The sequence below is a fragment of the Paraburkholderia tropica genome, assembly GCF_914484835.1.
Taxonomy (GTDB): Bacteria; Pseudomonadota; Gammaproteobacteria; order Burkholderiales; family Burkholderiaceae; genus Paraburkholderia; species Paraburkholderia tropica_A.
Genome location: NZ_CAJZAR010000043.1, coordinates 55,038 through 108,868, shown reverse-complemented (window position 1 = coordinate 108,868; position 53,831 = coordinate 55,038). Strand labels below are relative to the sequence as shown.

Genomic DNA, 53,831 nt, shown 5'->3' with positions numbered 1-53,831 from the left:
GCGGACTTCAAGGCGCCACGCCCGAAACGCAAGGCGAGCCACGCCTTCGTTGAAAAGCGACTGAACGGTATGTGGCAGGACGCCAGGTGCCAGACCGTCGGCGATCTCTCGATGCGTTATCTGCAGGAGCGTGTGCCCGGCCTGACGGCTGGTCCATCTGCTGCGTTGCGAGTCGGTGTACTCGAATACCGGCACGACGGGGCGGTGCTGGGTGAATGGCCCGGCATCCTCGCGCGGTTCGAGTTGCCCGACGGGCGGCTCGGCACCTTGCATCGCACGTTTCTCGATCCGGTCAAGCCGGCCAAGGCGACGATCGTGTCTGCGCACGGCGAAATCCTCGATACGAAGCTCAACGACATGACGCTCAACCCGCTCGCGGGCGGCGCAGTGCGTCTGATGCAGCCGGTCGATGGCGAGATCGGTGTTGGCGAGGGACTGGAGACGGTGTACGGCGCCTTCATGGAAACCGGCGTGCCGGTCTGGAACTGCCTGAACCGTGTATTGCTCTCAAAGTTCGTCGTGCCGGAAGGCCTCGGTATCAAGGTCGTGCACATCTTCATGGACTTCGATCACATTGATGTGAAGACCGGGAAATCGCCCGGCGTTGCGGCCGGAATGGTACTCGCGAAGCGCCTGCGGTCCGAGGGCTACACCGTCGTGCAGCATCGTCCGCGCGTGCGCGGGACCGATTTTGCGGACCAGTGGAGCGCACGGTTTCTCGCAGCGAATGAAGTCGCCCCGACGGGGCAGCGGTTGGTCCGGGCCTCGCGCCCGGCGGTGACCGCCTGATCTGTTAGCCGGCACGTCCGGCAATCCATTTGACCTGCCCGGTGGGGATTCATCCCCGCCGGGGATGGTCCGTCCGGGCTCTTTTTGCCGAGGCAGAAAATGAGCTTCTTTCAGATGAAGGTGGGAAATCGCTTCACGATCGTGGCCACCAATGGCGCAGCCAACGGCCACCAGCCTGTCTGCAAATCCGAGGCGACGGGCTTTGATGTGTTCGACCGCGCGAGCTGCAAGACGGTCGCACGCGACGAGCCGTTCGAGAAGGCATTTGATTTTTGCACGCTACGACTCGCTCTCGTAGCAACGAAGCGCACGCAGTAATTGCGCGCACATGAAGAAACGGCGACCCGGTGTATTCGGGTCGCCGTTTTTTTTTGCGCGTCTGGTTTGCTATCGCAGGAAGTTGCGACGGCAACCGAGAATCAGCGAGAAGATGCAGCGAAGCACGTACAGTCCGCCAATCGCGATAAACATGCCGATGCTCGATACTGTGCCGATAAACACGGCGGCATCGTGCAGACCCAGCGTGTAGAGCCAGGCGCACGAAAGCCACACGAGGTAGCACACCACCGCGATCGCCGCGCGCCGCGCGATTACGGGCCAGCGCATGAATGTCGTCCATGCCTTTTCGATTCTGTCCATCATTCGCTCTCCGTGTTGTGCCAGCGGTCGAACGCGATACCGCCGACCATCCAGCCGGCGATGCTCACGGCGATCAATGCGGCGATATAGACCCATGTGAGCGGTTCGGTCAGTCGTTCGCCGTGGAGGATAGCATTGAGCAGTGCGTATTCCATGATCTTCTTCCTTTTGAGGTTCCGGTGTATGCACCGGTGCAAGACGAATCCGGCCCGCGCTGCACTGGTGTCGTGAATTCATGTTCGCACGCCCCGAGAGAAGTCAAGGCGTGCGCGGGGGGCTAGAGGAACCCGGCGAGACTGTCGCCGAGGGCGTCTGTCATGACGCTTGACGTTTCGCTTCCGTCCACCGTCGGGATGCTCTGCAAGCCCAGTTCGTTGAGCCCTTCATTCGTCTTCGTTGGGGCCGTCGCAAAGCCGCGAACATTGCGGCCGAGCGCTTTAGCGTCGTTTCGTGTGGTCGATCCTGAATGGCGATCGTTCACGTTGACGGCATCGTCGCGCGCAATGCTGCTTTCGCCACGAAGGTGCGCTTCCGCGCAGGCCTTGAACACCGCCGCGCGCTCGCGCGGCGAGGTGCAGGCGCTCAGCCGCGCGAACAGCCGCGGAGTCAGGAGTTCGGTGACCGTGACCTCCATTACGAGTTTGCCGTTCATGCGGCGCGCCGTTCGCGTGCGAGCCCGGCTTCACCAGCGATGAGAAAGCCGCCGACATTCGCCACGCAGGGCGAACCGATCATTTCGATCACGAGCCGCGGGAATGCGCGACGCAGCACTGCGGCGTAAAGAGCGGCGCCGCCGCCCGAGAGGATGATCGAGCGCAGGTTCGGCATCCTGCCGACGTTATTCTGGATCGCGAGCACGACGCCGGCGACGACAGGTTCGGCGCGCTCAAGGTAGGGCGCGAGGTCGATTTCCTTGCCGTAGAAGCGGAACGTCGTGTGCTCGCGCAGGGCCTTGTCGATGAGCTCGATGCCTTCGACGTCGTCGCCTTCGTCTCGGGAGATCAGGCTGGCGATGCGCTGATAGATCTGCGACGCGCCGCCTGGCATACCGCCGCTGCGGGTGTCGTCCATCGCGAAGCCCTTCGCGTACACCCAGTCGGTGGTGAAATACCCTACGTCGACGACCAGGTGCTCGTCGTTGGGGTTGAACGCCTTGCCGCGCGAGCTGGATGCGGAGATGAGCGAGCCCAGCGGCTGGGGAAGCACCACGACCTTGTCGACCGTGACGTGCCCGCAGCCGAAGTCCATTTCGCCGGCGAAGCGTTCCTTGAGGAGATCGGAATACTTCTTCAGGTTATGCACCGGCAGCCCGAGCACCAGCCGCTCGATGTGCGTGACGCCCGCGAAGTGAATCGCGCCGAAGAGCAGGGCCGCATAGTTGTTGGTGAGCACGTAGTCGTCGGCCAGGGCGCGGCCGGTCTTGCCGTACGCAGCGGTCAGCGACACGTCGGGGCCGACCTCGTATTCGATCTGGTCGATCGTCACGGTCGCGACCTTGCGCGAGGTAAGAACTGCATCGCCGTATCCGCTAAGCGAACGGGTAGCAGCCAACGGGGCGAGAGAGGGGAACATGTCGGTCGCGACCGTGCCGCTTGCTGCTCGGTAGGCGCTTTTCGTGTTGCCGTAGCCGACGTCGATGGCGAAGACGGGGGTTTTCATGATGTGTGGTTCTCTTGAATGGTTGTTAAGTGGTGCGCCGAAAGTCCGGGATAAAGTCCGGGTTTGTCGGCACTGAAAACGCTATCCCGGAGATTAGCCCGGGGTTTGTGCATGTTGCTTTCACGAACCCCGGTTTAATCCCGGAGTTTGCCTGGCAGCCCCAGGCAAACTCCGGGCAAATCTCCGGTATTGCTGAGTCCAGTCTATCGAGGCCATTGCAAAGTCAAGTCGCCGAAAGCGCGCGGGATGAGGTGATCTTTTGGGTCTGCGCGTTTGCGTTCTGCCCTTATTCTTGGAATACCTGCTGCGTCCCTGACGCATCGACCTGAAGTGCAAGGCACTTCGTGCGTCTTTTCCCCGGCCCGATGGGCCATCCTCCGCGGCCCGCACGGGCCAGAAATCCCCAACTGTCCGCTCTCCACCGTGAGGCGGATTTTTTTTCAGTCAGATCAAGTCCACCGTGATCCATATTGAGGACCACCGGACAGTGCGATATCCATACGATTGGCGGGTGTCCGCCGCAATGTGGCGTATTGAGGAAATGTGGACGCGGACAGTTGGACAGTTCGCGACCGCTCCTCAAACGTCTGCACACGTTCCTTCAGCCCGAGTGCTGGGTGCGTTCACGAAGCCCGATACACCGCGGCGGAGATGAACGTGCTTTGGAACGGGGGAGAGCCTGCGCGCTGGCCACGCCAGTGATTCGCGCCTCCCTGTACGGAAGACATAACGGTCCGCGCAACCGTCACCAGAAACGCGCAACAGGAATTGCCCGGCAGTTGGCCAGGGCGGACGAACGGCAACGCGCTGTTCGGTCCGTCCAGACGCAGCGATGCGTCCTTGGCCGGTCGGGTAGCCACGGCAGGCGGCAACGCAGTACAGGCAGCAAAAGCAGTTAAAGCAGTTAAAGCGGGAGTGGGTTTGCGCGAAGCGCAATCCGGCCCGTGCCGCAGCAAGGTGGACAGTCGGACCGCATCTCTTCCGTGCGTCGGGCTGATCGGATGGAATCGCTAAAGGACAGGAAGGCAGCAAACCCCGCGCCGGGGCATCGGCGAAGCCGCATGGTAGGCGGCACGAGCAATACAGGATTCAGGCCCGCGTGGAAGCGGACGGGACGCCGGGCAGGGGCGTCACGCCGCGTAGCCGGGCGAGCACACAACAGGGAAGCGAGAAACCATGGCGGCAATCCTCAACGTGCGTGCGGTCGTACGCGGTTACCGGCTCACGCCCACTGTATCGGCGGAGCTCATCCTGCTGCTTGATGAGCACGTGTCATCGGTGCATAGCCGCACGCGTATCAGCGCGAAGCCGCTGTCGATCAAGACGCAGGAACTTCGGGTGCGTGCGATCTGCGCGGCGCTCGTCGAGCTGCGCGAGGGCGGGTTCGCGCTCGCGAGCCCTTGGAACCTGCGGCGCAAACATATCGAATGGCTGGTGCAGCGCTGGGTGAGCGTGAAGCAAAGCGGCGGCACCATCGAGAACAAGCTGACCTATCTGCGCGCGCTCGCTGACTGGATGAACAAGGACAATCTTGTCGGGACGCTCGATGACTATGCGGACCGCAAGGAAAACGGCCTTGTGCGCTCGTATGTGGCCGAGGTTGATCGCTCATGGGAAGCGAACGGGGTGAATGCGCACGAGAAGATTGCGGAAATCGCCTCGACGTGCCCGCGCACAGCGGTGCAGTTGCGATTGCAGGCGGCGTTTGGCCTGCGCATCGAGGAGAGCTTCATGCTTCAGCCGGTGCGCGCGGTCAATGACATCGACATGCTGCTGGAAGTGACGCGCGGCACGAAGGGCGGTCGTGATCGTGTGGTGCCGATCGAAGAGAAGTATGCCGTGCTTGAGGCCGCCGCCCGACTCGCGAATCCGCTGACGGGTTCGACGGTGCCAGCGGACCGTACGCTCAAGCAGTGGCGCAACTGGTACTACTACGTGCTGGAGCGCCACGGCATCACGAAATCGGGGCTCGGCGTGACAAGCCATGGCCTGCGCCACCAGTACCTGCAGGAGGTCTACGAGAAATGGGCGGGTGTGACAGCGCCCGTCAAGCAGGCTGGCAAGCGTCCCGACGCCGAACGACATTCGCAGGCGATCAGACGCGTGGTTGAGGCTGCGGGCCACAGCCGGCCGACGAAGGCGAACGCCTATATTTCGACGTTCGCGCGCCAGGAGCGACTTGCTAAACCGACTCCGACCATCGACGAAGTGCGCTCGGCGCTCGAGGCGGCGGCCGGGAACAAGTCCCATGCAGCGTTGGCGCTGGGCATTTCGAGACAGGCCCTGTACCGGTTGCTGGACGCTGCGTGAGCGGCGTCGCCGTCACCGCTATTCATCGGACGAATTGTGTTCGATAGCGTACATTCAGCAGGCTATCTGTAAGACTAAATTGCCGCAGCCGGGGAGCGAAAATGGAAGTGAAAGAACCAACGATACGGGGGAATCGAGAGGCAGAGCGCGAGGCACAATGACCTTGTTGGGTCTCTCAGGTTCTGGCAATCCCCGGCACTCGCCAGAATCATCCTTCGACCGGCCTTTATCGCAAGATAGGCCGGTTTTTTTTCGCCTGTACGTTTCGCTCAGCGATCACCAGCGATCCCGGTCCGGCAACGAATCGACTGCCGAAGCGATGACGTCTTCGAAGAGACGGTCACGGTCTTCGGGGTGGGTGTAAACCTTTGGGAACTGTACGTACCGCTCGCCGTCAATATCCACCCATTTTGTGAGCTGGACGAGCTTGCGGTAACGCGCGGCGTCGTTGAGCACCGGGTCAATGGGCCACGAGTCGAACGTCACAACTGTGGCGTCGATGAGGCGACGGGCAAGCATCGCGAATATCGGCCCCATTTTTTCCCAGTCGGCTTTTGTGCGCGAGAGCAGATCCAGCACAGCCGGGATATCGGAGACACCGACTTCACGCTCGACAAGCCGTTGGAGATCAGTCTTTTCCGCGTCGGGCCGGTTCAGGCGGGCGTTCCAGATTTCCCCGACGGTATTGCGCGCGGCTGTGTCGTCCTCCTCGCACGCTACCCATGGGGTCTGCATTCCGCACCCGGCACAGTAGATGCAGACGAGAGCCTCCGTTTTTGGGGCTTCGGGCGGACGGTGCATCATGTCGCCGAGAACGGGCGGGCCGCCGAATCTCCCCCATCTTGTCTGGTCGTACCACGGGTCGGGCGAGTCGGAGATGATTCGCTGCGAACGTCCGACGGTCGGTCGGCCGCCGCAGTGGTCGCAAGGTATGAGCTGCTCGTACATGGCGAGTCGGGTGGTTGGAATAGGCCGACATTATCCAACGTCCCCGTGAATTCAATTCTGTAAGGTGCGTAGCGGATTGGCCGCAACTCGCCGGAATCAACGGGGACGCATCGCCCGATGCTTCACCTCAGGCGCGAGCAGTCGCATCAATCGCGCGGCCGTGGCAACGTTCCTTGTGCACGGGAAACCCCTCATGCACACGCCCGTCCAGCATGCGACCGGCGACCTTCTTGCCGACTTTGAGCACGTATGCGTCGTCCTTCTGGAGTATCACGGCGTCGCCGTCGAGGCGCACTTCACCAGAGGCCGAAAGCGATGCCGCCGCGCGCGCCGCGTCGTGCTGGACCGTGTCCGCCTGATCGGCCGGCAACCATTCGCCCCATTGTTTGAACAGGAACGGAACGCCGGCGTTTGCGCACTGGTCGCGGAGTGATCGGGCCCAGTGCGTGTGCATGGGCCGAGCCCCCGCGCCGCTCTCGCCGCCGGCAATCACCCAGTCGATGACGTCGTGCATGCCGCTCTGGTGAATAGGGTCGGTGACGTGGCCAGCGCACGTGGCGCAATAGCCATGCTCGTATCTCGCACCCTGGACAAAGCCCGTTTCGCATCGCGGCCAGCCCGGGGTGAGGAAATCGCTGATATCGACCGGTCCGAGCAACGGCTCCATGCTCAGGAATTTCACTGCGGCTGGTGTTTCAAGCAGCTTCGGGATGTCGCGCTCCGCCTCGATCTCGTTGACGATCGTCGCGCCGAGCCAGAGGTTCGGCCAGGCGCCCGCGTCCCACTCCCGGGCACCGGACGTCATTTCCAGAACCGCCTCATTGAGCATGGCCCGCGCGTTGCCGATTCGCTTCGTGAGGATCAGCCAGTCGAGGTCGGGGGTCTGTGAGATCAGACTGAGGAGATCCGCGCGCCAGGCGGGCGGCACTTCGTTGTCGAACACATCGGATAGAGAAGAACAGAAGACAAGCTGCCGCCGGCCGTGGCTGGCGAAGAACGTTGCGTGCGCAGCATTCCAGCGTTTGGGGTTCTTCCACGTGGAAATGGCGGTTCGATGGCGCGGCTGTCCGGCGCCCCACCTGACGTCGAGGATGCGCGTCGCGCGCTCGCGCTCGGCGTAACAGTTGTCGCAGCCCGTCGAGACCTTGGTGCAGCCGAGCCACGCGTTGAATGTGTGATCGGCCCATTCGATGCCAGTGTTCTCTGCCATGCTCAAGCCCCAGACGTCTCATTGCTGCAGACGCCGAGGACGTATTGCCGGATCGTCTGCATCGAGTGGGCGTCCGCGCGCGCGGTCGCTCCGCCGAGGACCGATTCGTCGAGCGGCGTGCACATACGATCGAGGGCCGCGAGGACGTTGGCGGGGACCGGGTCGGCGATCACGTCGCGCGCGAGCAGCTCGGCATCGTCGAGTGCGTTCGAGACGCCGGTGCGCGCGATCCCGTCGGGCAGCGCGAGCAGGTCCATGCGTGCGCGGGCGAGGGTGGCGAACAGGCGTGCGGCGCGCTCGCGCGGCGGCTTGGGCGCTGATCCGTAGCGGGTGTCGCGCGCCGGCTCGTCGTCGTCGTCGGTAGCGAGCAGCGCGTCGGCCGCACTGCATAGCAGCCGTGCCGTGGTCCAGCTCTGGTCGTGGAGGGATTGGAGGCCGGTATGCAGGCGCCCGATCGCACGGGCATAGAGGAAGGCGGCGACCGGTCCGGCTCCGTTCGCTTCCATCGGATTCCGGTAGAGCGGGGGCAGCGAATCGAGCCAGCGCTGTACGTCGGCGACCGAAACGCTATCGGTTGGGCAGCCGGGAAAGAGAAGGCGGTGGCTGATTTCGGCTTCCGGGTTGCTGGCGGCGTGTGCCGTGGTCTTGGGCATGTTGTGCGTTCCGCAGGATGAAAAAGTGAGGTGCTCTTTCAGCCTACTGCGCGCAGCACAAAGTCAAGTTCTAACGGAAGCGGGCGGCAGTACGATGTGTTCGAGCGATTCGCGCTCCACGTTCCATTCAACGGCCGGAATGCCGCGCGCGGCACGCAAGGTCCGCTTCTCTGCCTTGCGCCGCTCGTAGGTGGCGAGGCCGTTCATGCCGTAGACCTCGATGTGGGTCGCGGGACGCGTATCCAGTAGAACGAAGTCGGGCAGCATGTCGTCGTTGGCAGCCATGCGAATGGGCTTCTCGAAAATCCGACGCTCCGCGACGAGCCGATTGGCCATGGACACTTCGTGGATGGAATCGCACGGGAGAAAGGTCGACGAGCACAGCATGGCAGCCATATCCACGACGCGCAGGTGCCCCTTCGTCGTGCGCTCGACGAGCAGCAGCGCGATCACGCGTGCGTTGCCGTCGCCGACGGCGCGCCACGCGTGCGCATACGTCTTTGCGCAGTGGTCGACAAACTCGGTCGACGTGAAGTACTTCTGGCGCCGCTGACGCAGCGTGATGGACTTCCCATAGGGCGTGTCGGCGACCTCACCCAGCTCGCCGACGATCAGCGATCGGCGCGAGACGTTGCCGTCGTTGCTGATTCGCCCGATGAACGCCTCGAACTCGGTGTTGATCGCTTCGCGTTCGCTTTCCTCATAGCGGCGCATCACGTAGAGCACCTCGTCGGCCGGGGAGCCGTTGATCTTCGCGTCCGCGCCCAGACCCGCCACAAGCATGGCGTTGACCGCGCCCCAACCCCGGGCCATCGACGTGCCCGACCACGAGGTAAGGCCTGCGCTTTGCCACAGGGTTTGAAGAAAGGCGAGTAGGGGCGCGCGGCGGCGGGTGGGCCGTGTTGCAGTGCCGGTCTTCGGCGCGCGGGCGCCCGGCGTAACGTCGCGCTGGATCAGTGCGGCGTCCAGACGTACGTTCAGGCCGTCTGGTCCGTTGATGATCGCCGCCGTTGTGTCGCCGCCGGTGCCGGCGCGCTCACGCCCGGGATCTTTCTGGAAGTCACAACCCTGCGCGTGGTGAACCCCGTCGTCGGGCCAGCCCGCGAGGTGGAGCAGCGAGCCGTAGCGGCGAATGACGAGCTGTCGCGGGTGATCGGCGCGGCAATGGCAAAGCGCATAGCCGGGCGTGACCTTGGCGCGTTCGAGCGCGCGCGCATAACGCGCGGGACTCTCTTGGACCTCGGCCAGCGGGACACGCACGCCCGCGAACGTGACATCAGGCATGGTTTGCTCCATCTCGAGCTGTGCGGTATTCGCGTCCGGTCGCGCGATCGGTGAGAAACCAGGTGCCGTCGGAGAGGCGCGTGACGTGGCACGATGGGTAGAGGGCGTGCATTGCGAGCCGTTCGTTGGCGGCGCGCCGTGCTGCGCGACGCCTTACCCACCTGTCCAGCAGTGCGACCGCGGCACAGATAACGATCAATGCGCCGAAGCCCACGTACGCGATCCACGCGTGGTGAAAGATGAGTGTCGAGCGAACGATGATCCATGCGCCCAAGGTAGGCACGGCGACAATCAGAAGATATTCGAGTCGTGAGTACATGGGTAGTCAGGCAAGAATTTCGAGGCAATCTTCTGGGCCACGCCAGAATGAGCCGTCTGCGGTGTCGAGCACTGTGACCATGCCGGTGTCAGCATCGTGCTCGGTGACGACGCCCTCGCCCCTGTCGGAGACGCTGGTCTGGTAAAGAACTCGGCGCAGGCGCAGCGGTGTCGAACCGGAAGGTGGAGTTGCGGGAGTGGCAGCCATCGTCTCATGATGGGGCTGGAGGACGATGCACGTGAGGCGAAAGCACGCAGATTTTGCGCTGCTTTGCGGGAGATGCTATTGAGGCGAGAAAGCTCCACAAAAACTGAAGCTTTCCGCGTTAAGGCCGACAGGCGCCTGTCGGCTATCAGTTCATCGGATCACTCAGCGCGAGTGCGGCGCAGCGAAACGTTTCCGGTGACAGGTACATCGAGCATCATACGAATGCGGCGATGAAGGTCGCTGTAAAACGATCGCAGCAGTGACGGGCCCGACGTGAAAGCCATCCGCGCACCTGCAAGCAGGAGATAAAGGAACAAGAAGAGATTCACCAGCGTCACCGCAGCCATATGAATGGCTGCACCAATAGCAGCCGCGTTGTCGGCGTGTGCCTTGAGAAACGCCGTCAGGGCAAGAAGGGCCTGGGCTAGATCAACCGGCGTCAGGAGGCAGCACGCAAGCGCATATAGTCCCCCAAAAGCTGTCATGACGAGAAACGTCAGTGCTGCATGCCACACCATCGCCTTGAGCAGGTCACTGAACGCGGCGACGTAGTTGCGCGGATCGGTTGCGCACGCCAAGCGCATATCGGCGTATACCGGCTCACTGATCTGGCCGACGCTTACGCCGTTGATCCCAACGTTCACGACGTTCGTGTCGCTGGCTGCTGCAAGCTCACGCCGCAACTGGACCAGCTTCAGGCGTCTGGCACCTTCCAGGCCGAGGCCAACAGCAAGCGAGAAAATCACCGCTTGCGCCACCTTCAGGTCGCCGGCGCCGGATAGCGACGGCAGGCCGAAAAGCAGAAAGACCACCAACGACGATACGGCCGTGAAGGCGAGCGAACCCGCCCACGCGCGCCGCCTGTTTAGATCTGGCATTTGAATTCTCCCGTGTATGTGCGGGCATCATTGCCACGCGAGTCCATTCTCCCGTGTGCGCTGCGCGGGCAACGTGCGCAAAGAGCGTGAAAGCCAACGCCATAGGCGTGCTAAGCATGCGCCAGGGAAATTTATCCACAGACTTATCCAAGAAATCTGTGGATAAGCGCAGGAGCACGAAAGAGGGCGGCAGTCGGTCCTCTTTCGTGGTGCTGAAACCGCTATGTGGCGCTTACGATCAGTGCTGCTTTCGCGTCATCGACGCATCGACCTTCCAGCGCCGCTGGACATTCATTATTAACTTCGCAAGGAGCACCCTTGAAAACGCTCAGGTGGCTTCACGACAACCTTTTTCATTTCGTCATGGTTCCGGTGTTCGCCGTCGCATATGGGGTTATCGCGCTCGGCGTCGCGCAATCACTTGGAATACCCATTCCGCGCTGATCACGCATTGAGTTGCTGGCCACGGCCGGCGAATTATTTTCCCTCTGGGGCATGACTGCCCCGATGGGCTCATGCCTCCTTCAACTACGGAGCGGGCATGAGCCGCAAGAGCGCAGAGCGCAAATTCAACTACACGGCAGATGAACACCAGCGCGAGCTGGTATCCCTGCTCAAGCAGTTCTCTTACGGCCATCACCTCGACACGGTGTTTCGCGATTTCGTCGAGATGGCGGCGCTTGCGATCAGCAATCGCGTGGACCGCGCGCAGTACGATGTGCGCGAGAAGCGTTACATGGATATTGTGGGCAAGTACAAACCGGAAGAGGTTCAACGCTTCCCGGCGATGTTCGCCGCACTGACGGGGACATTCGAAGTTCGTGTGCAGGGCATGCTGGACGGCAGCGGCGTAGGCCTCACCGACGTTCTCGGCGAGACCTACATGATGCTTGGCATCAGCAACGATCGCTGCGGCCAGTTTTTCACGCCGTACGCGCTGTCGAAGCTGATGGCCGGGATGCTTGGGGGCGATGTCGCTGCGCGAGCCGACGCCCAGGGCTTTGCGCGTGTGCAGGAACCGGCGTGCGGCGCTGGCGGAATGATCATCGCGATGGCGGAAGCGTTCCACGAGGCGGGCGTGAACTATCAGCGGGCGCTTCACGCGACCTGCGTCGATATCGACCAATGCTGTGTGCACATGGCCTACGTGCAGTTATCGTTGCTTCACGTTCCCGCAATGGTCGTGCACGGCAACACGCTCAGCATGCAGGTCTGGGGACATTGGTACACGCCCGCGCACGTGCTTGGCGGCTGGAACCAGAAACTGAAAATGCGCCGCGCGTGGGATGCGTTGCGTGGTCTGCTTGACGGTGGCGCGCGCGATGATGCTCAGCACGACGACGCTGCTCTGTTGCCGCCGCCCGTCGTTGAACAGGTCTTCGAACCTGAACCGATGGCGGGACCGGCGATGTCGGAGGATTTCGCCGACGTCGCCGTGCTCGAACGGCCCGCCGAAGTCGTTGATACGGACGGACTCGCCGATATGTTCGAGGAGGCCGTTGGCGCGCAGCCGCACGCGAACGCGTTCTTCGAGATCGTCGATCAGCTTGCGCTGTTCTGAACGAAGGCCCGGGACCAAATCCCGGGCTTTTGTTTTTTTAAAAGCCGTATCGGAAATCTGATCTTTTCCGGCGCGTGGCGTCCATTGGCGCGATATCGTTCACTCACCTACCGCGCTTTTCGCGCATCGACTCAGGCCCGCATGGCCTATTTTTCTTCACCCTTCGGGAATCCTCTCCCGTTGGGGGCGGGTTCCCTCTCAGGAGACCCGCAATGCAATCCAATACGCTTCGCCTCGGCGACATTCAACCCGGCCGCAACCCGCGCAAGTATTTCGATCCCGCGAAGATGGCGGAAATGATCGAGTCCGTGCGCGCGCAGGGTGTCATTCAACCCGTGCTCGTGCGTCCGCTCGAAGACGGCCAGCATCAGCTCGTCGCGGGTGAGCGCCGCCTTCGTGCCGCACGCGAAGCCCACGGCGAGGACTACCCGATGCCTGTCGTCATTCGCGAGATGGATGAGTTTGAAGCGCGCTCTCTGGCGCTGATCGAAAACATCCAGCGCGATGACATGGCACCCTCGGAGGAGGCTGTCGCAGCAGCGGAGATCGTTGGCCTCTGCCAGGGGGACCGTGACGAGGCCGCGCGCCAGCTCGGCTGGACACGTGCCGTTCTCGACGCGCGCCTCGCGCTGATGAATTGCAGTGCGTCCGTTCTGGACGCGCTCAATACCCGCACGATCAAGCTCGGCCACGCCGAACTGTTCGCCGCTTTCACGAAAGAACAGCAGGACAAGATCCTGCCGGTCGTTGTGAAGGAGGGGCATACGGTTGCCGATCTGAAAAGCGTGCTGGAGCGGGCCTCGTGCTCGCTCTCGGCCGCGATCTTCGACAAATCGGATTGCGCGGGCTGCCAGCACAACTCGGCCGCACAGGCGGAGATGTTCGGCGAGTCCATTGCCTCGGGCAACTGCACGAACCGAAACTGCTACAACGAGAAGACGGAAAAGCAGCTCGACGCAACGGCCGCAGGCCTGCGCGACGAGTTCCAGACCGTTCGGATCGTGCGTCCAGGCGACAACCACACGCGCATCCAGCTCGTGGCAGATGGCGCGAAGGGCGTGGGCGTCGAACAGTCGAAGGCGTGCTATGCATGCCAGAACTTCGGCGCCGCGGTCAGCGCTCTGCCCGACTCGCTCGGCAAGGTCTACAAGGGCCAGTGCTTCGACACCGTCTGCAACATGAAGAAGGTGGCGGCGCGCATCAAGAGCGAGAAGCCGGAGCCCGCAGCTGCGAAAGCGGCTTCGTCAAATGGCACGTCGAAGGCTTCGAGCGCCGCGAAGGGCGAGAAGCCCGCTGCGGCTGCACCCGAAGCGACGGTGGTGTCCGAGTCCGACCGCGTGAAGACGTATCGCGTTGCGCTCTGGCGCAAGGCGCTGCGTCGCGAGGTGAGTCAGGATGCGGCGCTCGCGCGTCGATACCTGCTCGCGATCGTGGCGACGGGGCAGGCGCGCAGCATCGAGGCGGGTCCGCTCAACACGATCTGGGAACGCCTCATCGACGACAAGCCGTCTGTTGGCGACTTCGGCAAGGCTGCAACCGCGGCCGCGACGCTGGCCGCCGACAACGAAGGCAAGTTGATGATCGCCGTCACGATGTCCGCAATTCAGGGCGTCGACGTTGCGTACCTCACGACGATGTGCCGTCACCACAGGCTCGATCTCGCAAAGCACTGGAAACTCGACAAGGAGTTTCTGGAGCTGATCACGAAATCGGAAATGAAGGTGGTGGCCGACGAACTGGGGCTGCGCGCAGCGATGGGCGAGAACTTCAAAAAGGTGTTCGGCAAATCGAAGTCCGAAGTGATCGACGCGTTGCTGTCGGTCGAGGGCTTCGATTACGCGGGCAAGGTTCTGAAGGTCCTGAAGTTTTGATGCATGCCACGGCGTTCGCCGTGGCTTTTCCATTTTGCGCCGCCCGGTCTGATGACCGCGCGGCGCTTTTCATTTGAGAGGTTATTCATGTTCCAGCAACTCGAAGCGCTCGTGCGCGAGACCGGCAAGGTCACGCTCATGATGAAGATGGCCGGTGACCAGATGTCGGTGGTCGTGATGCCGTGCGCGGACTCGAAAGAGGCCGCGCTGCGCCAGCCTCTCGTCCTCACCGCAACGCCGGCGGAACTCGATGCGGGTTTCGTGCAGGCGCTGCAATCGTTCGAAGGCGCACACCGTTCCCTTGCGGAGCAGGTGAGCGCGACGACCGAGATCCTGCAGGCGGCCGAGAAGTCGCAGGCGGGCAAGGCGCAGAAGGCGCTGTCGAAGGGCTCGAAGCCGGCGCTTCCCGCGCCGAAGGGGGCGTCCGACGACGATACCGATGATGCCGACGGTACCGAAGGTGGTGGCGACACGACGGACTCGACGCAGGCCTCTGACACGCCCTCGCCCGCACAGGCAGGCGGCGACGGCAAGACCGATCTCTTCGCGCTTCTTTGAGGAGACAGGCCATGACGATCAGCATCGCAAAGCTCATCCGCGAGTTCACCTACAACGGCATGAAGTTTGCCGACCCCGGCCCGGCGTTCAGCCCGAACGATGTTCGCGATCTCTTCTCGGCACAGTATCCCGAGCTCACGACCGCAACGGTCGACGGGCCCGAGATCGCCGGGGACATCGCCACCTACAGGTTTGTCCGCGCGGCGGGTGCCAAGGGCTCCAATGCGTAAGGACACGCTATTGCGTGCTCTCCGTGAGGGGAGCCTCTCCACTGCACAGGAACCGCCCGAGAGGGCGGTTTTTCTTTCCGACGAGGAATCAGCACTATGTTCTTCGACCCTTCGAGAACTGATCAGGACGTCGAGGGCGGCTCGCTCGCGAGCTGGCAACCGCCACGCGCTGCCGCTGCCCGAGATCGAGCTGCCAATGATTTTCTGAGCCTGCCATCGGTCGCTACGCAGGTGCCGCTGTCGGGCACCATGAAGTGGAAGGCCAGCGAAGAGATGTCTGCGTTGATCCTCGCGCATTTTCGCTATGGCCCGTTGCGGGCGGCGGACGTGCACGAACCATCGGACGAGCTCAACGCGTTTTCCCAGGCGTTCTTTGCCTGGGTGGCGCGGCAGAAGGGCGAGTTCTCGCGGTTGACGGTGCGCCCCATGCTGCTCGATGCCAACGCGGTTGGTACGACGCTCGAGCATGTGTGTCTGGACAAAGACTTCATCGCTGCATCCCCCTTGTATCTGGGCTTTTGCCTGCCAGACGAAAACCTCTTCGAGATGGCTTCGCATGTCGAGGCGCTGCGCTCTGCGCATCCGCTTTTGCTGCGCACCGTACTCAACGTCATTGACGAGGCCTCGTATCGCACCGTGATGGTCCGCTCGCCCCAGTGGTTTCTCGGCGAGTTTGCGGCGTGGTTCTGGGATGGCGATCCCGATGCGTCCGACAAGGACGCGATGGAGGCGCTCAGGGAGCGCTTCGGCGCGGACGATTCCGACATTGCCGCGTATCTGCCCTCTACGGCCAGGCCGCTGATTTGTCCGGACGATGGGATGACAGGCAGCTGGCGCGACGGCAAATGGCGACGTCGGCCGCTGCTCTCGCCGACGCAGATAAGGTCGCTGCGCCCGAGGCTTCGCGGCAAGGCGCGCAGGGTCTGTACCGAACTGCTCGCGCTGGGTTCGTTGATGCGAAAAAGCCGAACCCGGGATCTTCTGCGCGGCGAGCCGTCGATCATGCCGCTGTTTTCGGCCGTCTCGTTTGTGGTGTCGGGCGATGAGACCTACGTGGGTCAGATCCTCGACGGCACGATCGAATCGGCTTACCAGGGCGGCGACCACTGCGAGTTCGCTGCGTTTTCCCCTCTGTCCACCAGGGCAGGCGACATCTGCAGGCAGTACGCGGACTGGTCGCTTGCTTTCCAGATCATGACTCGCCTCGACAGGCTCCTGTCGCTGGTGACCTCCTAGGAGCATTCCATGAAAAATGTCGTTACCGGCAAGGTCGGCAGCGCAGTTGCGCTGACCTCTGCAATCCTGCTCTACGAAGGGGCAAACGGTGCGTGCTACGCAACCGTTCATCCTGTCGAGCGTCAGGGGCGTAGCGAACGCACGGTCATCGGCGCAGGTCGGCCGGTCACGCGCGATGCGCTCGTCACGGCACTGCGCGCGCTCGACGAGAACGCTGCCGCCAAAGCGGCGTTTCTTCCACCCACGGTGCTTGGTCTGAACAGCCGCGCCGTGACCTGGTGGTGTCCGCCTGCGATGCGCCGCGTGTTCTTCAAGTCTGAGGAGATCGGCAGGCGCACGGCCGTTGTGCCGCATCCGGGGCTGGTTTTTCAGGCCGGGATTCACGGTTTTCGCGTGTTCTCCGTCAACGTTGCTGACCGTCCGGGCCCGGACACTCCGTTGTTCGAGCCGCCGTACTTCAACACGTGGGATGACGGCCTGATCTGTGTGGGCTCGGCTCGCGTGCCAACGCACATCGACGTGGACTCGATCGCGGGCTGGGAATCGGGCTTCTTCGATTCCGCGTTCACCCATCCGAACAACGGTGGGAAGCGCGTCGCCTATGAGAACGGCGAATTTGCTTTCTGGCGCGACATGCTCGATGGCAAATTCAGCGCATTTCCTCTCGAAGCGCTGGTGCCCACCGGGGAAACGGTACTTGATCTGATCCACTCGCGAGGTGTGGCATGAATCCGGTCGATGTTGCCCTGCAGGGCTCGTTTCCTTCGGTCATGGTCCCGACGCGCGAGCCTGTCGCGCCGATGGGCGGCCCCGGTGAGCGTCTGCTCATCGCGTCCAACGGCGTGTTCCTCGAGATCAGCCGGCCATGGGTGCGTCTCGTGCGACGGCTCTCGTCGTTCGACTGGCGCACGCCCGTGCCGTACGGCGCGGCGGCCGAGCACACCGACCTGAAGTGCGGGCCGGTGCCTGCAGGCCTCGTGGCGCAGTTCGCGCAGATGGCCAGCGCGGCATTGCCGAATGAGGCCGGAGCATGGATCGTGTGGAACGCGGAGTCGGGCGATTTTCGCCTGGTGGCGCTTTCTTCGTTGTCGCACGGTCCGGGCCATCTGCATTACGAGCGGCCCGAGCTGCAGGCGGGTGAATCTCTCGTCGTCGACTGCCACTCGCACGGTCACAGCCGTGCGTACTTCTCGTCGACGGACGATCGCGATGACCAGCACGACGTGAAGTTCGCGCTTGTGCTGGGCAACTGCGATCGCACGCCGTCGGTGGCGCTGCGGTTGTGCATCAAGGGGCGTTTCGAAGTCGCTGGCGCGGTGCCGCAGAACTGGCTGGCGGCGCTCGCAGGGGAGGTCGTATGAGCGCGATCCTGCACGCAACGCCCGAGAGCATGCTCACGGGTGCCTGGAACGTGGTCGTGGTGGGCGCTGGCGGCACAGGCAGCGCGCTGCTGCCGTCGCTCGCGCGCCTGCATCACGCCATGATCGAGCTGGGTCATCCGGGCGGAATCAAGTGCACGGTCTACGACGATGACACGGTCAGCGAGTTCAACGTCGGCAGGCAGGGCTTTTATCCCAACGACGTCGGGCATTACAAGGCGTCGTTGCTGGTGAACCGCCTGAACCTGCTGATGGGGACGAGCTGGACGGCTCTGCCGCGGCGTGTCGATTCCACGATCAACCTGCAAGCCGACATGGTGATCGGTTGCGTGGACTCGCGCGGCGCGCGGCATGCGATCGCCCAGGCGGCGAAACGCGGCAAGGTGCGTTACTACCTGGACTGCGGCAACGAGACGGATCGTGGTCAGGTCATTCTCGGCGAGTTCGGCAAGCCCCGGCACGACAGGCTGCCCCATGTGGGCGACCTGTTCCCGGACATGCTGAACGCGAAGAATGACAGGGGGGACGATACGCCTTCGTGTTCGATGGCGGACGCGCTGCGCAAGCAGTCGCTCGTCATTAATCAGGCGATCTCCGTGCAGGCGTTCAACCTGCTCTGGTCGCTGTTCCGCAACGGAGGCCTGACGTTCTCGGCGGTGTTTGTGAATCTCGCCACGGGACGCACGAACCCGGTGCCAATCGATCCCACAGCATGGGCGCGGTTCGGCTACGAGGCGCCGCCCGAGAACAAGCCTGCGAAGAAACCCGCGCGCCGCCGCAAGGCAGCATGATTCGAGTGAGAAGTCTTTTCCTTCGACAACGCCGCCCGCTTTTTGCGGGCGGCTTTTTTTTGCCCGTCGACCCGGGCGAGGTCAGTGCTCGACCTGAGTGTCGAATGCGTCGAAAAGGGTCTGGATCAACGGATGCAAATTCCCACCGTCTCCTGAAAGCGCGGCGTCGTCCGGAGGCAGTTCAACCGTTGCGGCGAGTGGCGCGAGCAGGTCGGCCGGCCAGCGCGATGCCAGGCCAACGTCGGCGAGCGCCTCGTCAAGGATGGCGCGTGCGGTGTCGCCGCTCAGCGCCATGCCCTGCGCGCGGTAGCGCTCGGCGATCACGCGGACGGTTTGTGCCACGTCGGCTTCGAACCGGGCGCGGCCGCGCCGGATGGCAAGTTGCTCGTCGTCGAGGGAGGTCATGATTCAGTGCTCGGGGCAGGGCGGTCTCAGGCCGTCGGCCAGGCGCGCGGGGGCGATCTCGGTCGTAGTGTACGTGCCGAATCCGCGCACGACCAACGGATCGTCGGCGAGGATGGCGTCCAGACGTGCCCGCGGCAGCGCGCCCGTGATCACTACATGTTCGCCGTGGCCCGCGACCGCGCCGGCAGCGACGAATTCGCCCATGGCCAGATGCCCGTCGAGCCACAACGCGCGCAGTTCGTCCATACCCGCCGGAAGCCCGGTGGGCGGCAGGTTTGGCGAGAGTGTCGAAATATACATGGCCTGAATTCCCGGAGTAGAATACTGTATAAATATACAGTTATTTTCGACCATGAACAGACCCCCGAGGCCAATGCCGGAGATCGGCGAGTTCGTTGATGCGCTGCGCGAGGCGTTTGGCGCCGACGAGATCAATGCAATCGTGCGGCGCGGCCGCGCGGGTGAGCCGGTGTTCTTCGCCCGCGAAGCCGGGCACGAGTTCGGCACGCCGCTGCCGTCCGGCCGGGGCTGGGACGCGGCGGGCGTGCGCGACCGGCACTACTGCACGGGCTGCGTGGGCGAGTGCGTAGAGACGGGGGAGCGGTGCAGCGCGCGGCGTGCCGCCCCCTCCGGGCGAAACATCTAGCGAATCGGCGAGCATTTGATTCGCTGCGCGCGCGCAGCCCCCACATACTGTCCCTATTCCTCGCGCCGCTGGCGCATCGACCTACCCGCAGCAGCATGCTGTTGTGGGCATTTTCTTGAGGCCTTCCAGGCCAACGGGCTCTTCGCCCGCTATTTCTACCCCGTTGGGAGCCAACTCCCAATAGGGACGCGGCTCCCTTTTTTATTCCAGGAGCCGCACCATGATCCGCATCGTTCTCAGTGTCGTTGTCGCAGTTGCTGTTTCGGCTCTTACGGGCTGCGCCAACCTGACGGACTTCGGCTCGCCGAACATCTATCAGCGTTCGGACGTCCAGCGCGCCGGCACGCTTGAACCCGCAGTGGTCATGCGTGTGCGTCGCGTCACCATCCAGGCGTCGTCCGGTGGCTCGGGGTTTGAAAACCTCGTGGTCTCCGGCGTCAGCGCTTTCCTGGGTTCCCAGGTGATCGGCAACGGTCGCGGCCGTTATATCGCTGGTGCCGTCTCCGGTGCTGCATCCGGTTTCATCGCGCAGCACGTGAGTGCCGCGCTCTCCCGCACCGCTGGTCTCGAAATCGTCGTCCGCAAGGCCGACGGCTCGTTGCGCGTCATCACGCAGCCCGACGATCAGCTTTTCTCTCCCGGCGACCGTGTCCTGCTGATGGACACGAACTCCGGTATCCGCGTCACGCACTGACGCACTTCACTCGCCGGCGCAAGCCGGCTTTCTTCCTGCGCGGCGGGGCACTTCCTTGTGAAGCGCCCCGCCTTTTTTTATTGAGGTTTCCATGAGCCACACCAACCGGGTCATGCACGCCGACCGCCGCAGCGCGGGCGCCGAGCGCGATGCCCGCTTCACGCGCCGCGCGCGCGGCTTTCTGCACCGCGTCGCTGGCGATCTTCGCCTGCGCGCGGGTGAACACGAGATCAAGGCCGAACCCGCCCGTCGTGGCAACGGCTGCCGCGTCTCGCTCAACACCAATCGCCTCATCCTCGAAGTGACCGACTCGCCCGCACGGGGCACGGTCGCGATGTCGTTTCGCACCCGTCGCGGCCGCTCGGACCTGTCCGGTGGCGGCGACAACACGGTGAGCGCGGAGCAGCTCGGTTCCCGTGAGGGATATGAATCGCTGCTCAGCGCGCTGCGCCTGGCCAACGGCCTGGACAGCGAGCGACGTTAGGGGGCAGCATGGAAATCGTAAGCATCGTCGTCGAATATGCCGGAGGTCTGAAAATTTCCGAGGGCGCGTCATTCGATCCTGCTACCGACGTTGTCTACCTGTCGGATCGTCTCCAGCAACTCCTGCGAGACTGCGACACTACGGAGTCGCCCCCGCGGATACTCGTCGTAGCGTCGGGCGTGAAGTACCACCTGCTTCAGCAGCCTGACGGTTATCGACGTGGTGAGGTGGTTGGCACCGAGGCGCTTCAATCCGTGCTGCCGTTTGGCAACTTCGGGCACGCCTGGAACAGGGACCAGCGACATCAGTTTGGACGTTTTGCGCATACCTTGTCCGCGGCGTCGATTGCTGGCGCCATTGGCTACTGGCATGCCACTACAGTCTGGACGTACACAGCAGCGGCGAACGTTGTGATGCTGGTGTTCCTCTTTGTGATACTGTTTCTGCGAGGCATGGATTCCATGAACGGAGAATGAGCATGGGTTTCGGATTGTTTGCTCTCGTCGTCGGGCTCGCTGTGTATTTTTACGGTGGTCACATGACGAATCGAGGCCGCGAGGCGGAACGCGAGCATCGCTCGCATACGCGCTAAATTCACTTTTTGTCAGTTTCAGGCTGACGTATCTAAGGGCTGCACCTTCGGGTGCGGCCCTTTTCCGTTTCTGGACCATCCACATGAATACATCTGAACTCGATCTACCGGTCGCGCTTGCGGCCGCGCCGTTCGACACCACTGGCAAGACGGTTGGCGTAGTGGCCAACCTGATGGCCGGCCGCCTGCGGCAAGCTGAACTGGAACCTCAATGGGTCATTGAGGCGAACTGGATCAACGACGGGAACGATTCGGTGTTCGGTCTCAAGGCCAACGCACCGTGGCCCGAACGCGTCGATCGCGACCGGCTGTGCCTGTCGGTGGCCACCGGCCACTCCGAGGGCTGGATCATCCAGATCGACCACGTTCGCCTGCACGCCGCTGGCGATGGTGGCCACTGGAGCAGCTTGCCGCTCGTGCGCATCAAGACGTTGACGCGCTCGCACGCGTGGGCCGTCGCGGCCGCCGTGTCGCGCATTCTCGATATCGACTGACGCCGTTTTCTCTTTCTCTCTTCCCTTGCGGGGCATCGCCCCGGATGGGTGGTGTCTCGCGCTTACGGAGCCATCATCCATGTATACGCTTTCCACTCCAGACGCGTTCTTCAGCGCCTCATCGCTCGTTGGACTGTTCCCGCTGTTCAACGACGCGCGCGTACGCGAAACCGAAACGGCGCAGATCGTACTGGCAGGCGCGCCTGACGGCGTGTTTGTCACACGCTACAACGGCGTGCTCGCGCTTCGTCAGCCGGGATCGGCATCCGATATCGTGACCTCGATGCTCGAAGAGCACCGGCGTGCCGCGTTCGTCGAGAACGGTACCGCGCAGCGCCAGTCGTGGCAGGTCGAACGCGCCGCCTGGAACGCGTTGTTCGATTTCACCGACATCTGCCGGCGGCCGCAACTTCTGCTGTCGTCTGACCAGATTGAGGCCGAAGAGGCGGGCGCACGGGAGCGGGGAGCACAGTTCTTTCTCTCGGCAATCTGCTCCGAAGCGCTTCGGTCGGCCTACGGGTTTGCAGTCTGCGGGCCGGATATCCCCGGCATGCGACAGACCAACAGTCGTCACGAGGTACAGATCGCGTATGCGCTTGCGCTGGGTCTGCCGGTTCCCGATCGCGTGCTCGCTGCGTATCGCTTGGACGGGGACGGCTTCGGCCGCGGACTCGAGTGGGCGGCAACGCTGGCGGCGCTGCCCGAGCTTCGCGGTGCGATGCCAGTCGCGAAGCTGCGCCCGATACTCGGCGTCATGCGTGGCGACGGCAAGACGGTCGACGCGAACAATGCCGACATCCTGACGATGCTTGCCCGGTTGCTGCCCGATGAGCCCACGTATCCCCAGGTCGACGATCTGTTGCATACGCACGGGCTGATCGGCGATCTGCCGCTACCGGAGATATTTACCCGGCCGGTCGATATTGGGGAGCCTGTCACGCCGCTCGCGGCGCGCGTGCGCGATCTCATCGCTACGAGCATCCGCGAGCGCGACATTGAACGGGCCAACAGCGAGCTGAAGGCCGGCAATATCAGCCGCCGCGCGCATCGCCAGCGCTGTGACGTCGCGCGCCTGCAGCACGTGCGCCATGGCTACGATCACGGCAACCGCCTGGCGCGTGCCCTCGCCAATCGCGACGTCGGCACGCTTCTGGAAACGCTCGACCGTGCCGACGAACACAACCGTGCAAGCAAGCAGGCGTTTCGGGAGATCTTCGGTGTGAAGCTGACCGGCGTGCGAGCGGCACAGCGTCGTCGCGCGATCTTCGGCATGTGCGGATACAACGAAGAGCAGCAGGCCGAGTGGGAGCGTGACGCGACGCAGCGCAAGGCTGAACGTGACGCGCAGCGCGATCTTGAGTACGCGCGCGAGATCGCTGGCCGAGCGCGCTACGTCGTGAGCGGGCATGGCGAACTGTCGGGCGCCGAGCATGTCGATCGCGCGATCCGCGATGGGTACTCGCGTATCCAGAGCTATCGCCGCGGCGCGGCGCACGTGTATGCGCTGGCCCGTGGCAGCGAGGCAGAAGCGCGCAGGCTGAGTGCGCAGGACGGTACGCTGGCCTACGCGCGCGCGTTGCTCGAACAGCGCGCGGCCTGATTCCAGCCGCAGTTCTATCCCTTAAACCGACCGGCGCCTCGAGCGCCGGTTTTTTTTGCGCGATTCATGCCGCGCGTCGGCGCGGCCGTCTCCCACTGCGCGGGGCGAAACGCCCAGACCTTCCCCGGGGGGACAGAACGCGGTCCGGTGATCGTAGCCCGGCTTGTGTTCGTAGAGCCAGTAATGGCAGGCGACCACGTGCGACGCGAACGCGTCGCCCCGCGCCTTCAGCAGCCGCATCCAGTTAATGACGATGCGCACAGTCGGGCGCGACTCTGACTCGTCACGCAGGCGCGCAACAAGAAACCGGTCCACCTCTTTGGGTGTTCCCAGCAGGAAAACGTCTGGAGAAAGATCGGAGTCGCGAACCATGGTGAATGCGGAGCGATCAGTGTCCACGCAGTGTACAGCGTCGCGTTACGGGTGCGCTTCTTGCGGACCGTTGGCGGAGTGAGTGACGGACTGGAGAGTGTAATGTCGATGCGCAAGGCTCAGTTGCAGGCTGCGCGGCTCAATGCAGCCAGGGGAAAGGTGCGAGCGCCTACGCGCGACGACTATGACGTCGACATTCATCCGGAACGCATCGAGGAGGGGCGCTACTATGCCGCGCTTCGGATCTTGCGCACCACCGACGGCAAGCTGATCTATCCGTTCGATGGATGCGCGCGCCCGGGACCATGTACATCGGCCGACGAGGTGAAGGAGGCGGCGCGCTCGATGGCGAACGAGTTGATCCGAGCAGATGTCAACGATCCTGAGGCATGACGCGGCACGTCGAAAGCCATATCGAAATCAGCAGCATTGGAGACGATCCGCTGTCGTTGCAGGCCTACACTGGCATCTATCACCCGCGTCCCTGACGCATCGACCACGCCGGCGAGTCCGGCATTCATCCCGCCTGCAAGGGACCACGTCCCCGTATGGGCGCGGCGCTTCCAGGCCTTCTCCAGATGGAGGCTCCATGAACCAGCCAGACGGCACCGTGTCGCTCGCGCAGATGGAAAGCGCGATTAATCACTGGCGCGATCGTCGCCCGCCCGTTGATGCCGAACACGCGGCCCTGTGCGCAGAAGCCCGCGCGCTCGCCGACGTGTACGGCTTCATGATCTACCACGGCCAGCAGTGCGTCGAACGCTCGACGCTTACGCAACAGCAACTCGCCGCTCTCGCGGCCGCTGCACTGTAATCCACACCGCGCGCCTCACGGCGCACGCATCGTCTTTATTCACTCGCCGCATCTGCGGCCTCTCCATTCACCCCGCCGGGACACGCTCCCGCCGGGGACGTGACTCGCCCGGGGCTTTCTGCACAGGAAACCTCACCATGCAAGTCAACGCTTCCCAGTTGATATCTCTCCTTCTCGCCTACGTGCCCCAGCGCCTGCCGGTCATCGTCAGTGGTCGCCCGGGCGTCGGCAAGAGCGATATCGTCGAGCAGGTCGCGAACGAACTCGATCACGATCTGCTGATCAGCCATCCGGTCGTCGAAGATCCGACCGACTCGAAGGGCCTGCCGTTCGCAGCGCCCGACGGTCAGTCGGCGCGCTTCCTGCCGTTCGGTGACCTCGAGCGCGCGCTGCAGGCGCGCAAGCGGCCGCTGATCTGGTTCCTCGATGATCTCGGGCAGGCCGCACCCTCGGTGCAGGCCGCGAAGATGCAACTGCTGCTCGCACGTCGCATCGGCGAGCACAAGCTGCCGGACAACGTCACGTTCCTCGCGGCCACCAACCGGCGCAAGGACAACGCGGGCGTGAGCGGCATTCTTGATCCACTGATGGACCGCTTTGCCACGCACGTCGAGCTGGTCGCGGACATCCAGGAGTGGACGTCGTGGGCACTCACCCATGGCGTGCCCGCCGAGCTGGTCGCGTTCCTGCGCTTCCGGCCGGACCTGCTCTCCGCGCAGAAGGCCGCGGGCGACATCTCAAAGTCGCCGAGTCCCCGCAGCTGGAACTTCGTGGCCAGAACGATGGGCGTGGTGCCGAAGGATCTGGAACTGATCTCCTACGCGGGTTCGGTGGGCGAGGGTGCTGCGAAAGAGCTGATGGCTTTCATCGGCATCTATCGCGAGTTGCCGTCCCCCGACGCGATTCTCGCTGCGCCCGATGCAGCCGCGATTCCAACCGCTCCGTCGGCGCTTTACGCGATCAGCGCGGCGCTGGCGATGTACGCAAAAGAGAGCAATCTCGCCCGCGTGCTGGTCTATGTGAACCGTCTCATCGACGCGGGCTGCGCGGAGTTCGCCGCCCTGCTGGTGACGGATGCCGTACGCAAGACCCCGGCGCTCGCGAGTACGCACGATTTCATTCGTGAGTGCACCGGCGCCGAGAGTCGTATCGGCAAGCTGATCCACGGCTGATTCCTGTCTTTCGTCAACGCATCAGACCTCGCGGCGCTCCCACTCCGCAACTTCCTTCCTGCTGGTCGCGGGCGCATCGCGCTCGCGCTTCGTTGTCATTTTCCGCACTTTCATTTCATTCATTTTCTGGAGCTATTTCCATGAACATCACCGATATCCAATCGCGCGTCATGCTGTGCTCGGTCACCATTTCGTCGTGGGCTGCCCGCCGCTTCGATGAGAAAGTCACCGAAGAGGTGGAGAAGAACCACGCCACAAAAGGCATCGGCCGCTTCAACAAGCGACTGCTGCCCGAGCACGCGCCGAGCTTCAAGGAAGTGATGTCGCTCGGCGGTCGCATTCGTCGCCACTTCTACGACCACACGCTGGAGTACAACCAGCTGTCGGTACGTCTGCTGCCCACCCAGATCTACATGGAGTTCGCGGAGCAGATGCGCCGCATGAAGGATGAGTTCGATCTGGCCGTGCAGGTTTTCCTGACCGACTACCTCGACCTCAAGGAACTCGCGCGCGCCGAGATGAACGGCCTGTTCAACGAGGCGGACTATCCGACGCTCGCGCAGCTTGGCGAGAAGTTCGGCGTTCGCATGTCGGTGCTGCCGTTTCCCGACGCCAGCCAGTTCGGTGTCGATCTGCCTGAAGACGTGCTCACGAGCCTGCGTGGCGAAATCGATCAGCACGTGATGCGCTCGATCAACAACGCCAATCAGGACATCGTGCACCGCCTCTACGACGCGGTGTCGGCGATGGCCAACCGCCTGTACGCGAGCAACAACGTGCGTATGGACGTAGCCGACAATGTGCGCGAGCTGTGCGGTCTGCTGCCGAAGCTGAATTTCAGCAACGATCCGCAGCTCGTCCATATTCTCGAACAGGCCAAGCGTCATCTGGCCGTGCACACGGGCAACGACCTGAAGGAATCCGAGGTGCTTCGCTCGCAGGTGGCCGCGAAGGCCAGCGAGATCGAGGAACTGATGGAGGCCTTCATGGGCGGCAAGCCGCAGGTGGCCATGCCGACGTCGGGTCACGCGCCGCAGCTGCGCATCGCAGCGTGAGGTGACGATGGATCCCCGCATCTCGAAGCAGCGCACGGCGCTGGTCATGGACCAACCGTTTTTCGGCGTGCTGGCGCTTCGCCTGAAGGTGGTCGAGGATGCGACATGCAAGACGTTCTGGGTGGACGGGGAATCGCTGGGGTACAACCCGGCATACCTCGCCACCCTCAACGATCATGAGTGTCGTGGCGTTCTCGCGCATGAGATCCTGCATGTGGCCGGCGGGCACTGTTTCCGGCAGGGCCCGCGCGACGCTGAACGCTGGAACGACGCGTGCGACTACGCGATCAACCCCATCGTCAGACAGGCGGGCATGGCATTGCCGCCAGGTTGCCTCGACGATCCGCGCTTTTATGGGCGATCGGCCGAGGAGATTTACGCGGTCCTCACGCAGGAGGCGAGGCAGAAGGAACAGGAGAAGTCTGGCGGCAAACCGGGGGCGAACGCGCCCGGTGGGCAACAGGCACCCGCGAACGGCGCGAACACACCGTCAGCGGCTCCCGATCAGTCTTCCCCACCGTCCTGCGGCGAGGTCCGCCCTTACCCGACGGCCGGCGACAAGGCGGTAAGGGAAGCCGAATGGCAGGTGGCCACGCTTCAGGCTGCGAAAGCAGCCCAGATGCGCGGCAAACTGCCAGGAGGGCTGACTGCGGTCGTGGAAGCGGCCGCCGAGGCGTCGGTGGACTGGCGTTCGATCCTCATGCGGTTCGCGCAGCAGGTGACCCGCGACGACTACAGCTATGCGATGCCAAATCGCCGGTATCTGCATCTCGGCTTCTATCTGCCGGCGTTGCATAGCCCGGCAGTGGGAGACGCGGTCTTTGTGCGTGACGCCAGCGGTTCGGTTTTCGACGAGACGCAACGTCAGTTCGCTGGCGAAGTGATCCACGTCGCCGAAACGCTGCAACCGGCGAGGCTGATCGTGCTGGACTGCGATACCCGCATTACCCAGGTGCAGATATTCGAACGGGGCGACCCGATCGAACTCGCGCCGGTAAAGGGCGGTGGGGGCACGTCGTTCGTCGAACCGTTTGCTTGGATCGAGCGCGAGGGCATCAATCCCGCGTTTCTCGTCTACCTGACGGACATGGACGGACGGTTTCCGCAGTCTGCTTCGTCGTACCCGGTTTTGTGGGGCGCGACCGTACCGCTCTCTCGCATTGAAGATCCACCATTCGGCGAAGTCGTCGAGGTGATCGTCTGACAGTGCCAATTCCCTGCACACAGCCCGGCTCATTTGAGCCGGGCTTTTTTTTCGTCTGCAGCGCATCGGGATTGGCTGTCGACCTGGCCGACGACTACGCGATTCGTGTCCGGGCAGGCGGGTCAAAAGCTGCTCAAAAAGTGGAGCTTTCCGCAAAAAGGCCGACAGGCGCCTGTCACCCCGGAATCGACAAACCAGCGCGCAACTGGCTCCCCGCAGGCCAACGAAGACGTCATTGCAAAGCTGCCGAATATAGCGGCCCTTTCGCTCCATCGCGGCGACGGCGCGCCGGAAAAATACCAGCATGTCCGAAGATGCCGATACTCCTCTCCTGCGATTCAACCGCCTTGAAAAGAGCGCGGTCGATCTGTTCTTCGCATCGTTGCGTCCGCTACAGGAATATTTCGAATCGCCCGACGTAGCCGAGGTGATGGTCAATCACCCCAGCGATATCTGGATCGAACGCCGCGGCGTGCTCAGTCGCCTCGATCTGGAAATCCATCCAGCGATGGTGAACGGTGCAATTCACGCGCTCGCGTCGTCCGTGGAGAAGTCCGCCAGGGCAGGGACCGGCCAGGGCATTCTGAACGCCGGTCACGGGAACCTGCGTATCGCGGCGGTCATGCGCCCGACCTCTATCAACGGCGACGCCTTCGCAATTCGCAAGCATCTCGACAAGAGCCTGTCGCTGGATGACTACGTGAACAAAGGCGCATTTTCGCTCGCGCGGGCACGTGACGACCGGGAGCACGAGTTTTTCCCGCCCGGCACCGAAAACGAGGCATTGCGCCAGGCGCTGCGCGAAATCGTGCGTGCCCGCAAGAACATCCTCGTTGCGGGCGGCACGTCTTCGGGCAAGACAACGCTGCTCAACGCGATCGGCGCAGAGATCCCCGACACGGACCGTGTCATCACGATCGAGGACACGGCGGAGCTGAAGCTCACCGTGCCGAACCTGCTGCGGCTGCTCTCGAATGCCGATACCGGAGTGACCACCCAGATGCTGGTGGCGCTTTGCCTGCGATTCCGCCCTGACCGGATTGTGGTGGGGGAGGTGCGCGGCGGCGAGGCGTACGACTTCATCCAGGCGCTGAGCACCGGCCACGATGGTGGCCTGGGTTCGATCCACTCAAGCAACGCCCGTGGCGGCCTGCGCCGCCTCGAGAGCCTCGCCATGCTCGGTGTGCCGTCCGGTACGCGCTGGGACATCGCCGATCTGCGCGAAAACATCGCCAGCTGCTTTCACTACGTCGTGCACATGAAGCGCACCGGCGAGCTGCGCCACGTCTCCGAGATCCTCGAAATCCGCGGCGCCGACAACGGCGAGTACATCCTCAAACGCGTTTTCTAACCCACAGGAGTGGACCAATCCATGATGAAGCAACTGCTGTCTCACCTCAAATTTGCCGCTCGCCAGGCCCGGGCGGCGGGCACGTGGCTGTTCAGCCGGCGCGAAATGCGCACGACCCTCATCGCGGCCGCCCTCAGCGCGATTGCGCCCGTCGCGTCGGCCACCGACCTGTCAGATCTGGGGTCCGCGACCGACGTGATCTGTCTTATCTCGGGCTGGATCAGCGGCCCGTGGCTCTTTGGTATTGGTCTCGTGCTCCTGATCTTCGGCTTCATCGCCATCGCGTCCTCGGAAGGCACGATCGCCAAGATCCTCTCGGGCTGTGTGCTGGGCATCGGTCTCGCGGCCTGCGCGCTGCCGATCCTGAAAAACCACTTCAAGATCAGCTATGTCTGCACGTAAGCGCATCAAGGTCAGCCGCGCCCTCTCGTTGCCCCGGCAGATTGGCGGCGCTGATCGCGTTCTCGCGCTCGGCAACGGTCTGATCACGGTGCTGCTCTGTTATTCGTGCGGCTTCGACCTCGTCATGATCCCGGCCTTCGTTGGTCTTGGCGTTGGCGTGCACATCTTCCTGCGCTGGATGAGCGCGCGCGATCCATGGTGGCGCGTCGTGCTGATCATCTACAACCGCTACCCGGACGTGCACGAGGCATCGCCGATGCACAAGACCTCGGCGCGCTTTCGCCGTCCCTACGGATTCGATCAGGATCTCCCATGCTGAAATCTGGAAAGAACACAGCGCCCGGACGCGGGGCTGTGCCGTGGTCCTCGGTGGTGGCGCCTGGGTTTGTGATGATCGAAGAGGGTTCGTATCTGGCGTCGGTCACGTTCAACGGTGCCTCAGACGATCCGCACTGCATCCGTGCTCTTGAGGACATCGGCAAGGGACTCTGCGCCGCCTTCGTGAAGCAGGAGCCCGCATGCTGAAAGCCACCAGACGCGGGGCGCTCAAGCGCAGCCCAGTTCACGAGATCGCGCCGTGGGCGACGATGGTGACACCTCACCTTGTGCTGGACAAGGACGGATCGCTGCTGACGTCGTTCACGTTTGAAGGTATCGATGCTGATACGCCGAACGTGGGCGATATCGCCGCTGCGCGAAACAATCTCGACCACGCCTGCAAGAACTTCGACCACCGGGTGACCGCGTGGTGGCGACGCTCGAAGCGGCGTGTCAGGAGCACGATCGAGGGCGGTTTTGCGTCGCCGATGGACGCGCGCATCGACGAGATCAACCAGAAAGCGGCAACGAGCGGCCAGTACTTCCGCAACACCCATTCGGTGTCGCTTGCCTTCACGCCCGAGAGCGGCATCAACAAGTTCTTCGAGAAGGTCGGCTATCACCTCAAGGTCGGCGGCAAGTCGCTCCCGCTGGCGATCTTCGAGTCGATCCGGGACCAGTTGCTCACCCGCAACGCGTTCGCGTTCGACATCGACCAGTTAACCGCCGACATCAAGCGGTTCGAGGGCGTACTGGACGCATGGCGCGGCGGGGTGGGGCGGCTCAGGATGAAGCGCCTCGAATTGCAGAATGCGCTCGCGTACCTGCATCAGACTGCTAACCCGTCGGTGCCGCCGCGGCGCGTTCGTTATCCGGTGACGATGCTCGACACGCATCTCACCGAATCGCACGTGACCTACGGTGCTGAACACCTGCTCTTCGAGTCGGCGCACGGCAAGCGCTTCGCCAAGATCATCGCGGTCAAGGAGTGGCTCGGCTTTCAGGAAGCGGCGCTTGACGTGCTGGGCGACGTCGACGCAGAACTTGATATCTGCGTGATGTTCCGCTTTCTGAACACGAGCCGCGCCGAGGCGTTCATCAAGGCGATGCGCAAGTTCTACAAGGTCGCGGCGATCAATCCGTGGGCGATGATCAAGCAGTACATCACCAAGGAGCAGGAAAAGAACGACAAGGGGCGTGAGACCCTCGCCACCGAGGCGGAGGATGCACTCTCCCGGCTCACCGCCGATGGCCAGCAGTTTGGCTTCGCGAACATCTCCATCATCGTCTACGGCGCGACCGTCGACGAATGCGATCAGGCAACGGCTGACGTGGTCGGGCGGATCAGCAACGCCGGCTTTGGTGTGGTGCTTGAGGAGCGCAATCTTGGCGCTGCGTGGGCATCGACACTGCCTGGCCGCTGGGACCAGCAAAAGCGGTTGCAGTTCGTCGAAACAGCGGCCGTGTCGGACGTGGCGCCGCTGCGGGGTGTGCATGAGGGTCCCGAAGTCAACGAATGGCTGACCCAGCAGTTCGGCCGCAAGACCGGCCCGGTTACGCTGCTGCCGACACGGCACCGCACGCTTCAGCGCGTCGTTCTGCACCATCCGAGCGGCCGCGCGCACCTGCTGGTGGTCGGGCCGAACGGCGCGGGCAAGACCATCATCCTGAACTATCTGCTGTCGCAGATGGCGAGGCACGACGCGCGCCGCATCCGCTTCGACAAGGAGCGCTCGACCCGCATACCTACCGTGCTATCCGGTGGCCACTTCATCGACGTGACCGGCCGCTATCAGGCGGCCACGAGCGTGAACCCGCTCTCGTTGCTGTTCGACCGCCGGCACTACGAATACGTGTCGACGTGGGTGCAGATGGCGATCGAGGACGAAGAGTTCCGTTGCACGCCGCAGCAGGAGCGCGAGATATTCGAGAAGGTGATGACACTGGGCGAAGGGTACGAACCGAAATTCTGGACGCTCTCGTACCTGACGTCGCTGCTGTCGGCCGACCTGCGCGAGCGCCTGCGTATCTGGACCCAGGGCGAAAAGAACGGCCAGTACTTCGACCACGAGGACGATGCTTTCTCGCTCTCGGAGAACCTGTCGATCGAATGCGGCGACCTGTTCCAGAACAATCCCGAGGCCGCGATCCTGTTCATGGACTACGCGTTCTATCGCATCTCGCAGTGGCTCGATGGCAAGCGTTTCACCGTGATCGAAGTCGAAGAGTGCGGCTTCTTCTTTATGTATCCGCGTTTCTACGCGCGGCTCGAACTGTGGGCGGTGACCATCCGCCGCCTGAACGCGATGCTCGCCCTTGCGACGCAGTCGCTCAAGCAGCTTGAGCGGGTGCCGAACTTTGAAATTCTCAAGGAGCAGTTGCAGAACATCGTCTATCTGGCCAACCCGGACGCGCGCAGCAACAAGAAGCTGTACTCGGACATTTTTGGGCTCTCGGACGGGCAGATCGACCAGATCGCAGACGCGGTGCCCAACCGCGATTACCTGTGGGTCACGCCCAGCACCTCGCGCATGCTGCAGACGAGCTTCGACAAGGAGACGCTCGCCGCAATGCGCGCTGACGGGCGCGCGCAGAACATTCTCGACAAGCATTTCACGTCGGGCGCCGAGCACTGGCGTGAAAACTACATGCAGGAAATGCTCACTCTCGAATGAAGGGGAATCCGTGAAAAAGACCATTTTCCAGGCCGCCGTAGCCGCGGCAATGCTTCTTGGCGTGTCCTCGGCCGCGCGGGCCCAGTGGGTCGTGTTCGACCCCACGAATTTTGCGCAGAACTTCATCACGGCGGCCAAGGCCGTGAAGGGCGAGATCTACCAGGACACGAACATCGCCTATCAATACCAGATGATGGCGAACCAACTGCTTCAGGCGACGAACCTCAATCCGACGGCGATGAAGGCGCAGTACGACCAGATTTCCGGGGACCTCACGAGCATCAACAAATACGTGACGAACCTGACCGATCTGTACGGCAATCTCCAGCAGGGCAGCCAGTACATCTCGCACGTGCAGAACCTGATTTCGTCGTCGGGCAAGTCGCCGTCCCAGTGGCTTTCGGACATGAACGAGCTGTACAAGCAGGGCGACGCTACGGCGACCAAGCTGTTCCAGATGGGCAACGACGTGTCGTCGCACACGCAGACGCTCGCGCAGCGGCGCGCCGAACTCCAGTCGCAGCTGTCGCTCAGTCCGACCCAGGAAGCGACAGCCCAATTGACCACGCATTACCTCGACATCGTGTCCAGCCAGATGTCCGACCTGCTCAACTTGACCGCGGCGAAGACGCAGGGCGAAGCCCAGAGTCAGGCTATCGACAACGCTGAGGCGAAGGACCGCGCCTCGGCAGCTGAGGCCTACACGACGCAGCAGGATGCCGAACGTGTCCGTCTCAACGCGCTTCCGACCAACTGAGGAATCCAATGCGGCTGAAAGGATATCTCGTCGCTATGCTCGCGTTGGTCGCCATGTTGGGGGGCAGTGTGAGCGCCCGCGCCGACGACACCCAGGCGGGCGGCCAGCAAATCGTGCCCGTTGATAACGGTACTACGATCAGCGTGCCATCAAAGGGTGACCATACGGTTGGCGCCACGATTAAAGCCGGTGAAGTCGCGCAGGGGGTGAACGCCGCAGCAACCGAATTCACGACGTTGTTCAACGCCGTGATCCCGGCCGCCGTTGAAGCCAGCCAGAGCCTGAAGAGCGAATCTGACAAGTTTGCTGGCGGGCTTGGTCTGATCACTCTCATCCTCGCTTTCGCCCGGTACGCAGCAACCCGCGATCCGGTCACCGCTTGGGTGACGCTGTTCGAAGAACTGGCAACTCTGGGCATCTTCGCGTCCATTTATATCGGTTACCAGAAGTTTTCGCCTGGCTTCTATAACTGGTTCCAGACACTGGCTAACCTGATTCAAAACGGTGCGGGGCAAGGGGTTGCCGCGTCCATCGGGGCGGCTGGTGGCGCGGCGTTTGAGGCGATTGTGAAGGCATACGGGGCAACATCCTGGTACGAATATATTGCACTCACCATCTCGCTCGCGCCGCTCGGATTCGCCTACATCATCCTCATGATCACGAGCGTCGTGTTCGCCTTCATGAATAACCTCGGACAGATTCAGGCAGCTGCCGGGATAGTGATGGGGCAGATCGCTGTAGCGCTCGGATTTTCGTCATTCACGCGCGGTTACTTCAAGTCCTGGCTCGACTGGATGGTGAGCGCGGGCATGTACTGTGTGATTAGCGCGATCCTCTCGCGTCTGGTTACCGGCTCGTTGAGCACGGCGATTACCACGGCAACCGCGAAAGGCTTGTCGACCGCACAGGGCGCAACTTACGTGCTGGATCTCTCGTTGTTCATCTTCCTGCTCTCGTTTGAAATTCCGAAGATGGCGGGCATGTTCGGTGGCGGCGCAAATGCCTCCGGTTCACTGTTCAAGAAGGCTGCGAGCGTGGCGACCGGCGGTGTCCTGTGACGGCGGCGGGACAGCACGTCGCAATGAATGCTTCGGCGCTTCTCGCCCAGCATGATCGCCGTGTGGCGCTGATCCGGCAGGCGGCGAACGAGGCCCGCGAGGACGATTACCGGACACGCTGGTCGGACGTTCTCACGCGCTGTGCCGACTGGTTTTCGAGCATGCCTTATTCGCCGACGCTTTACCGCGAGCCTGGCGGTGCGTTTCGCTGCACGGTGGAAACGGCGTTTTACGCGATGCGTCTGGCCGGCGGCCAGAAGTTCGGCACCAACCTGCCGTCCGAGCAACGGCGCCGCATTGAGCCGCAGTACAACCACGCCGTATTCCTTGCTGGCGTCTGCTCGGGGCTGGACGAGCCTTACCGTCACTTCACGGTGTCGCGCGCGAGCGATCGAGCCGAATGGAACCCTGCGGCGCACGGCGCACTCGGCCCGTGGCTCGCCGGCAGCGCATATTCGCTGCTGCGCCGCGCGCAGCCCCTGCCGGTCGAGCGTATGCGTACCGCGCTGTTTGCTCAGAACCTGATCGGGCATGCGTTGCTGACGGGATACGAGGCATCGGTGCTCGCCGACCTGTTCGGGGCGATCAACCCGGTCGACAGACCGCAGCCCAACGAGTCGCTGGTGCACAAGGTGTTGCGTCAGGCCGTGGCGGTCGCTGCGGACTTCGACCGCAAGGCGCAGCAGGGCATCTACGAGCCCGTCCAGTATCCCGTGCCGCCCGCGATCCACGTCGCGGCCGCCGTGCAGCCGGTCGTGACGTCGCCGCCCATGGCCGCGGCCACGCCTCCTGCTTCGGCGACGGCAGTACCTGCGTCGGCCGCCGTGTCCGGCGCAGCCACGCCACCCGCTGGAACGCCCCCGACGGGCGCCCTGGCGGGGTCCGAATCGGCTACGCCGGCGGCACCGATGCAAGCGAATACCGCCACGCAAGCGCCTTCGGCCGGCCAGCCTGCGGCAGTTCCCGCAACTGGGCCGGCCGACGCGAGCAAGGCGGATACTCATCCCACGCCTTCCGCCGCAGCGACGCCGGCGACGCCAGCCAGGGCAACAAGGCCAGACCCGCAGATGGGCCTGCCTTTTCCCGGCGACGTGCCCGCGCCGGTAGCCGTCGATCCTTCGGCAATGCGCGCACCCGTCTCCACGACCCGTGCTGAGGCGCCCGTGCCGCCGGCGACGTTCGATCAGGTGCTCGAGGGAATGCCGAACATGATTCGGGATTTCTTCAGGGCTTTGCGCGAGGATGTGGCGGCCGGACGCGCGAAGGTCGAGTGGACCGAGAAGGGGCTCTCGATTCCGAAACGTCTTGTCGGCAGCTTTGGCGTGGCGAGCGACACCCTCGTTGAACATCTGCGACGTCGCGGCCTGCTGGTCTCGAACGTGCAGGCCGAGGTCGTGCTGGCCGTGCGCGCCGGCGAACTTATTCTGGAGCGCGAAGCATGAACGCCGCGACGAGCTATATCAATCACTTCCGTCCGATTTACGAATTTCGCGCGTGGGTCTTCTGGCTACTCGCGCTCTTCGTTCTTCCATTCTCAGGCATGCCGTACTGGTGGGCGTTCGAGCTGCTCGTGCTGGTCGCCGTGCTCGTGCGCGGCCGCCAGATCTGGAAGGCGCTGCGCTTCCGGCTGGCCATCTCGACCAAGTGGCTGACGACGCTCGACGTGCCACGCCTGCTGACCATCCAGAAACGCATGCGCAGCGAGGTCGATTCGATGTACCTGGGCCTGGGCTTCGAGTGGACGCAGAAGCACTGCCAGATCGCGCACGACATCCTGCGCATGCCCACGACGGACATTCCGGGGCTGCCGAAATGGCTGGGCAAGACAAAGACCGGCAGACAGATCGAGGAGACGATCGAGAAGGTCTTCGCGCCCGCCGACAGCGTGCGCGATCGCTTGCCGCAGGGCGCGTCGTGGATCCACGGCATGGAGCCGAAGAAGGGCTACGTGCCTCTGCATTACAAGGCACTCGGCGGTCACACGCTCGTGGGCGGCACGACGGGCGCGGGTAAAACCCGTACTTACGAGGTCATTTCCACCCAGGTGATTCATCTCGGCGACGTGCTGATCATCGTCAACCCGAAGCGCGACGAAGACTGGAAGCGACGCGTGGAGACGGAGTGCAAGCGCGCCGGACGCAAATTCCTCTACTTCAATCAGGCGAAACCGTCCGAATCCATTCGCCTGAATCCACTGGAAAGCTGGTCGCAGCCGTCCGAAATACCGAGCCGGATTTCGCAGCTGATGGAAGAAGGGCAGTTCCGGCAGTTCGCGTTTCTCTTCATCGACCGCTCGGTGAAGGGCGAGCTCTACGTGGGCGACAAGCCCAACCTGCGCTCCATCCTTAAATACGCACAGTCGGGCGTGGCCCACCTGCTCGAACGCGCGCTGGAGCGGTTTTTCCGCGATGCGAACCTCGATAACTGGGAAGAGCAGGTGGCGACGACGCGCACGCAGATCGGCAAAGCTGCGCCGAACCAGCGTGTCGATGCGATGGTGATGCTCTACAACGAGCGTTACGGGAAACACGATCTGGGTCACGAGGCCGTCGATGGCCTGATCGCGACCCACTCGCACGACCGCGAGCACTACATGAAGATCATCGCGTCTGCGCTGCCGCTCCTGCAGATGCTGGCGACTGGCGAGACCGGTTTGCTGCTGGCGCCGAAGGTCGACGACTTCTCTGACGAGCGCGAAATCTGGGACATCGACAAGATCATCCGCCAGAAGGCCGTGCTCTACATGGAGCTCGATTCGCTGTCGAACAACATCGTCCAGCAGGCCATTGCGTCCCTCGCGCTGGCTGACGTGGCGGCCGTGTGCGGTGCGATCTACAACTTCTACGACACGCGCCCGGAGATCGTACTGATCATTGACGAGATCGCGGAGGCGATCAACGAGCAGGTGATCCAGATTCTCAACAAGGGGCGTGGGGCCGGATTCAAGGCATTTGTCGCGTTCCAGACGCGCGCGGACCTGGAGGCACGACTCGGGAATGCCGCGAAGATGCTGCAGGTTTTGGGCAATTTGAATAACCAGATAGTCCTAAGATTGGAAGACAGCGACACGGCCCAATGGTTCTCCGACAAGGTCGGGGAGACCGCGATCCGCAATGTGCAGATCTCCGGTTCCACGAGCCGTGGCAGTGAAGGCCACATCGGCGAATTCAATGGTGGCGTCACACGCTCGCTTCAACTGGAGAAGGTCCCGCTCATACCGACGGTCCTGATCCAGAAGTTGCCCAACCTGCAGTATTTCTTGCGCATCTCCGGCGGCTCCGTGCATCAGGGACGTATTCCAATTCTCCAAGGCTAAAACAATTCAACGCATGAACTCCACCGTGTTCAAGAAAATCATCCGCGAGAACCGCCTGTCCTCGCGCCTCGTGCCCGTTTTCACGATCGCACCCGAGCTTGAGCTCGCGTGCTCGCGCCTGGCCGATTTCATTGGCGACCAGTTCATCGGCGAGCGTGAGCCGCTCGTGCGCGAAATGCTTGAGGACGGTCTGGCCGCCTACAAGCGCGTGCGCAAAACCGGCGAGCCCCACGTCGCCTTCATGCACGGCCTTTTCCAGCGCGCGCATCTGCTGTATGCGCGTCGCTACGTGGCGCGCGAAGGCGAACGCGAGCATGTCTGGTCGCCGATGTTCGAAGCGGTGACGGAATTCGAGGCGCGTTTCGCCGGCGGCGTCACCGAGATGGTGAACGAGGCCTGTCCGGAGCGGATCACGCAGAAGACAGCGGCCTTCCAGCTGGCCGCACGCGCGCTTAACGGCGAAACCTTCCGTCTCTATTTCGAGGACTACGATGTCGCTCACGACTACGCTGATCGCGAAGCTGTCGGGGCTTGAGGAGGCGGACGCGGCGCGCGTGCTGTCGTCCGTGCGCGCGCAGGACGATCTTCAGGCGCCGCCGCCCGCAGAGTTCCGTCGCGGCCGCGCCGCTCGCGCGTGGGCGCTTGCCGTCGTGATGTCACGTAACCCTGCTCGCTTCTGGATCGGCATGAGTGGACTCATCGCCTTTCCGGTCTATCTTCTGTTCCAGATCGGAGCGTGGCTCCATGGCTAGCAGCAGTCGGTTCGTGCGCCACGTGAAGTGGTGGTTCTTTGTGTTGCCATTGATCGCCGCGGTGGTGTTGCCTGCGATCCCAAACCGGCAGCTCTTCGAAGTCACCGACGTCGAATCGCAGTCTGTCGCGAACACCCTCGGGGACGATCGCGCGGCGGCAGCCGTCGATACGACCAATGCGTTGTTCCGGCGCCTGTTCGTTGATTCCGGTGCAGTGCAGGCAACGCTCGACGCGGGCGGCGAAGACGATTTCGATGCTGACGGCATGCACGCTTTCGCGCAGAACTGGGCGAAGCAGTTCTGGATGCTTGTGTATCGCGCGGTCTACCGGTCGGTAGTGATGAAAACCTGGCTGCTCGGGATCAGCCTCCTGGGCCTTGCGGCAACTGTCGACGGCACAATGCGGCGCAAGGTCAGGGCGGCCGCAGCGGGCTTCGCAAGCCCGCTGAAGTTCCACCTTGCGATTCACGCCCTGCTAATGACCACGGGCAGCGCATTCGTGGTGTTGCTGCTCCCAGTCCCACTCGTCGCCAACTGCTGGACGGCACTGGCGGTCGCGCTGCCGCTGCTCCTGTGGATAGCAAACTCATCGACCTGAGCCCCGTCTTTGGCAGTCGTTGAACCGGAAAGCTCACAGTTTCCTGTGGGCTTTCTGCATTTTGGCCGACAGGCGCCTGCTGCCGTCGCGCTTGTGGCGCCGGCGCTCCCTGCGCTCAGATCTGAAAAGCCGCGTCATTTGCACGTGTTTCGCCTCTCCGGGCATCGCGTCGATCGCAACAATATGGTGATGCCGCGCGCTGGTGCGCGTGCAACTTCCCAGGATCGACACATGAGCACCATCAACGAAGAACTGACGAAATCCGATAGCGTCGCGGCCGACGCAATTGCACTGGCGAGCGCCCCGGGACCGCGCCTGGGCGCGGGCGACTCCGCAGGTACTACCGACGCAGGCGAGCCGGCGGACCCGCGCCAGGTCACCGACGGTGCGGACGATCACGAACTCGAAGACGAACTCCAGCGCATGGAGAGCGATGCCGCGACGCTCCAGCGCGAGGGCATGATCAGCGAGAGTGAAGCGGCCGAGAAGCGCGAGCAGGTGGCGCGCACGCGCAAGCTCTTTCGCGACCTGCCGCCTGCGGAGCGCGCCGCGATCATTCGCCGCCGCCGCGAGATCGGCCGTCAGCTGCTGGACCGTCAGCTTTCGGGCGCGGCAATCGTCCCGGCCGCCGTGCGCCTGAACCACACGCGCCTGAAGCCGCTCTTCGAGCAATGGTGGCCGTACATTAACCGCATGAGCATCAACATGCAGCGCTTCGGCCGCTCGACGTTCGGCGAGCAGGACATGGGCGCGGTCAACAGTTTCTTCGACAAGCAGCTCGACTCACTCGAAGCGTACGTGAATGAACAGCTCGAGGTGGCGCAGGGCTTTCGCGAGCGCACCGAGCGCGAGATGATGACGCGCGGAGATATCGTGTTCCAGCCGACCGTCACGAAGCCGTCGCTCGCGATCGAGGTCGAAGCCTATTCGCGCTTCTCGATGCGCATGCTGTCGGTGATCACGCGCTTCGACCGCGTGATGGACCATTTCGATTTCCTCGTCTGGAATGGCGTGCGCGACCAGAGCGACGTCGACGAAGAAGTGTCGCGCTTCCTGCGCAAATTCCATCCGGTGGGCGTTCGCGGCTACATGACCCATCTGCGCCTGATGACGGCGGTTCGCGGCCTGTAAGGGACACAGTCATGCTCGATGGCCTGAATCCGCAGCAGCTCGAAGTCGCACAGGCGCGGCGTCATTGTCTTGCGGTCGCCTGTCCGGGCGCGGGCAAGACGAAAACGATCGCATCCAAGGCGGCTGCGCTGCTCGCCGAGCCCGGCGCGCGCGTGGGCGCGGTGACCTTCAGCAAGGACGCCGCGAAAGAGCTGCGCGAGCGCATTCTCAAGCTCGCCGGCGCGGGCGCGAAACAGCGCCTGCTGGCCGGCACCTTCCATTCGCTGGGGTTCAGGCAGATTACGGGCCCGGGCAAACGACGCGACATCGCGTCGGATGGCGATCGTACCGGCCTGCTGATCCGTGCGCTGGCGGAAACCGGCCTGAACTGGAAGGTCGAGGAGGCTGTGCCGGTCATCGAGCAGATCAAGACCGGCGTCACGCACCCGATCGAGGGATCTCCGGAAGCCGTGCTTTATGCAGCTTACGAGGACGCGCTCGCGCGCAACGACAAGATCGACTTTCAGGACATGCTGCGGCTGTCGATCTCGGGTATGGAATCCGGTGACATCGAACCATACGCGTTCACCCATCTGCTCGTTGACGAATTCCAGGATACGGACCCGCTGCAGTACCGCTGGGTGGAACTGCACGCCGCAGCAGGCGCGTGCGTCACCGTGGTCGGCGACGACGATCAGAGCATTTACGGCTTTCGTGCTGCGATGGGTTATCGCGGCATGGAGGGCTTCGCCCGCAAATTCGAGGCGCAGCGCGTCGTGCTCGGGAGCAATTATCGCTGCCGCTCCGAGATCCTCGCGGCAGCCGACCGGCTCATCCAGCATAACGCGGACCGGATTGCAAAGGTCCTCCACGCCGAAAAGGGGGCAGGAGGCACGATCGTCGCACGCCGTTTCCACGACGAGTACGACGACGCGGCCGCCGCGGTCGAAGCGCTGGCCCCGCGCCTGCGCAGCGGCCAGACCTGCGCCATCCTCGCGCGTACCAACCGCGTGCTGGACGCCATCGAGTCCGTGTGCCGCTCGCACGGTGTGAAGTACTACCGCGCGTCGGGCCGCTCGGTGCTGGATCAGCCCGAAGGCGCGCTGATGTGCAATCTGCTGCAGATCGTGCAGCGCGTAAAGCTCAACGGGCTCGACGCGGTGCTCGGCTATGCCGGGATGAGCACGCGCGATCTGACCGCGCTGCACAACGCGATGGGCGCGACGCTCGCGCAGAAACAGAAGAAGGATCTCGTCGCGGTCGGTCTGAACGAAGACACCGCCACGGCCTATCGCAACTTCATGAAGCGCCTGGCGGAATGGCAGTCGCTGTGCGAGCGCGCGTTCTATTCGCTGGCGCTCGAGGGCGTGCGCGAGTGGATGATGACCTATGTGCGCAAGGAATCCGCCGAGCGCGCTGTGCAGGCAACCTACGACGTGATCTCGCGCCTGAATGGCAACTTCAGCGAGCGCATCGAGTTTCTTAAGCGGGCGAACAACGAGCCGGCGCCGGACGCGCTGGTGCTCACGACGATGCACAGTTCGAAGGGCCTGGAGTGGGACCACGTGTGGATCACCCGCTCGGAAGAGAACATCGTGCCCGACCCGAAGAGCCCCGAGTCCGACGAGCGACGCCTCTTCTATGTCGCGATGACGCGCGCGCGAGAGACGCTTACGATCACGTCGATCCGCAAGAATCCGGCGACGCGTTTCATCCAGGAATCACAGGTCCCCGAAGTCAGCGAGCCGTGATTGCAACCTCACATCCAGCACTGAGATTCCCATGAGCCTCTGGCGACACGACCAACAAACTGGCACGCTCACCTCGCATAGCGGCCCAGCACCGTGGATCGGTACTGCCTTGCTCCTCACTTACGCTGCCTGGTGTTGCTCGACGGTGGCCGCCGTGATTGTTGGTGCGGCCAGTATCGTCTGCGTTCTGAAGATCGCGCAGCTGCACGTGCGGGAGGAACGCGCCCGCGCCCATCACTGCGAAAACGGAGATTGTCGATGACCGCAGAGACGACGGGCCAGATGCCCGAATGGTTTGCGACCTGGTTCGAAACGAAGTTTGGCAAGCCTGTGCCGGATGAATTCGCGGAGTACCTCGCGAGGCACCCGGATGGACTGTGGTCGAATGCCGGGACGCTGTGGAAGGCGGATGCCATTATCGACGCAACGGAGGAGCGGGATCTGCACGAGAAGGGCGTCTGCTTCATCGGCGAGACGGCGTTTGAAGCCGTATTCCTGTTGCGGGCGCGCGATGGGCGGGTGTTTGCGTCGGACAGGTTCGATGCTTCGAACGTCGACGCGTGGTTTAGCGACATCGACTCATGCATCGCCCTGCTGGATTTTGAAGAAGCGCCGCGCTCCCTGGGGTGACTACGGTCACCTCCAGTTCCATACACCCGCCAGAGGAAATACGATGAGGCGCAGAATATCCACCGACGCTGCCGCCCGGGCAGTGACGCTCGCGTTACCGGACACGGATTTTGCCGTGACGGCGCGTTCGATGCATGGTTCGAACGTCGTCGTTCCGGCGGACTCCTACGAGCACGCCGCCGTGCGCGCGCGCGAGCTTCGAACGCTCGACAATCATATGGTCTGCATTCTTGCCAGGGGCAAACGTGTTGCGCGATGGGATCGCATCAACGCCAGTGGCGGGCGCGTTTACGGCGAACACACGCCGGTTCCCAGAGATGACAACCGCTGGCGTCGGGTGGCGGTCGATCGTGGCGAAATGATCGGCAGCATTCGGGAGATATGGACTCGCTTCGTTTGAGCGCTGGAACAGAAAAAAGGCCGCTTTCTCCGGGAGAGCGGCCTTTTCCGTATCGCAGCCAGTTTCAGTTTTTACTCGGCGACGAGCTTCAACACGAGCTTGTAGTGCGGATCGCCTAGCGGCACGTCGACAGTTTTGCCCGAATCCAGATGCACGGCGATGTCTCGCACATCGAGGCCGGACGTTTTGACGACTTCGCTGACACAGTCGGCCGGGCCCGTCTTCGCGATGCCGGTCGAGACCGTATCGGTTGCCGACACCACGAGGTCGAAGGACCCGCCCTCGGACTTCTTCGTCTCCACCTCGACCCGGCGTCCTACAAACTTCTGGCGCGCGTTCAACTTGATGCCGTTGGCCAGCTTCGTGCATTCGCCGTAGCCGATGCTCTGACCACTCGCCAGGAGGAACGGCGACTCGTTACCGAGGCTGTCGCGAATGATCGACGTCGACGTGGCCAACGGCGTACCGTCGTGCGAGAGCGCGACGGAAAGGGTGTAGTCCGGTGCGCTCGTCGCGGCGTGTACGGCACCACAAACGGTGAGGGCTGCGACCAGGGTTGCGAGGTGTTTCTTCATGCGTGTGACTCCGTGGTTGGGAACTGAATTAGCGATGCTATGCGGCCGCATCGGCGGACCGCTGGATCGACTGGACGTTTTGCGCTTCCGTCACTTCCTTCACGCCGTTCTCAATGACGAGCTCGCGCGCGACGCGCTTGAACTGGCCTTCAAGCGACGCGCTCGGGCCGAGCCTGATCGTGCCGCAGTAAAAGATATTGCCCTTCACGCGACCGTTGATTTCGAGTGAGCCGCGCGCGTGGATATCGCCCTCCACCGTGCCGTCGACGCGCACGTGTTCGCCGTCGACCTGGCCTTTGACCAGCCCACCCTGACCAATGTGCAGCAGGCCTTCATTGGCGATCAGATTGCCGTCCACGATGCCAAACAGGCTCAAGCCATGGTCCAGAATCAGATTGCCCTCGATCGTGGCCCCGGGCGCGAGCAGCGTGACGTTGAGTTGGTTCTTCATGTTCGCGTGCCTCAGAAAAGTTGAACGTCGCCACCGCGCCCCGCGGCCGGCTTCGCTTCGGCGGGTTTCGCGTCCGGGTTTGCAGGCGGTGCTTCATGAATCGGTGTGAGGTGACGACGGGGTGCGTGCCTGGAGACATGCATCGCCGGTGCCACAGGCGCGGAGGCTTCGGCCTGTGACGCTGCCGGCGTCGCGGCGGCTGCCGTCTGGGTCGAAGGTTGAGGCTTCGCCGGCGGGTGCTCCTCGCGCACGGCTGCCGGAACGGGCTGAATCGCAGGCGTATGCTCGCTCCGCGCGTCCGGCCGTTGAATGCGTGCCTGCCTGATCGGCGACGCCGCCGCGCGCTGCATGTAGTTGTCCGGGGCAGCAGGGGGCGCGACCTGGCCAGTCGCCGCCTGCGGTGATTGCCCCATCAAGGCGGCCGGATCGACAGCGGCTAGCGAGCCGGTGCGGCCCGCTGCCTGGTCGGAGTCGCTGGCGGTGAGCGCGGACGCAGAGCCGTTGGCGCTGGCGGCCGTATATGACGCGGGGGAAGTCGCGGTCGCTGCCACCGTCGTCTGCGCGTGCGCGGCTGCATGGCTCGCGTGCGCGATCGATCCATAGAGCTTCGCTGCGCCCATGCCGATGGCCGCGCAGATGAACGTGCCGCCCACCGTCATGAGCGCGCCGCGCCCGACGTTCGCGCGCGCCTTCCACATGCGGCGTAGCGCAGACGTGCTCACGGCAGGATCGTGCGCGAGCAGCAGCGGGGCGGGGCGCGCGCGCATCTGCGCCTCCAGATCGATGACGACAGGCTCGCGCGCGTACCGCGCGTGCAGCGCCTGAATTTCTCGAAGGTCTATCTCCATCAGGTCCTCCATAAAGGGTGTACGGACGAGCGTATCCGGCCAGCGAGGAAGTCAAGCTGGATCGGTTAATACGTGGGCGTGGTCAGGATTCGCGGCGGTTGCCGTCGGCGTCGTACTGGTCGTTGTCTGGGATGCACACCTGAACGATGTGTTTGAGCCTCTTTTCGGCATTCGCGATCATTGCCGAGCATCGCTCGTCCCCGAGCTTCTGCTCGTTGCGGGTTTCGATCGCCCGCTTGAAAAGACGCTCGTACTGCGACAGGCACCGCACGAGCTGACCGGTAAGCGGTCGCTTCACTTCAAGTTCAATCGTCTCGCAGGGCCACGGCAGGTTGCGCGCGCGGTGCTGCTCCACCCAGGCGAGGGCCTTGGTGAACCAGTCGGACGTCTCGCGCAACGTCTTGTCGAGTGCGTGCAGCTTGCCACCGCGCGCGACCGAGATCTTCGTCGCGCAGAAGTTAAAGTCCGAACGCACGAATGTGCGCGTGAAAAGCGAGCTGTATTGCAGCGCAGTGAGCTGCTGCGAATCGGGGATGATCTTCGCGTAGCGCGTGTCGCTCGTCAGGCGCTCGATGGGCTTGAGCCCGGTGCCTGAGGGAACTGGGGTGAGGACAGCGGGAGCGCCTGGCGTCCCGCCTTGCGCCGCATCGCCGGACGGTTCATCCGGTAGCGGCGCCGATTCAAGTACGGCGGCCATAGTGTTTTTCGGGTGTGGTCTCTCTCACCGGTCATTGTCTGCCCGTTTCCTCAGACCAGATCGGGCAAAAGCTGCACGATATAGGCCATCATTTCCCCGGTATTCCCTCGCAAATTGCCTGATACTGACTTCATTGCTCGCGTCTCCTGACGCATCGACCTCGACTCCGTAGCCCGGAGTCCATCTTCTGTCCCAAGCCGTGCCCTTGCGGCATGCTCCGACCAGCTGGCCCTGGTGTGGAATCTCTCTTGTGCTGAGCGCCTTGCCATCCGCTCCCCTTCCGTCAGTCGTAATACTCGTCGCCGGCCGCATTCATTTGCGCCGCGACATCGTTCGAGCCCGGACATTCGGGTGTTCTCTCTCAAGACCCCCGTCTGGGTAGAACGATCGAAGTGGACTGACCCGTGAACCTGCGGCGAAAACTCAACGTTTTCGGAAAAGGGCTGTCTGCGCGACGTGATCATGTCGCGCCGGGAACGACTTTCCGTTCCCTGTTATGAGCCTCTGGCTCCCTGTGCGCCACGTCCCCGAAAGGGACGTGGCGTATGGGTCATTTCCCTCCGAATCCACAAACGCGTTCCTCTTGCCAGGGGAGCGCGTTTTTTTTCGTCCTGTGTTTTTCATCTTCTGCCTGGAGGCGCTCCCGTGCTTCTTCCCAACAGCCTTGACCAGCGTATCGCCGACACGATCAGCCACACTATCGACGACGAGCGCAAGACCGCCGATACCGCCTCCGCCACCTGGCGCGCACGGTGCGAATCGGCCCAGATCGCGATGCTCGCTGACAGCGAGCGCCGCGTTGTTCTTTCACACATCGCCACACGCCGCGGAGAAGCGGCAGCATCCACTCTGGCGCAGTCGGCCGGTGAGATGCGCACTTCGGCGATCTTCATTCTTGCGAGGAAACCATCGTGAATTCAGTGATCAGCATGCATGGCAACGCCGCGCGCAGCATCGTCGAGGAGCGCGCGCCGCGCGCACCCGTCATCGGGCGCATCCGGCCGGGTATCAAGGTGCTGACCTCGGCCGCACGAAAAAACGAGCGGGCGGTGAAGCTCTACGACGAACTGCTCGCCGCCGGCGAATCGTTCGAGAAAATCGGCGAGGAGATCGAGCGCCGTTGCAGTCTCAAAAATGCCCTCGCGCCCCGCAACGTGCCTTATTTCACGTGCCGTCGCTCGGACTTCACCAACCCGGACATTGCTGACGAAATCCTTCGTCGCTATGGCGAGGATCGCGGTGATGGTCTCAAGCTCTATCGCTTCCCGGCCGTGTTCGCCTTCAACGACTGGATGGCGAATATCCCGAACGAAATGGCGACCTGGGGGACCAACGGCCGCAAGTTCTTCTCCGAATACGGAACGGAAGGTACACGCTTCTGCATGTTGTACGCGAAGCCCGAGCGCGACCCGCGTGCACAGCGCGCCCAGCGCAACTTTGGGCCGCGCAAAAGCACCCTGCGTAACGATGAGTCGATTCCCGATGGCGTGTGCAACCCCGAGCGCTGCCCGCAGTATCAGTCGCGCCAGTGCAACCTGTCGGCGCGCTTCATCTTCGCGATCCCCGAGATCAAGGGGCTTGGGTTGATCGAGTTGCCGACCAACTCGATCTATGTGCTGCAGAAGGCTTACTCGGCGATGCAGACCGTTTCGCTCGCGCGTGGCCGGCTCACCGGAACGCACTTCTGGATGTCGAAGCGCGAGTTCGATATCACGCGCATCAACGAATCTGGCGAGGCAGTACGCCAGAGCCAGATGCTTACGGTGCTCGATGCCGATATCGACATCAGCGCGCTGCTCGACGGCGCCGAAGACCAGCCTCCTGCGCTTGCGATGGCCACCGAAGCAGCCGCGCTGCTGGAAGGGAGCGACACTGCCGCTCTGTCCAATGTGCGCACGCTGCATCCGGTCACGCTCGATGGCAATTCCGCAAACGGGCACGATCACATCGAGATGGCGGATGGTGGCCTGAAGTCGGCCAGCTCGTCAGATCCCGCCGAAACGCTCGAAGACAAGCTTGAGCGGATGTCGGACCTCCTCAAGCGTCTGGGTCTGAGCGTCGAAACGCGACAGCGTGACTTCCGTCGTTTTGCCTACATGAAATTTGGCAACGGCTGGACAAAGCGCGTCGACGACGTTGACGGCATGAACGCGCGACTCGTCGCTGCACTCGAGGATAGCGCTTCGCTGGAGCGTGAAATCGAGGCAGCGGTGCAGGATGCGCTGTTCCAGTAACCCAAAGCCGGCCCCTGACGGGGTCGGCGCCTCTTTCCAGTCCCGGTACGAGAGCCTTTCAGCAAGCAGACTTGCTAAAACGCTTTCGACCGCGCTTTCGCGCATCGAAATCCGTCCGCCATCCGGCGGCCCATCCATCTTGATCAGGGAGTCGTCCGATGCACAGGATCGGCAACTACACCGCGTTTTTTGGCGCGGGCGACGAGTTCAGCAACTGGCATCGTTGCGAGTTCTCTTACCGTGGCTTCACGTTTACCTCGGTCGAGCAGTTCTTGATGTTTTCGAAGGCGAAGCTTTTCGCGGATGAACGCTCAGCCGATGCGGTGATGGCCACGAACGATCCGGCGCAGCAGAAAGCAATTGGCCGCAAGGTCACCGGCTTCGAGGAATCGCTGTGGCACAGGAAGCGCGAATCGATTGTGTACGTTGGCTGTCGCGAGAAGTTCGCGCAGAACCGTGCATTGCGCTCCGTGCTGTTCGCATCGAATCCAACGGTACTCGTGGAAGCGAGTCCCTGGGATCGCATCTGGGGCGTCGGTCTCGACGCCCGTAACCCGGACATTGCAGATCCCGCGAAGTGGCGAGGTCAGAACCTGCTCGGCAAGACGCTGATGCGGGTGCGAGACGCGCTCGATCCGCGACATCACTTTTAGAACCCGCTTCCTGCGGGTCCATTCATTGAGGCTGCCTTCGGGCGGCCATTTTTCGTTTACGGAGGTGCGTCTTGAAGATCGCCCATTTTTCTGACCTGCATTACTCGCCCGAACGGCTGGACGAAGCGGATCGCTGCTTCGGCTTCGCCGTCGACGATGCAATCGCGCGCGGTGCGCGCGTGGCCATCGTCTCAGGCGACTCGACCGATCACCGGCTCGATGCGCATTCACCGGCACTCGGCGCGCTCGCGCGCCAGATTCACCGACTCGCGGCGGCGATGCCCGTGATCATGCTGCAAGGCACGTTCTCGCACGAGCCGCCCGGCACGCTCGATATCTTCGCGCTGATGGGCTCGACCAACGAGGTGTTCGTCGCCGATCGCATCCAGCAGGTTGCGTTCGCGCACAGCCGCTTCATTGCGTCAGCGGGTGCGGTGTTCAGCGACGACGAACTCGCGCACGTCATCGCGATGGGTCCTGATGCGGTATTCACCTGTCTGCCGACGATCAACAAGGGGCAGTTCGCGGCGAGTGTTGGCGCACTCGCCGCGGCCACCGATCTCAGCGATGTTCTGGGCACCTATCTGGCGGCATCCGGCAGGGTGAACGCGCAGTTGCGTGACGCTGGCATCGCGACCGTGGGCATTTCGCACGGCACGGTGGTGGGCTGCGAAACGGAACACGGCGTCACGATGGCGGGATTCGATCACGAATTCTCGCTCTCGGCGCTGTTCGACGCGCAGTGTTCGGCGTTCCTGCTCGGCCACATCCACAAGCATCAGGCGTGGGAGAGCGGCGGGAGGCGCATTGCCTATCCGGGATCGATCGGCCGGTTCCACTACGGCGAGCAGGGCGAGAAGGGTTACCTGTTATGGGAAGTGGATACCCATTCGGCCTCGGCCGGGCTGGTGCCCACGCCTTCGCGTCGCATGCTGTGCGTGGACTTCGACGGACCGCCCGATATGGAGCGGCTCGCCGCGCTCGCTGCAGATTCGGGCGATGCGTTCGTGCGCATCCGCTGGCAGATCGACGAGGAGCACCGTCAGTCTGTGGATCGCGCTGCAATCGAAGCGATGTTCGCCCACGCACCGGGCGTGAAAATCGAGCCACGCATTCTCCCGGTCGTGCGCAGCCGCGCACAGGGCATCAGCCTGGAGACCTCGGTCGACGCGAAACTCGCGCGCTGGTGCGAGCTGACGGATGTCGCTTCGTCGCCGTTGCTCGAACGCCTGCAGATGCTCGAAACCGCAGATGCGGCGGCGATCGCAGGGGCGGTGCTGGCGGGGCTCGATGGTCAGCCCATTGCTGCACCTCTGTCGCTGGTCGTTGGCGCGACCGTCGATGTTGGCGAGCCGCCACCGGTTGAGCAGCCGTCGACACCGACCACCGTTGAGTCCGGCACCGACTGGCTCGAAGGCGATCTCTTCGCGGCGTAAATCAGCCGCCATCACGTGAGCGGGGCCAGTATGGCCCGCTCACGCGCGGAACGCTGCCGTGTTCCGGGAGCGCGCTCGAATCTCACGAGTGCGCTCCCGGAACAAGGTTCACCCCGCGCTACTGGCGCATCGATCGCAGTATCCACTGCATCCATTTTCTTTTGACCCTGACGGGGAGCGATCTCCCGATGGGGGCGCACTCCGTCCATTTTTCCGGAGTTTGCCCATGTTTGGTCTGTATCCCGCTGGTCCCGCCTGGGTCCGGCATTTCAATGCAACGTCGTCCGCGACCGATATCCAGCAGCTTCTCGTGAAGCATGCGGGATTCACCGCGGCGCTTTTCCATCAACCCTACGGCGTCGCGCGCGGCTTCGTCATCGCGGTCCGTCACGGCTTCGTTGTGATGGTCCACGAACGCGACGCCGCCGAGCTCGAGCTCGTCGTCGCCCCCGACGTCGAGATGACGAACCTGCTCTGGTCGCACAGCAACGGCTATGCGAGCCAGTGGTCCGCACGTGAGCTGAAGGCGCTCACGGCATGCGAGAGCTGGGAGAAGCTGCTCAAGCTCTCCGGCACACGTTTCGCTGCGGCCTGCACCGCGCTGGAACGTGCAATCGACGGCACGATCGCGCCGCCCGCACCGGAAGCGGTTGTCGCCGCACCAGTGGCGGTTGACCGGATCGTTTCTTCGTCGTTCCCCGACGATGACGATGTTCCGTGGTTGCCGTCCGACTACCTTCAGGATGTTCAGTTTGCGGAGGGGCTGTCATGCGACCGCTGATCCTCGTGCTAGAAGGCTTCCACGGCGTGCGGGACGGGATGCGGCGCGAAAGCGTCACGCTTGACCTCGAATCGCTGCCGGCTGGCCTCATCGCCTTGAAGGGGCCGAACGGCGCGGGCAAGTCCACCCTCATGGACAACCTGCATCCGTACCGGATCATGCCCTCGCATGCCGCGAAGCTCTCCGTCGACGCCTTCTCGTACTGGGACCACGTTCGTGGGCCGCAGGCGCAGAAGACACTCGAGTGGGAGCACGCCAACGTGCGCTACCGCTCGACGTTCACGTTCCGCAAGCCTGGCAAGACCAACAAGGCGGAGTACTTCCTTGCGTGGCGCGACAAGGCCGGTCTCTGGCAGCCGTTTTCGGCACCAGACGGCACGAAGTCCGACGGCAAGGCGGATACCTACGACCGCTGTGTCGAATCGGTGTGCGGCTCGCTCGAGTCGTTCTTCACCAGCGTCTTCTCCGCGCAGAACCGGCGGCCGCTCGCGTCCTACAACGCCGGCGAGATCAAGTCGCTGCTGGCGGAACTGCTGCACATCGATCACCTGCGTGCGCTCTCGGCGAAAGCCGCGGACGTTGCAAAGGTGCTCGCGGGCAGCCTCGACAGCATCCAGCGCGAACTCTCGGCCCTGAGCCAGAAGCGCGAAACGCTCGCGGCAACGGAGCGTGGGATTGCGGCTGACGCTGATGCGATCGCAGATGCACGGCGCGAACGCGAGGACCTTCTGGCTACCGCGCAGACGCTCGCACAGCAGCGCGCGACGCTGGCGGCGAAGCAGGCAGAGTCGGCAACCGCCGAGGCACGCGTGCGGGAACTGGCGAAGCAGCGGGGCGATATCAACGAATCGCTCTCGCGCATTGCATCGCAGGCCACCGAGCTGACCCGACGTCTGGGTGAGCGGCGCGCAGCGCTCGCAAAGAGCATCGCTTCGCATGAGGCGACGCTCGCGCAACGAGGGTCGATTGAAGGCGCGCAGGCGCAGTGCGATCAGGCGCAACTGGCGATCGGCCGGGAAGAAGCGGTCATTCAGGCACTTCAGGCCGAGATTGTCGAACTGGGGCACACGCAGACCGCACTCGTCGACGCGAATGCCGATATGACCAGCCTGCAGGGGCAGGGCCAATCGAAAGCCGCTCTGCTCAAGACGTTACAGCAGCAGGCTGCGGTGATCGACCAGGTGCCGTGTGCGGGCCACGCCATGCACACGACCTGTCCGCTGCTCGCGCAGGCACGCGACGCATCTGCGAAGGCAGCAGAGCAACGGGTGTCGATCGAGTCGCTTCGCGCGAATTACCGGGAGCGCAAGGCCATCGTGGACAAGCTCACGCCGGTTGTCGCCGCGCTTGCGCCCAAACGCGATGCACTGAAAAAGGCGAGTGATGCGCTGGCGAAGGCTCGCAGCGAGTTGCAGCAGGCGACGGCTCTGGCCGCGCGCAAGCCGCTTCTCGAAGCCGCTGTCACCGGGCTTGCTGACGCGAGGTCGGAACTGGCCAGCGCGGACGCGCAACTCTCTCAGGTCGCAGAACACCGCGATTGCGAGACGAAGCGTCTGCAGGGCGCCTTGCGCGATATCGAAACCGAGGCCTCCCGGCTCTCGGCATCCGATGTCACCAGCGCGATCGCAGGACTGGATCGCCAGATCGTTGCGAACCGCGAGGCCAGCACGGCTCTGGACGCGCGTATCGAAGCGCTCATCCGTCAGCTGGCGACGCGCGAAACACAGCGTGACGCCATGCAGACGGAGCTCGCCGGATTCGATGCAACCCGCTCGCGGGCTGAACGTCTGTCCGACGAGATCGCGCACTGGAAGCTGCTCGCCAGAGGCCTCGGAAATGACGGTCTGGTTGCCCTGACCATCGACGATGCGGGCCCGGCACTCACGCAAACGGTCAACGACCTGCTGCTGGCGTGCTACGGACCGCGATTCACCGTCGAGGTGCGCACGCAACGCGCGCTTGCCAGCGGCGATCTGCGCGAGGGCTTCGAGATCCTGGTCCATGACGCCGACAACGACAGCACCAAGCCGGTATCGGTGATGTCGGGTGGGCAGAAGGTCTGGATCAACGAATGTCTCACGCGTGGCATCGCCCTTTATCTCGCGCGCAATGCGGGGGAGCCGTACGAGACGCTGTTCAGCGACGAGTCGGACGGTCCACTTGACCCTGCACGCAAGGTGCAGTTCATGAAGATGAAGCGCGAGGTTCTCCGTCAGGGGGGCTACGCGCGTGAATTCTTCATCTCGCAGACACCGGACCTCGTCATCGAGGCGGACGCCGTCATCGACGTCGAGGCGATGGCTGCGTGATTTTCTCTTTAACCCTTGTGGGGAGCGACTCCCCGCAAGGGGCGCTCCTCGTCTTCACACCCGAGGAGCAACCATGTTTCAGAAGCAACCTTGCGCTGTTCGCTGCGCCACGCTCGCCGTGCGTGCGGCCGCTCCGCGCCGAGGCGCCGAGCACGTCTACACGCTCAACGGCTCGCGCCTGCGCGACGTCCTCGTTGATGGCCACTGGATCACCGTGACCGTCAGCGAACCCGTCGAACAGCGCGCCGCTGCGTGATCTTCCCTCGCCGCCCCATACGGGGCGGCGCCATTCTCTTTTCTGGACTTCACCATGATGAATTTTCTGATGCTGCTCGTGGCAGCCGCCGGCACGTCTTCGCTCACGGCTTGTGGCAACGCTCCGGCGATGCCAAAGGCGGACCGCACCGTGATCGTTGTGCATTCGCCCAAGCGCGAGCAGGGCGATTTCCGGATCTGCGACGACGGGCGCGTACTCGTCTTTCCGGCGAACCATCCCAAGTCGTGCGCGTGACCCGGACAACCCAGTAACTGGCCAGCGGCCCAACCGCAACGAAGGCCCTGTCTCCCTCTGGAGCAGGGCCTTTGTCTTTTCTGATTCAAAACAGGAGGTGCCATGCAACGCCAGATCGTCATCGCAACAGTGGCGGCATCGCTTCTCGCAGCCGCGCTCATCTG

Annotated in this window: 65 protein-coding genes (1 of these 65 only partly in view); 47 read left to right on the top strand and 18 right to left on the bottom strand. The window is 63.3% G+C overall.

Translation table 11 applies throughout. The annotated features are described in order from the left end of the window. A protein-coding gene (locus LDO54_RS13040) for a primase-helicase zinc-binding domain-containing protein (protein WP_224010880.1) crosses the window boundary here: on the top strand, positions 1-789 show its 3' portion. It extends 348 nt beyond the left edge of the window; the window shows 789 of its 1,137 coding nt (coding positions 349-1,137); its start codon lies off the left edge, out of view; its stop codon occupies positions 787-789. Positions 790-888: 99 nt separating this feature from the next. Continuing rightward, positions 889-1,107, top strand: a complete 219-nt coding sequence (locus LDO54_RS13035; protein WP_224010878.1) for a hypothetical protein — start codon at positions 889-891, stop codon at positions 1,105-1,107. A gap of 69 nt (positions 1,108-1,176) precedes the next feature. Here the strand turns inward: LDO54_RS13035 and LDO54_RS13030 are convergent, their stop codons facing one another. From LDO54_RS13030 to LDO54_RS13015, 4 genes are all read right to left on the bottom strand, one after another. After that, the gene (locus LDO54_RS13030; protein ID WP_224010875.1) at positions 1,177-1,431 is read right to left on the bottom strand and encodes a hypothetical protein; all 255 of its coding nucleotides are present in this window, start codon (positions 1,429-1,431) and stop codon (positions 1,177-1,179) included. Beyond that, on the bottom strand, positions 1,428-1,583 hold the full coding sequence (locus LDO54_RS13025; protein WP_224010874.1) for a hypothetical protein: 156 nt from the start codon (positions 1,581-1,583) through the stop codon (positions 1,428-1,430). The genes LDO54_RS13030 and LDO54_RS13025 overlap by 4 nt, the downstream gene beginning before the upstream one ends. Before the next feature lie 122 nt (positions 1,584-1,705). Then, the gene (locus tag LDO54_RS13020; RefSeq protein ID WP_224010872.1) at positions 1,706-2,080 is read right to left on the bottom strand and encodes a hypothetical protein; all 375 of its coding nucleotides are present in this window, start codon (positions 2,078-2,080) and stop codon (positions 1,706-1,708) included. Next, entirely contained in the window at positions 2,077-3,087 is a 1,011-nt protein-coding gene (locus LDO54_RS13015) for a PRTRC system protein D (protein WP_224010870.1), read from the bottom strand. The genes LDO54_RS13020 and LDO54_RS13015 overlap by 4 nt, the downstream gene beginning before the upstream one ends. Positions 3,088-4,263: 1,176 nt before the next feature. On the opposite strand from LDO54_RS13015, the gene LDO54_RS13010 reads away from it, so the two are divergent. Then, positions 4,264-5,397: an integrase domain-containing protein gene (locus LDO54_RS13010; RefSeq protein WP_224010868.1), complete on the top strand. Its 1,134-nt coding sequence runs from the start codon at positions 4,264-4,266 to the stop codon at positions 5,395-5,397. A 276-nt stretch (positions 5,398-5,673) separates the two neighbouring features. Here the strand turns inward: LDO54_RS13010 and LDO54_RS13005 are convergent, their stop codons facing one another. The 7 genes from LDO54_RS13005 to LDO54_RS12975 all read right to left on the bottom strand — a co-directional run bounded on the left by LDO54_RS13005 (position 5,674) and on the right by LDO54_RS12975 (position 10,896). Next, on the bottom strand, positions 5,674-6,345 hold the full coding sequence (locus tag LDO54_RS13005) for a Lar family restriction alleviation protein (RefSeq protein ID WP_124262139.1): 672 nt from the start codon (positions 6,343-6,345) through the stop codon (positions 5,674-5,676). A gap of 127 nt (positions 6,346-6,472) precedes the next feature. Beyond that, positions 6,473-7,555 (bottom strand): phage Gp37/Gp68 family protein, encoded by a 1,083-nt coding sequence (locus tag LDO54_RS13000; RefSeq protein WP_224010866.1) that lies wholly within the window; start codon positions 7,553-7,555, stop codon positions 6,473-6,475. A gap of 2 nt (positions 7,556-7,557) precedes the next feature. Then, the gene (locus LDO54_RS12995) at positions 7,558-8,208 is read right to left on the bottom strand and encodes a hypothetical protein (protein ID WP_224010864.1); all 651 of its coding nucleotides are present in this window, start codon (positions 8,206-8,208) and stop codon (positions 7,558-7,560) included. A 63-nt stretch (positions 8,209-8,271) separates the two neighbouring features. Continuing rightward, positions 8,272-9,492, bottom strand: coding sequence for a DUF1173 family protein (locus LDO54_RS12990; protein WP_224010863.1), 1,221 nt, complete (start codon positions 9,490-9,492; stop codon positions 8,272-8,274). Then, on the bottom strand, positions 9,485-9,811 hold the full coding sequence (locus LDO54_RS12985) for a hypothetical protein (protein ID WP_224010862.1): 327 nt from the start codon (positions 9,809-9,811) through the stop codon (positions 9,485-9,487). Before LDO54_RS12985 ends, LDO54_RS12990 begins: the two co-directional genes overlap by 8 nt. A 6-nt stretch (positions 9,812-9,817) precedes the next feature. Then, positions 9,818-10,018 (bottom strand): hypothetical protein, encoded by a 201-nt coding sequence (locus LDO54_RS12980; protein WP_224010861.1) that lies wholly within the window; start codon positions 10,016-10,018, stop codon positions 9,818-9,820. A gap of 158 nt (positions 10,019-10,176) precedes the next feature. Beyond that, a complete protein-coding gene (locus LDO54_RS12975) occupies positions 10,177-10,896 on the bottom strand; it encodes a hypothetical protein (RefSeq protein ID WP_224010860.1) in 720 nt (239 codons plus the stop codon). 86 nt (positions 10,897-10,982) lie between these two features. On the opposite strand from LDO54_RS12975, the gene LDO54_RS12970 reads away from it, so the two are divergent. The 9 genes from LDO54_RS12970 to LDO54_RS12930 all read left to right on the top strand — a co-directional run bounded on the left by LDO54_RS12970 (position 10,983) and on the right by LDO54_RS12930 (position 18,522). Next, complete coding sequence (locus LDO54_RS12970) at positions 10,983-11,351, top strand: hypothetical protein (protein WP_224010858.1); 369 nt, start codon at positions 10,983-10,985, stop codon at positions 11,349-11,351. An 86-nt stretch (positions 11,352-11,437) separates the two neighbouring features. Then, the gene (locus LDO54_RS12965; RefSeq protein WP_224010856.1) at positions 11,438-12,457 is read left to right on the top strand and encodes an N-6 DNA methylase; all 1,020 of its coding nucleotides are present in this window, start codon (positions 11,438-11,440) and stop codon (positions 12,455-12,457) included. A gap of 212 nt (positions 12,458-12,669) precedes the next feature. Then, the gene (locus tag LDO54_RS12960) at positions 12,670-14,328 is read left to right on the top strand and encodes a PRTRC system ParB family protein (protein WP_224010854.1); all 1,659 of its coding nucleotides are present in this window, start codon (positions 12,670-12,672) and stop codon (positions 14,326-14,328) included. 87 nt (positions 14,329-14,415) lie between these two features. Then, the gene (locus LDO54_RS12955) at positions 14,416-14,886 is read left to right on the top strand and encodes a PRTRC system protein E (RefSeq protein ID WP_224010852.1); all 471 of its coding nucleotides are present in this window, start codon (positions 14,416-14,418) and stop codon (positions 14,884-14,886) included. An 11-nt stretch (positions 14,887-14,897) separates the two neighbouring features. After that, the gene (locus LDO54_RS12950; RefSeq protein WP_065058042.1) at positions 14,898-15,116 is read left to right on the top strand and encodes a PRTRC system protein C; all 219 of its coding nucleotides are present in this window, start codon (positions 14,898-14,900) and stop codon (positions 15,114-15,116) included. 96 nt (positions 15,117-15,212) lie between these two features. After that, a complete protein-coding gene (locus tag LDO54_RS12945) occupies positions 15,213-16,352 on the top strand; it encodes a PRTRC system protein F (RefSeq protein WP_224010850.1) in 1,140 nt (379 codons plus the stop codon). Positions 16,353-16,361: 9 nt separating this feature from the next. Beyond that, positions 16,362-17,081, top strand: a complete 720-nt coding sequence (locus tag LDO54_RS12940) for a PRTRC system protein B (RefSeq protein ID WP_224010848.1) — start codon at positions 16,362-16,364, stop codon at positions 17,079-17,081. Further along, positions 17,078-17,713 carry a PRTRC system protein A gene (locus LDO54_RS12935; RefSeq protein WP_224010846.1) on the top strand — a complete coding sequence of 212 codons (636 nt, stop codon included), beginning with the start codon at positions 17,078-17,080 and terminating at the stop codon, positions 17,711-17,713. Before LDO54_RS12940 ends, LDO54_RS12935 begins: the two co-directional genes overlap by 4 nt. Continuing rightward, on the top strand, positions 17,710-18,522 hold the full coding sequence (locus tag LDO54_RS12930) for a PRTRC system ThiF family protein (RefSeq protein ID WP_224010844.1): 813 nt from the start codon (positions 17,710-17,712) through the stop codon (positions 18,520-18,522). Before LDO54_RS12935 ends, LDO54_RS12930 begins: the two co-directional genes overlap by 4 nt. Positions 18,523-18,603: 81 nt before the next feature. On the opposite strand, the gene LDO54_RS12925 is transcribed toward LDO54_RS12930, so the two are convergent. Both LDO54_RS12925 and LDO54_RS12920 read right to left on the bottom strand, forming a co-directional pair. After that, complete coding sequence (locus LDO54_RS12925) at positions 18,604-18,927, bottom strand: DUF2471 family protein (RefSeq protein ID WP_224010842.1); 324 nt, start codon at positions 18,925-18,927, stop codon at positions 18,604-18,606. Between the two features lie 3 nt (positions 18,928-18,930). After that, on the bottom strand, positions 18,931-19,227 hold the full coding sequence (locus tag LDO54_RS12920) for a hypothetical protein (RefSeq protein WP_224010840.1): 297 nt from the start codon (positions 19,225-19,227) through the stop codon (positions 18,931-18,933). A 73-nt stretch (positions 19,228-19,300) separates the two neighbouring features. Between LDO54_RS12920 and LDO54_RS12915 the strand changes: the two genes are divergently transcribed. The 6 genes from LDO54_RS12915 (at position 19,301) to LDO54_RS12890 (ending at position 23,437) form a co-directional block, all read left to right on the top strand. Continuing rightward, complete coding sequence (locus LDO54_RS12915; RefSeq protein ID WP_224010838.1) at positions 19,301-19,573, top strand: hypothetical protein; 273 nt, start codon at positions 19,301-19,303, stop codon at positions 19,571-19,573. 220 nt (positions 19,574-19,793) lie between these two features. Next, complete coding sequence (locus LDO54_RS12910; protein ID WP_224010837.1) at positions 19,794-20,267, top strand: hypothetical protein; 474 nt, start codon at positions 19,794-19,796, stop codon at positions 20,265-20,267. A gap of 91 nt (positions 20,268-20,358) precedes the next feature. After that, on the top strand, positions 20,359-20,751 hold the full coding sequence (locus tag LDO54_RS12905; RefSeq protein ID WP_224010835.1) for a hypothetical protein: 393 nt from the start codon (positions 20,359-20,361) through the stop codon (positions 20,749-20,751). 8 nt (positions 20,752-20,759) lie between these two features. Beyond that, positions 20,760-21,227, top strand: coding sequence for a hypothetical protein (locus LDO54_RS12900; RefSeq protein WP_224010833.1), 468 nt, complete (start codon positions 20,760-20,762; stop codon positions 21,225-21,227). Positions 21,228-21,426: 199 nt separating this feature from the next. After that, positions 21,427-21,837, top strand: coding sequence for a hypothetical protein (locus LDO54_RS12895; RefSeq protein WP_224010831.1), 411 nt, complete (start codon positions 21,427-21,429; stop codon positions 21,835-21,837). 79 nt (positions 21,838-21,916) lie between these two features. After that, positions 21,917-23,437: a hypothetical protein gene (locus LDO54_RS12890; protein WP_224010830.1), complete on the top strand. Its 1,521-nt coding sequence runs from the start codon at positions 21,917-21,919 to the stop codon at positions 23,435-23,437. A gap of 21 nt (positions 23,438-23,458) precedes the next feature. Here LDO54_RS12890 and LDO54_RS12885 read toward each other — a convergent pair whose 3' ends face one another. Beyond that, positions 23,459-23,809 (bottom strand): hypothetical protein, encoded by a 351-nt coding sequence (locus LDO54_RS12885; protein ID WP_224010828.1) that lies wholly within the window; start codon positions 23,807-23,809, stop codon positions 23,459-23,461. Positions 23,810-23,911: 102 nt separating this feature from the next. On the opposite strand from LDO54_RS12885, the gene LDO54_RS12880 reads away from it, so the two are divergent. From LDO54_RS12880 to LDO54_RS12780, 21 genes are all read left to right on the top strand, one after another. Then, positions 23,912-24,202 (top strand): DUF6723 family protein, encoded by a 291-nt coding sequence (locus LDO54_RS12880; RefSeq protein WP_224010826.1) that lies wholly within the window; start codon positions 23,912-23,914, stop codon positions 24,200-24,202. Between the two features lie 196 nt (positions 24,203-24,398). Beyond that, on the top strand, positions 24,399-24,623 hold the full coding sequence (locus LDO54_RS12875; RefSeq protein WP_224010824.1) for a DUF3717 domain-containing protein: 225 nt from the start codon (positions 24,399-24,401) through the stop codon (positions 24,621-24,623). 137 nt (positions 24,624-24,760) lie between these two features. Beyond that, positions 24,761-25,795: an ATP-binding protein gene (locus tag LDO54_RS12870; RefSeq protein WP_224010822.1), complete on the top strand. Its 1,035-nt coding sequence runs from the start codon at positions 24,761-24,763 to the stop codon at positions 25,793-25,795. 140 nt (positions 25,796-25,935) lie between these two features. Next, positions 25,936-26,850, top strand: a complete 915-nt coding sequence (locus LDO54_RS12865) for a hypothetical protein (protein ID WP_065058028.1) — start codon at positions 25,936-25,938, stop codon at positions 26,848-26,850. Positions 26,851-26,857: 7 nt separating this feature from the next. After that, the gene (locus LDO54_RS12860) at positions 26,858-28,054 is read left to right on the top strand and encodes a vWA domain-containing protein (RefSeq protein ID WP_224010820.1); all 1,197 of its coding nucleotides are present in this window, start codon (positions 26,858-26,860) and stop codon (positions 28,052-28,054) included. A 304-nt stretch (positions 28,055-28,358) separates the two neighbouring features. Continuing rightward, positions 28,359-29,405: a CpaF family protein gene (locus tag LDO54_RS12855; protein WP_224010817.1), complete on the top strand. Its 1,047-nt coding sequence runs from the start codon at positions 28,359-28,361 to the stop codon at positions 29,403-29,405. Between the two features lie 21 nt (positions 29,406-29,426). Continuing rightward, positions 29,427-29,807 carry a conjugal transfer protein TrbC gene (locus tag LDO54_RS12850; protein WP_224010815.1) on the top strand — a complete coding sequence of 127 codons (381 nt, stop codon included), beginning with the start codon at positions 29,427-29,429 and terminating at the stop codon, positions 29,805-29,807. Then, on the top strand, positions 29,794-30,126 hold the full coding sequence (locus LDO54_RS12845) for a VirB3 family type IV secretion system protein (protein ID WP_124262113.1): 333 nt from the start codon (positions 29,794-29,796) through the stop codon (positions 30,124-30,126). The genes LDO54_RS12850 and LDO54_RS12845 overlap by 14 nt, the downstream gene beginning before the upstream one ends. Then, positions 30,120-30,332, top strand: coding sequence for a hypothetical protein (locus LDO54_RS12840; protein ID WP_224010813.1), 213 nt, complete (start codon positions 30,120-30,122; stop codon positions 30,330-30,332). Before LDO54_RS12845 ends, LDO54_RS12840 begins: the two co-directional genes overlap by 7 nt. Further along, positions 30,326-32,800: a VirB4 family type IV secretion system protein gene (locus LDO54_RS12835; RefSeq protein WP_224010811.1), complete on the top strand. Its 2,475-nt coding sequence runs from the start codon at positions 30,326-30,328 to the stop codon at positions 32,798-32,800. The genes LDO54_RS12840 and LDO54_RS12835 overlap by 7 nt, the downstream gene beginning before the upstream one ends. A gap of 10 nt (positions 32,801-32,810) precedes the next feature. Beyond that, positions 32,811-33,557, top strand: a complete 747-nt coding sequence (locus LDO54_RS12830; protein WP_356789811.1) for a DUF4141 domain-containing protein — start codon at positions 32,811-32,813, stop codon at positions 33,555-33,557. 35 nt (positions 33,558-33,592) lie between these two features. Further along, positions 33,593-34,615, top strand: coding sequence for a type IV secretion system protein (locus tag LDO54_RS12825; RefSeq protein WP_224010809.1), 1,023 nt, complete (start codon positions 33,593-33,595; stop codon positions 34,613-34,615). Positions 34,616-34,638: 23 nt separating this feature from the next. Further along, on the top strand, positions 34,639-36,057 hold the full coding sequence (locus tag LDO54_RS12820; protein ID WP_224010807.1) for a TraI domain-containing protein: 1,419 nt from the start codon (positions 34,639-34,641) through the stop codon (positions 36,055-36,057). Continuing rightward, on the top strand, positions 36,054-37,931 hold the full coding sequence (traD, locus tag LDO54_RS12815; RefSeq protein WP_224010798.1) for a conjugative transfer system coupling protein TraD: 1,878 nt from the start codon (positions 36,054-36,056) through the stop codon (positions 37,929-37,931). The genes LDO54_RS12820 and traD overlap by 4 nt, the downstream gene beginning before the upstream one ends. A 13-nt stretch (positions 37,932-37,944) precedes the next feature. Beyond that, entirely contained in the window at positions 37,945-38,466 is a 522-nt protein-coding gene (locus tag LDO54_RS12810) for a hypothetical protein (protein ID WP_224010796.1), read from the top strand. Then, the gene (locus LDO54_RS12805) at positions 38,423-38,683 is read left to right on the top strand and encodes a hypothetical protein (RefSeq protein ID WP_224010794.1); all 261 of its coding nucleotides are present in this window, start codon (positions 38,423-38,425) and stop codon (positions 38,681-38,683) included. Before LDO54_RS12810 ends, LDO54_RS12805 begins: the two co-directional genes overlap by 44 nt. Next, positions 38,676-39,281, top strand: a complete 606-nt coding sequence (locus LDO54_RS12800; protein WP_224010792.1) for a DUF4400 domain-containing protein — start codon at positions 38,676-38,678, stop codon at positions 39,279-39,281. Before LDO54_RS12805 ends, LDO54_RS12800 begins: the two co-directional genes overlap by 8 nt. Before the next feature lie 231 nt (positions 39,282-39,512). Then, the gene (locus LDO54_RS12795; RefSeq protein ID WP_224010790.1) at positions 39,513-40,412 is read left to right on the top strand and encodes an ATPase; all 900 of its coding nucleotides are present in this window, start codon (positions 39,513-39,515) and stop codon (positions 40,410-40,412) included. A gap of 11 nt (positions 40,413-40,423) precedes the next feature. Next, positions 40,424-42,142: an ATP-dependent helicase gene (locus LDO54_RS12790; RefSeq protein WP_224010788.1), complete on the top strand. Its 1,719-nt coding sequence runs from the start codon at positions 40,424-40,426 to the stop codon at positions 42,140-42,142. A gap of 258 nt (positions 42,143-42,400) precedes the next feature. Then, positions 42,401-42,772, top strand: a complete 372-nt coding sequence (locus LDO54_RS12785) for a hypothetical protein (RefSeq protein WP_224010786.1) — start codon at positions 42,401-42,403, stop codon at positions 42,770-42,772. A gap of 43 nt (positions 42,773-42,815) precedes the next feature. After that, the gene (locus LDO54_RS12780; protein WP_224010784.1) at positions 42,816-43,172 is read left to right on the top strand and encodes a type IV pilus biogenesis protein PilI; all 357 of its coding nucleotides are present in this window, start codon (positions 42,816-42,818) and stop codon (positions 43,170-43,172) included. Between the two features lie 71 nt (positions 43,173-43,243). Here the strand turns inward: LDO54_RS12780 and LDO54_RS12775 are convergent, their stop codons facing one another. The 4 genes from LDO54_RS12775 to LDO54_RS12760 all read right to left on the bottom strand — a co-directional run bounded on the left by LDO54_RS12775 (position 43,244) and on the right by LDO54_RS12760 (position 45,743). After that, positions 43,244-43,747 (bottom strand): hypothetical protein, encoded by a 504-nt coding sequence (locus LDO54_RS12775; protein WP_224010782.1) that lies wholly within the window; start codon positions 43,745-43,747, stop codon positions 43,244-43,246. Positions 43,748-43,784: 37 nt separating this feature from the next. Further along, the gene (locus LDO54_RS12770; RefSeq protein WP_224010780.1) at positions 43,785-44,198 is read right to left on the bottom strand and encodes a bactofilin family protein; all 414 of its coding nucleotides are present in this window, start codon (positions 44,196-44,198) and stop codon (positions 43,785-43,787) included. Between the two features lie 11 nt (positions 44,199-44,209). Beyond that, complete coding sequence (locus tag LDO54_RS12765; protein WP_224010778.1) at positions 44,210-45,058, bottom strand: hypothetical protein; 849 nt, start codon at positions 45,056-45,058, stop codon at positions 44,210-44,212. Positions 45,059-45,128: 70 nt separating this feature from the next. Continuing rightward, entirely contained in the window at positions 45,129-45,743 is a 615-nt protein-coding gene (locus LDO54_RS12760) for a DUF1845 domain-containing protein (RefSeq protein ID WP_124262096.1), read from the bottom strand. A 645-nt stretch (positions 45,744-46,388) separates the two neighbouring features. Here LDO54_RS12760 and LDO54_RS12755 point away from each other — a divergent pair. From LDO54_RS12755 to LDO54_RS12720, 8 genes are all read left to right on the top strand, one after another. Next, the gene (locus tag LDO54_RS12755) at positions 46,389-46,658 is read left to right on the top strand and encodes a DUF7696 family protein (RefSeq protein WP_224010776.1); all 270 of its coding nucleotides are present in this window, start codon (positions 46,389-46,391) and stop codon (positions 46,656-46,658) included. Further along, the gene (locus LDO54_RS12750) at positions 46,655-47,977 is read left to right on the top strand and encodes a recombination directionality factor (protein ID WP_224010774.1); all 1,323 of its coding nucleotides are present in this window, start codon (positions 46,655-46,657) and stop codon (positions 47,975-47,977) included. The genes LDO54_RS12755 and LDO54_RS12750 overlap by 4 nt, the downstream gene beginning before the upstream one ends. 158 nt (positions 47,978-48,135) lie before the next feature. Beyond that, complete coding sequence (locus LDO54_RS12745) at positions 48,136-48,630, top strand: NADAR family protein (protein WP_224010773.1); 495 nt, start codon at positions 48,136-48,138, stop codon at positions 48,628-48,630. Positions 48,631-48,701: 71 nt separating this feature from the next. Further along, positions 48,702-50,066, top strand: a complete 1,365-nt coding sequence (locus LDO54_RS12740) for a metallophosphoesterase family protein (protein WP_224010772.1) — start codon at positions 48,702-48,704, stop codon at positions 50,064-50,066. A gap of 226 nt (positions 50,067-50,292) precedes the next feature. Next, positions 50,293-50,847, top strand: coding sequence for a hypothetical protein (locus LDO54_RS12735; protein ID WP_224010771.1), 555 nt, complete (start codon positions 50,293-50,295; stop codon positions 50,845-50,847). Continuing rightward, on the top strand, positions 50,835-53,156 hold the full coding sequence (locus LDO54_RS12730; protein ID WP_224010767.1) for an SMC family ATPase: 2,322 nt from the start codon (positions 50,835-50,837) through the stop codon (positions 53,154-53,156). The genes LDO54_RS12735 and LDO54_RS12730 overlap by 13 nt, the downstream gene beginning before the upstream one ends. A 73-nt stretch (positions 53,157-53,229) precedes the next feature. Next, the gene (locus LDO54_RS12725) at positions 53,230-53,412 is read left to right on the top strand and encodes a hypothetical protein (protein WP_124262092.1); all 183 of its coding nucleotides are present in this window, start codon (positions 53,230-53,232) and stop codon (positions 53,410-53,412) included. Between the two features lie 54 nt (positions 53,413-53,466). Beyond that, the gene (locus tag LDO54_RS12720; protein WP_124262091.1) at positions 53,467-53,667 is read left to right on the top strand and encodes a hypothetical protein; all 201 of its coding nucleotides are present in this window, start codon (positions 53,467-53,469) and stop codon (positions 53,665-53,667) included. The last annotated feature ends 164 nt before the right edge of the window (positions 53,668-53,831 follow it).

Coding starts and splice junctions, on each gene's coding strand:
- LDO54_RS12945 (WP_224010850.1), top strand. CDS start 15,213: ATGTTCTTCGACCCTTCGAGAACTGATCAGGACGTCGAGGGCGGCTCG.
- LDO54_RS13035 (WP_224010878.1), top strand. CDS start 889: ATGAGCTTCTTTCAGATGAAGGTGGGAAATCGCTTCACGATCGTGGCC.
- LDO54_RS12880 (WP_224010826.1), top strand. CDS start 23,912: ATGTCGATGCGCAAGGCTCAGTTGCAGGCTGCGCGGCTCAATGCAGCC.
- traD (WP_224010798.1), top strand. CDS start 36,054: ATGAACGCCGCGACGAGCTATATCAATCACTTCCGTCCGATTTACGAA.
- LDO54_RS12955 (WP_224010852.1), top strand. CDS start 14,416: ATGTTCCAGCAACTCGAAGCGCTCGTGCGCGAGACCGGCAAGGTCACG.
- LDO54_RS13010 (WP_224010868.1), top strand. CDS start 4,264: ATGGCGGCAATCCTCAACGTGCGTGCGGTCGTACGCGGTTACCGGCTC.
- LDO54_RS13030 (WP_224010875.1), bottom strand. CDS start 1,431: ATGATGGACAGAATCGAAAAGGCATGGACGACATTCATGCGCTGGCCC.
- LDO54_RS13015 (WP_224010870.1), bottom strand. CDS start 3,087: ATGAAAACCCCCGTCTTCGCCATCGACGTCGGCTACGGCAACACGAAA.
- LDO54_RS12895 (WP_224010831.1), top strand. CDS start 21,427: ATGAATACATCTGAACTCGATCTACCGGTCGCGCTTGCGGCCGCGCCG.
- LDO54_RS12775 (WP_224010782.1), bottom strand. CDS start 43,747: ATGAAGAAACACCTCGCAACCCTGGTCGCAGCCCTCACCGTTTGTGGT.
- LDO54_RS12865 (WP_065058028.1), top strand. CDS start 25,936: ATGAACATCACCGATATCCAATCGCGCGTCATGCTGTGCTCGGTCACC.
- LDO54_RS12905 (WP_224010835.1), top strand. CDS start 20,359: ATGAGCCACACCAACCGGGTCATGCACGCCGACCGCCGCAGCGCGGGC.
- LDO54_RS12720 (WP_124262091.1), top strand. CDS start 53,467: ATGATGAATTTTCTGATGCTGCTCGTGGCAGCCGCCGGCACGTCTTCG.
- LDO54_RS12735 (WP_224010771.1), top strand. CDS start 50,293: ATGTTTGGTCTGTATCCCGCTGGTCCCGCCTGGGTCCGGCATTTCAAT.
- LDO54_RS12885 (WP_224010828.1), bottom strand. CDS start 23,809: ATGGTTCGCGACTCCGATCTTTCTCCAGACGTTTTCCTGCTGGGAACA.
- LDO54_RS12875 (WP_224010824.1), top strand. CDS start 24,399: ATGAACCAGCCAGACGGCACCGTGTCGCTCGCGCAGATGGAAAGCGCG.
- LDO54_RS12725 (WP_124262092.1), top strand. CDS start 53,230: ATGTTTCAGAAGCAACCTTGCGCTGTTCGCTGCGCCACGCTCGCCGTG.
- LDO54_RS12795 (WP_224010790.1), top strand. CDS start 39,513: ATGAGCACCATCAACGAAGAACTGACGAAATCCGATAGCGTCGCGGCC.
- LDO54_RS12890 (WP_224010830.1), top strand. CDS start 21,917: ATGTATACGCTTTCCACTCCAGACGCGTTCTTCAGCGCCTCATCGCTC.
- LDO54_RS12835 (WP_224010811.1), top strand. CDS start 30,326: ATGCTGAAAGCCACCAGACGCGGGGCGCTCAAGCGCAGCCCAGTTCAC.
- LDO54_RS12920 (WP_224010840.1), bottom strand. CDS start 19,227: ATGTATATTTCGACACTCTCGCCAAACCTGCCGCCCACCGGGCTTCCG.
- LDO54_RS12930 (WP_224010844.1), top strand. CDS start 17,710: ATGAGCGCGATCCTGCACGCAACGCCCGAGAGCATGCTCACGGGTGCC.
- LDO54_RS12980 (WP_224010861.1), bottom strand. CDS start 10,018: ATGGCTGCCACTCCCGCAACTCCACCTTCCGGTTCGACACCGCTGCGC.
- LDO54_RS12855 (WP_224010817.1), top strand. CDS start 28,359: ATGTCCGAAGATGCCGATACTCCTCTCCTGCGATTCAACCGCCTTGAA.
- LDO54_RS12985 (WP_224010862.1), bottom strand. CDS start 9,811: ATGTACTCACGACTCGAATATCTTCTGATTGTCGCCGTGCCTACCTTG.
- LDO54_RS13005 (WP_124262139.1), bottom strand. CDS start 6,345: ATGTACGAGCAGCTCATACCTTGCGACCACTGCGGCGGCCGACCGACC.
- LDO54_RS12785 (WP_224010786.1), top strand. CDS start 42,401: ATGACCGCAGAGACGACGGGCCAGATGCCCGAATGGTTTGCGACCTGG.
- LDO54_RS12770 (WP_224010780.1), bottom strand. CDS start 44,198: ATGAAGAACCAACTCAACGTCACGCTGCTCGCGCCCGGGGCCACGATC.
- LDO54_RS12910 (WP_224010837.1), top strand. CDS start 19,794: ATGATCCGCATCGTTCTCAGTGTCGTTGTCGCAGTTGCTGTTTCGGCT.
- LDO54_RS12810 (WP_224010796.1), top strand. CDS start 37,945: ATGAACTCCACCGTGTTCAAGAAAATCATCCGCGAGAACCGCCTGTCC.
- LDO54_RS12925 (WP_224010842.1), bottom strand. CDS start 18,927: ATGACCTCCCTCGACGACGAGCAACTTGCCATCCGGCGCGGCCGCGCC.
- LDO54_RS12745 (WP_224010773.1), top strand. CDS start 48,136: ATGCACAGGATCGGCAACTACACCGCGTTTTTTGGCGCGGGCGACGAG.
- LDO54_RS12850 (WP_224010815.1), top strand. CDS start 29,427: ATGATGAAGCAACTGCTGTCTCACCTCAAATTTGCCGCTCGCCAGGCC.
- LDO54_RS12805 (WP_224010794.1), top strand. CDS start 38,423: ATGTCGCTCACGACTACGCTGATCGCGAAGCTGTCGGGGCTTGAGGAG.
- LDO54_RS12730 (WP_224010767.1), top strand. CDS start 50,835: ATGCGACCGCTGATCCTCGTGCTAGAAGGCTTCCACGGCGTGCGGGAC.
- LDO54_RS12940 (WP_224010848.1), top strand. CDS start 16,362: ATGAAAAATGTCGTTACCGGCAAGGTCGGCAGCGCAGTTGCGCTGACC.
- LDO54_RS12935 (WP_224010846.1), top strand. CDS start 17,078: ATGAATCCGGTCGATGTTGCCCTGCAGGGCTCGTTTCCTTCGGTCATG.
- LDO54_RS12900 (WP_224010833.1), top strand. CDS start 20,760: ATGGAAATCGTAAGCATCGTCGTCGAATATGCCGGAGGTCTGAAAATT.
- LDO54_RS12860 (WP_224010820.1), top strand. CDS start 26,858: ATGGATCCCCGCATCTCGAAGCAGCGCACGGCGCTGGTCATGGACCAA.
- LDO54_RS13000 (WP_224010866.1), bottom strand. CDS start 7,555: ATGGCAGAGAACACTGGCATCGAATGGGCCGATCACACATTCAACGCG.
- LDO54_RS13025 (WP_224010874.1), bottom strand. CDS start 1,583: ATGGAATACGCACTGCTCAATGCTATCCTCCACGGCGAACGACTGACC.
- LDO54_RS12870 (WP_224010822.1), top strand. CDS start 24,761: ATGCAAGTCAACGCTTCCCAGTTGATATCTCTCCTTCTCGCCTACGTG.
- LDO54_RS12915 (WP_224010838.1), top strand. CDS start 19,301: ATGCCGGAGATCGGCGAGTTCGTTGATGCGCTGCGCGAGGCGTTTGGC.
- LDO54_RS12790 (WP_224010788.1), top strand. CDS start 40,424: ATGCTCGATGGCCTGAATCCGCAGCAGCTCGAAGTCGCACAGGCGCGG.
- LDO54_RS12780 (WP_224010784.1), top strand. CDS start 42,816: ATGAGGCGCAGAATATCCACCGACGCTGCCGCCCGGGCAGTGACGCTC.
- LDO54_RS12840 (WP_224010813.1), top strand. CDS start 30,120: ATGCTGAAATCTGGAAAGAACACAGCGCCCGGACGCGGGGCTGTGCCG.
- LDO54_RS13020 (WP_224010872.1), bottom strand. CDS start 2,080: ATGAACGGCAAACTCGTAATGGAGGTCACGGTCACCGAACTCCTGACT.
- LDO54_RS12960 (WP_224010854.1), top strand. CDS start 12,670: ATGCAATCCAATACGCTTCGCCTCGGCGACATTCAACCCGGCCGCAAC.
- LDO54_RS12950 (WP_065058042.1), top strand. CDS start 14,898: ATGACGATCAGCATCGCAAAGCTCATCCGCGAGTTCACCTACAACGGC.
- LDO54_RS12965 (WP_224010856.1), top strand. CDS start 11,438: ATGAGCCGCAAGAGCGCAGAGCGCAAATTCAACTACACGGCAGATGAA.
- LDO54_RS12820 (WP_224010807.1), top strand. CDS start 34,639: ATGAATGCTTCGGCGCTTCTCGCCCAGCATGATCGCCGTGTGGCGCTG.
- LDO54_RS12765 (WP_224010778.1), bottom strand. CDS start 45,058: ATGGAGGACCTGATGGAGATAGACCTTCGAGAAATTCAGGCGCTGCAC.
- LDO54_RS12975 (WP_224010860.1), bottom strand. CDS start 10,896: ATGCCAGATCTAAACAGGCGGCGCGCGTGGGCGGGTTCGCTCGCCTTC.
- LDO54_RS12800 (WP_224010792.1), top strand. CDS start 38,676: ATGGCTAGCAGCAGTCGGTTCGTGCGCCACGTGAAGTGGTGGTTCTTT.
- LDO54_RS12995 (WP_224010864.1), bottom strand. CDS start 8,208: ATGCCCAAGACCACGGCACACGCCGCCAGCAACCCGGAAGCCGAAATC.
- LDO54_RS12845 (WP_124262113.1), top strand. CDS start 29,794: ATGTCTGCACGTAAGCGCATCAAGGTCAGCCGCGCCCTCTCGTTGCCC.
- LDO54_RS12760 (WP_124262096.1), bottom strand. CDS start 45,743: ATGGCCGCCGTACTTGAATCGGCGCCGCTACCGGATGAACCGTCCGGC.
- LDO54_RS12825 (WP_224010809.1), top strand. CDS start 33,593: ATGCTCGCGTTGGTCGCCATGTTGGGGGGCAGTGTGAGCGCCCGCGCC.
- LDO54_RS12990 (WP_224010863.1), bottom strand. CDS start 9,492: ATGCCTGATGTCACGTTCGCGGGCGTGCGTGTCCCGCTGGCCGAGGTC.